A 57,671-nucleotide genomic window follows, 5' to 3' on the forward strand; every position below is an offset into this window, starting at 1 on the left:
AAACCACCAGCAAAAAGCCTGCCCCCCACAACCCCCCCCCCCCCCCCCGCTCCCCCCCCCCCCCCCTCCCCCCCCCCCCCCCCCGCCCCCCCCCCCCCCGCGTCCACCCTGCGGGTGGGCTGTGCCCCGCCGGGGGCGCGGGGAACCGCGCGCTCGGCCACCGGTGGTGGCGCGGCCTGGGAACCGGCCGCAGCGGGGCAGATGCGGTGGTCTTCGGGCTGACAGCCCGGTGGGGGCCGGCCGCGCAGTTCCCCGCGCCCCTAAAAACATGCCCTTGCGCGATGGCAGCGCACTTTGCCGGTGCCGTGACGGGGCGCGCGACCGTTCACGGGTGCGGGAGGGCGGATTTGACCGGGCCGGAGGCCCTCCGTAGTCTTGACCTTCGGCGTTTGTGCGCCCACTTCTGAGCAAATCCCTCCCGGTCCGCCGGGAGAGGCCCCCCGCGCACCATCGGGACGGCTGGCATCAGGGGTCCGATTTCAAGAGCGAGAGAGTGAGATCCGCGTGTACGCAATCGTGCGTAGCGGTGGTCGTCAGCACAAGGTGGCTGTCGGCGACATCGTTGAGGTTGACAAGATTCCCACGGGCAAGGTGGGCGACGCGATCGAGCTCTCGACGCTGCTCGTCGTCGACGGCGACGCCGTCACCAGCGACCCGTGGGTGCTGGCCGGTGTCAAGGTCGAGGCCGAAATCGTGGACCACCACAAGGGCCAGAAGATCGACATCCTGCGCTACAAGAACAAGACCGGCTACCGCCGTCGCCAGGGTCACCGCCAGCAGTACACGGCGCTGAAGATCACCGGCATCCCCACGGCTGCGAAGTAAGGGACTGAGGAGAGATGGCACACAAGAAGGGCGCATCGTCCACTCGGAACGGTCGCGACTCCAACGCTCAGCGGCTCGGCGTCAAGCGCTTCGGCGGCCAGGTCGTCAACGCCGGTGAGATCATCGTCCGCCAGCGCGGCACGCACTTCCACCCCGGCTCCGGCGTCGGCATCGGCAAGGACGACACGCTGTTCGCCCTCTCCGCCGGTGCGGTCGAGTTCGGCACCAAGCGTGGGCGTCGTGTAGTGAACATCGTTCCGGCCGCCTGATCCAGGCACCGTAGAGCGACACAGTTTCACCTCCGAGGGCGGACCTCGCTTCCCGACCAGGGAAGCGGGGCCGCCCTCGGCGTGTTACGTCTTGGAACGCGTGAAAGCGCGCGTACCGCACCACCCCGTGCACATCCGCACCACCCCGTACGTATCTGGAGGAATGCCATGACCACCTTCGTGGACCGCGTCGAGCTGCATGTCGCCGCGGGTAACGGAGGCCACGGCTGCGCCTCCGTTCACCGGGAGAAGTTCAAGCCGCTGGGCGGCCCCGACGGCGGGAACGGCGGCCGGGGCGGCGACGTGATCCTCGTCGTCGACCAGGACGTCACGACGCTGCTCGACTACCACCACAGCCCGCACCGCAAGGCGACCAACGGCAAGCCCGGCGAGGGCGGCAACCGGTCGGGCAAGGAGGGTACGGACCTGGTGCTGCCGGTGCCCGACGGCACGGTCGTGCAGGACAAGGACGGCAATGTGCTGGCCGACCTCGTCGGCCAGGGCACCACTTTCATCGCGGGCCAGGGCGGTCGCGGCGGCCTCGGCAACGCGGCGCTGGCCTCGGCCCGCCGCAAGGCGCCCGGCTTCGCGCTGCTCGGCGAGCCCGGTGTGGCGCGGGACATCGTCCTGGAACTGAAGACGGTCGCGGACGTGGCGCTGGTCGGCTACCCGAGCGCGGGCAAGTCCTCGCTGATCTCGGTGCTGTCGGCCGCCAAGCCGAAGATCGCCGACTACCCGTTCACCACGCTGGTGCCCAACCTCGGTGTGGTGACGGCCGGTTCGACCGTCTACACGATCGCGGACGTACCGGGTCTGATCCCCGGCGCCAGCCAGGGCAAGGGCCTCGGCCTGGAGTTCCTGCGGCACGTCGAGCGCTGCTCGGTGCTCGTGCACGTGCTGGACACCGCGACGCTGGAGTCCGACCGCGACCCCGCCAGCGACCTCGACATCATCGAGGAGGAACTGCGGGCGTACGGCGGCGGGTTGGAGGACCGGCCGCGGCTGATCGTGCTCAACAAGATCGACGTGCCCGACGGGCGCGACCTCGCCGAGATCATCAGGCCGGAGCTGGAGAGCCGCGGCTACCAGGTCTTCGAGGTGTCGGCCGTCTCCCACGAGGGGCTGCGCGAGCTGTCGTTCGCCCTGGCGAAGATCGTCGCCGAGACGCGGGCCGCCAAGCCGGTGGAGGAGTCCACCCGCGTCGTCATCCGCCCGCAGGCCGTCGACGACGCCGGGTTCACCGTCACCCACGACGGTGAGAGCCTGTACCGCGTGCACGGCGAGAAGCCCGAACGCTGGGTCCGCCAGACCGACTTCTCCAACGACGAGGCCGTCGGCTACCTCGCCGACCGCCTCAACCGCCTCGGCGTCGAGGACGCCCTCCTCAAGGCCGGCGCCAACGCCGGCGACGCCGTCGCCATCGGCCCCGACGAGGACGCCGTCGTCTTCGACTGGGAGCCCAGCATGGCCGCCGGCGCCGAAATGCTCGGCCGCCGCGGCGAGGACCACCGTTTCGACGCCCCCCGCGCCGCCGTCACCCGCCGCCGCGACAAGCAGGCCGAGCGCGACGACGCCGAAGAGGAGTACCACGGCTTCGACCCGTTCAAGTAAACGCGCGACCGGCCCCCTGGGAAGGGGGCCGGTCGGGGTGGGTCAGGCGTCCGCGTGGGCCGGGGAGGGGCGGTTCGGGTCGGGCTCGGCGAGCGCGGACGGCGGGGTGAGGATGCGGCGGCTCAGCAGGTAGGTGAAGGGGATGGCGGCTGCCGCGGCGGCCAGCGGGGCGATCTTGTCGTTCATGCCCGCCCACTCCACGAGGGCGTAGACGCCGACGCTCGTGACCACGTAATTGGTCAGGTTGGTCAGCGGGAAGAGCAGGAACTTCCGCCAGGTGGGCCGCGTCCGGTACGTGAAGTACGTGTTCAGGAAGAACGACCCGATCATGCTGAGCACGAACGCCAGGGTGTACGCGGCGAAGTACGGCATCCACGGGTGCAGGGCCAGGTAGAAGCCGTAGAAGGTGGCGGTGTTGACCCCGCCCACGAGGGCGAACCGCACGATCTGGAGCAGTTGCGGTGAGCGGGTGCCGGCCAGGCTCAACGGATCTCCATCCGGGGCAGCGACGCGCTCGTCGGTGCGGCGCCGGCCTGCCGTGCCACCCCGAAGGCCCGCGGCGCGTTCGTCTCCTTGACCAGGAAGTGCGGCCGTCGCTTGGTCTCGTAGTAGATGCGCCCAATGTACTCGCCTATCAACCCCAGCATCAGCATCTGGAGCCCGCCCAGACCGACGACGGCGACGAGCAGCGTCACATAACCGGGCGCGTCGGGCCCCTTGATCATCGCCATGACGGTGACGACCACGGCATACGCCGCCGCGACGGCACTGAGCGCCATTCCCAGATAGATGGCCAGCCGCAGCGGCCGGTTGTTGAACGAGATCAGCCCGTCCATGCCGTAATTGATGAGCGCGCCGAAGTGCCACTTCGTCTCGCCCGCCTCCCGCGCGGCATTGCGGTAGTCGAAGGTGACGGTGTCGAAGCCGATCCAGGAGAAAAGGCCCTTGGAGAAGCGGTTGTACTCCGGCATCGCGAGCAGCGCGTCGACCGCGCGCCGCGACAGCAGCCGGAAGTCCCCGACGCCGTCGGTCAGTTCGACGTCCACCCACTTGTTGATCATCCGGTAGTAGAGCCGACTGGCGGCCGTGCGCAGCTTCTTGTCGCCCTCGCGGGTGCGCCGCGCGATCACCTGGTCGTGCCCGGCGCGGTGCAGCTCCAGCATGCGCGCGATCAGCTCCGGCGGGTGCTGGAGGTCGGCGTCCATCACGACCACCGCGTCCCCGGTCGTCTCCTTGAGCCCGGCCAGGATGCCCGCCTCCTTGCCGAAGTTCCGGCTGAAGGACACGTATCGCGTACTCGCCTCGCGGTTCTCGGCCAGGGCCCGCAGCCGCTCCAGCGTGCGGTCGGAGCTGCCGTCGTCGACGTAGCACAGCTCGTAATCGACGGAGAGCGCCGTGAGGGTCTCCCGGATGCGTACGTCGAAGAGCTCGATCACGGCTTCTTCGTTGTAGCAGGGAACTACGATCGACAGTCGCATGAGATCACTTTCGGCGCCGTACGCGGATGCAGGGCGGATGCGGTGCGGATTCAGGGCGAGCGCTGGGTAAGTGCTGAGTGAGTGCTGAGTGAGTGCTGGGCGAGTGCGGTCCCGGCGGACGGATCCGCACGTGATCCCGCACGCTCTGCGTCAGCGTAGGACGGCCCGTGGCCCTGCTTTGGGCGCCGAACAAGGCGTCGGAGAAAGTTACGCGAAGCGCCCTTGCGGCTCAATGAAGAATTCACCCAACGATGGGCAACCGAATTCCTGATTCCGCATTACGTGTAACGTCGCGCGCGGCCGGAGTTCCGGACAGGTATACCGCACGCGGCCTCTTGGAGAACGCAAGGCATACTTGAGGTATCGGCCCGGACCACCGTGCGGGCCGTCGTCGTACGTCAACGGCCCGCGTCGCGGCGGGCCCCGCAATCGATGAGGAGCCGCCCGCCGTGCGTAATCCCGAGGCACCCCGACTGCTGGGGGTCTACCGACGAGCAGTACCGGAGAGCGCCCGACGGAAGATCGCCTCCCGCGTCGACTCGGACTTGCGCAAGCAGGTGAAGCTGCGCATCGCGGGCGCGACCGCCGCCGCCGAGCGGGCCAGGGCGGCCAGGGTCGGCAAGCGCCACCAGGCGCTGGTGGACCGTCCGGACCGCACGGTGATCACGGTCAACCGCGAGGCGAAGGTCGCGCTGATCGTCCCCGGCGTGACCCCGCTGGCGGCCCGCAGGGCCAACCTCGACGCGGTCCTCGGCTGCCTGTCCGCCGCCGGTCTCGACCACTTCTGCGTACGGGGCCGCTCGCACACCGCCTCGGCCGTGGCCGTCCACGAGAGCGACCGGGAGGCGGTGCTCGCCGCGCTGACCGCGCTGTGCGCCGAGGAGCCCGGCTACGTGACCGCGGTCAAGGGGAACTCCCCGGTGCCCGAGGAGTCGCTGCCGGGCTACGAGCAGCCGTCCTGGCGCCGTCTGGCGGGCGCCGGGGTCTTCCGCCTCACCTGGTACCGCACCGACGAGAGCAAGGGCCTGGCGCTCGGCACCCGCTACGGCTGCGACATCGAGTTCTGGCGCGAGGAGGACGGCGCGCTCGTGGCGCCGCGCCCCGGCAAATTCGCCGAGGCCATCCCCGCCGACGCCAAGACCGTGCAGGCGCCCGAGGCGTTCTTCACCGACCTCGCGCCGCGCGACACCGGCGCGGGCCCGCGCTTCGAGGTCCGTACCCGCGAGCACTTCGCGATCCACACCACCGACGAGATCCGCTTCCCGGTCGACGTCGTCTACACCTGGGTGGACGGCGCGGACCCGGCGTGGCTGCGCCGCCGCGCGGACTTCACCGGCGCGGCGTACCACGACGAGGCGGCCAACGCGGCGCGCTACCTCAGCCGTGACGAACTGCGGTACTCACTGCGCTCGTTGCACATGTACGCGCCGTGGGTCCGGAAGATCTTCCTGGTCACCGACGACCAGACGCCGTCCTGGCTGAAGACCGAGCACCCCGGCATCGAGGTGGTCAGCCACCGGCAGATCTTCCGCTCGCCCGGCTCGCTGCCGACCTTCAACTCGCACGCCATCGAGAGCCAACTGCACCACATCGAGGGCCTGTCGGAGCACTTCCTGTACTTCAACGACGACGTGCTGCTCGGCAACGAGGTGACGCCGCAGGACTTCTTCCTCGCCAACGGCCTGACGAAGTTCTTCCCCTCACCCGCGCTGGTGCCGCTGGGCGAGAAGACGGAGGCCGACCCGCCGGTCGCGGCGGCCGGGAAGAACAACCGGCGGCTGATCGAGGAGCGCTACGGCGCCGTCCTCGTGCAGAAGATGAAGCACATGCCGCACGCCCTGCGGCGCAGCGTCCTGGACGAGATCGAGGACGAGTTCGCCGCCGAGTACCGGCACACCGAGTCCAGCCACTTCCGCAGCATGGACGACATCTCCGTCGCCTCGTCGCTGCACCACTACTACGCCTTCCACACCAGGCGCGCGATCCCGTCCAACGACCTGCCGTACACCTACCTGGACCTGACCCACCCCTGGACCGAGACCCGGCTCGGCCGGTTGCTCGCCAACCGCGACAAGACCGTCTTCTGCATCAACGACACGGTCTCCACGGAGAACGACGCGACCGGCCAGAAGGACCTGATCACCCCGTTCCTCGACGCGTACTTCCCGGTGCCGAGCCCCTTCGAGAAGGAGTAGCCCGGCACCGGGCGGGCTGTCGCCGGCGCCTGCCCCGTTCAGTCCCGCTCGAAGCGGGACTTCACGGGGTAGTAGGCGTTGAGGAAGGCGTACATCACGCGCGCCTGCTCCTCGGCGGGCACCTCGGCGTCGGGCGACTCGCCGATGCAGAAGACATCGTAGTTGCGGGACGCGAGCAGTCGGCCGAGCACCGAGTGGTGGTCGTAGTTGCCGACGTTGACGTAGCTGCACGAGATCCTGCCGGGCGCGCAGCGGCCGGTCAGGTAGCCGTAGTGGTGGTGCAGCGACGACGTGATCGACAGGTCGCTGTTGCCGCGGAAGGGGTTGGCCGCGGTCCTGGCCACCTCCTCCGGGAACCTCTCGCCGATCTCCGCGAGCACGCTGCGGCGCAGCGCGTGCGGCGTGTGCAGGAAGCTCTGCGTGGCGGTCCGTCCGAAGGCGTCCTCCAGCAGTTTGCGGTTGTTCTTGGCCGCTGCGAAGTAGCCCTCGTCCTCGTCCGACGGCTCGGTCGGCGGTACGGCGGTCGGCGACCGGAAGAAGTTCGCCATGCCGTTGCTGAGGAAGAACAGCTCGGGTGTGACCGGGCGGCCCATGAAGACGTCGTCGTTGAGATAAAGGAAGTGCTCGGACAGGCCCTCGATCCGGTGGATCTGGCTCTCGATGGCGTGCGAGTTGAAGGTGGGCAGGCAACTCGGGTCGGCGAAGATGTCCCGGTGGCTCACCACCTTCACATCGGGGCACGACGTGTCGAGCCAGGGCGGCACCTGGTCGTCGGTCACCAGATAGATGTTGCGCACCCAGGGCGCGTACATCTCCAGCGACCGCAGTGAGTAGCGCAGTTCGTCACGGTTGCGGAACCTCACGTCGCCGTTGTCGACGTCCGTGTTCTCCGAGACCGGCAGTCCGCGTCGGCGGCGCGCCTCGTTGCGGCGGTCCTGCCACGCGGTGTCGTCGCCGTCCACCCAGGTGTAGACGACGTCGATGGGCTGGTCGACATCCCACATCAACTGCTTGGTGAACTGCGAGAGCGTCGGGTAGTCCCGCTCGCCCACCCGCAGCTTCGCGGTGGGTTCGAGGGACGGCAACCGGCGCCCAAGGAGCGTCGTCGCCCGTGGGGTGGAACGCCAGCCGTCTTCCTCGTCGACGGACCAGAACTCCACGCTGCAGCCGTACGCGGGCCCGTAGCGCAGGGTACGGCTGCCGGTGACCACCGGCTTGAAGATCCGCAGCCCGGCCACCTCGCCGACGTCCCGCAGCCGTTCCGCCAGCACCGCTCCGGGCGCGGCGCCACGCGGGGAGATCAGCTCGGCGTAGACCGCCTTGCCGTGCAGGGCGGTGGCCAGCGCCTCAAGCACCCGGGGCCGTTCCTCGACCGGTACCGCGAGCCGGTGCTGGACGCCGTCGGCCCGCAGCAGGACGTACGGAATGCCGACGTCCTCAAGGACGGTGGCGCTGATCTCCAGGTTGGTCGCGAGCATTTGGGGCCCGTTGACGTCGTCGCGGACCTCGGCGAGCCGCCCCGCGGAGCGCACCAGCTTGCGGTCCTGCGCCTGGATCATCACCTCCCGGGCCTTCTGCTCGTCGGTGGAATTCGCCAGCGGCGAGACGGGCGCGGCCACGGTGAAGTTGCGCGTGCCGCCCGCCACCACCCGCAGCGCCGCCCGGTCGGCACGTCGTCCCAGGCGCTGCGGGTTGTCGCGCTCGGCCACCAGCCGGGTGAACAACTCCTCCCAGCGGGCGGTGATGTCCTCACCGCTGAAGCGCTCGTAGACGCCCTCGCGCGCCGCCTTGCCGAAGGCGTGCCGAGTCTGCTCGTCACCGATCAGCCGGGCCATCGCCTCGGCCAGCAGGTCGATCTCACCGGGCGGCACCAGCAGCCCGTCCACGTCGTGCCTGATGATCTCGGCCGGGCCGGTGACGATGTCGTAGGCCACTACCGGCACACCGGCGGCGAACATCTCCAGCAGCACCAGCGGGAAGGCTTCGTTGCGCGAGGGCAGGACACAGAGCCCGGCCTTGGCCCACTCCTCGTCCATCTGCTGCGAGCGGCCCACCAGTTCGACCCGCAGTTGCAGGCCGAATCCTTCGACGAGCTGGCGCAGCCGCACTTCCTGGGGGCCGTCGCCGAATATCCGGAGCTTCCAGTCGGGGAAGTCGCCAGAGATCTGGTGGAACGCCTGGATGGCGTGGTTGAGCTGTTTTTCCGGGGTCATGCGGGCGGCCAGCACGATGACCTTGTTCTGGAGGTCGGAGCGCGGGCGGTAGCCGTCGGACACCGCGTTGGGAATGGTGACGAGCTCGGGCGCCGCGTCGCCGAGCGAGTCGGCGAACCAGTCGTTCGTGCGCTCGGTCAGCGACACCAGGGCGTCGATCCGCGGGCCGTACACCAGCAGCGGTTCACCGCCTACGCCGCGCAGTTGGGAAGCGCGGTGCTCTTCGTGCACGGTCACCACACGGGCCGGAGCCAGTTCCGCGGCGGCGGCCATCAGGGCCGGGGAGGTGGTGATCAGCACATCGCAGTCGAGCGCGGGCAGCGCGGCGGTCATCTCGATGTCGGAGAGCTGGTCGAAGGTGTTCTCCCAGACCGGCTTGATCAGTTCGCTGGGCAGTGACTGCAGCGTCCTGCACGCTTCCTCGTCCAGCGTGCTGCGGCGTACCGGACGCCCGTAGGCGCCGGTCCTGTCCACCAGGTAGCGCCGCTTGATCTGCTTCGCCTCCGCGAAGAACGGCTCCAGGCGGGTCTTGAAGACACTCAGCACTTCGACTTCGTGCCGGGCGGAGAGATGGATCGCCTGGGTGTAGGCGGCCATTTCCGTGCCGCCCATCTCGTCGCCCCAGGTGAGCAGAAATGTGATCTTCATGCGTCCTCGTTGGTTCCGATGGCCGCGCAGGCCACCGCAAGGGCACCGGCAGGCGTGAGATAGACGTGCGCACGGGTCAAGGAACCGTCGTCCAGGGCGATGATGCGAAAGGGAGTCCGGAAGACCTGCTTGGGATGACGCACCTGGGTGAGCCGCTTGGCGACCTTCAGCTTGGCGCGCCCCCCGCGCAGTTGGACGTCCCAGGTGCGCTGGACGCCCGGACCGTCGGTCATGGCTCGCAACGGCAGGTCGAAGGTGAAGTTGTCGCCGTCCCAATCGAGCGCCGCCGAGACGGATTTGTTGGCTCCCCGGCGTACGACCTCGGCGGTGTACTCGGTCACCGGGTGCCGTGCGGCCAGCAGTCGGCCGTGTACGGTCACCCGGTCCCAGAGCAGGTCGAATCTGACGAGTTCGGCCTGGTGGGCGGGGGCTGTGACCTTGAGCATGGCGCGGCCGTCCACCGAGCGCACCGGCCGGAAGACCGCGCCGCTGGACTCGGACGGCGAGGTCGGGAGCATCGGGCCGTGCACCGCGGCGAACGCCAGGGCGGTCAGGTCGGATCTGGTCTCACGACCGCCCTCGTCCGTGACGACGACACAGAACCGCCAGAGCCCCGCACTGAGCAGCAGCCCGCGCCCCGTGTCGTTCTCACCTTCGGTGTACCGCAGCGGTACCGTCGCGGTGAGCAGCAGGGACGTGTCGGACTCCGGCTCCAGGGCGAGGTCGACACTGACCCGATGGTTGCCGTGGATCAGTTCGAGGCGGGCCGCGGAAGGGTCGGCGGTGTGCCGGGAGAAGGGCACCGCGAGGTTCAGCGTGCGGCCGCCGAGCACTGAGAGGTGGACCGGGGTGATCATCGGTCGCGGTCTGATGCCTGTACCGAGCGCGGGCACAGTGTTCATCCGCTCGACCTTGCGGCGGGCTCGTACCGCCAGGGTGCGGGCGCGCTTTACCGCGCCCACCGCGTAGGGCAGGAGCGAATCACTCACGGCGCACGTGTCTCCCATTCTCATTGGTCAGCCAACGCATCCTGTCAAGGATGCCAAACATCAGCAAGTTGGCCGAATGTTGCAATTCCTGACCATGGCTGTTCACCTGCGGGCCAATCGAATGTGTGAAGTGGATCACTGGTTCCGCCGGAGTCGTGTCACTGCCACCCGCTGTGAGTCGAGGCGGTGGAAATGATCGCACAGCGGGTGAACGCGGCGGGAACGCCGAGTCGATTCCCGGAGTCGTCCGTGCGGTCCCGCTTGCCGTGCGCGCCCTGAGCGGCGGCTCGGTCCGGCAGGTCTTCCCCGTGGTCGCCGTTGGTAGGGTTCGGCCATGACCTGGATGATTACCGGCGGCGCTGGTTATATCGGTTCGCACGTTGTCAGGGCGCTCGTTGCCGATGGACAGCAGGTGGTCGTCGTCGACGATCTGAGCACCGGAGATCCCGAACGCCTGCCGGCCGGTGTGCCGTTGGTACGCGGCACCGTCCTGGACCGGGCGCTGCTCGACCGGACGCTGAGCGAACACGACGTCCGGGGCATCGTGCACATCGCGGCGAAGAAGCAGGTCGGAGAGTCCGTCGAGCGCCCGCTGTGGTACTACCGGGAGAACGTCGAGGGTCTGCGGACCGTACTCGAGGCCGCCGTCGAGGCGCGGGTGCAGCGCTTCGTCCTGTCGTCTTCCGCGGCCGTATACGGAATGCCCGACGTGGACCTGGTCACCGAGCAGACCCCGTGCGAGCCGATGAGCCCGTACGGCGAGACCAAGTTGGCCGGCGAGTGGCTGGTCACCGCGGTCGGGCGGGCGCACGGGATGGCCACCGCGTCGTTGCGCTACTTCAACGTCGCGGGCGCGGCCGCCCCTGAGCTGGGCGACCCGGGGATCTTCAACCTGGTGCCGATGGTCTTCGACCGGCTCTCCCGCGGCCGGACTCCGCTGATCTTCGGCGACGACTACCCGACGCCGGACGGCACCTGCATCCGCGACTACATCCACGTCGAGGACATCGCGTCCGCGCACGTCGCCGCCGCCCGCCGGCTCACCGAGGACTCGAAGGCGGCCCTGGTGCTGAACATCGGCCGGGGCGAGGGCGTCTCCGTGGCGGAGATGGTCGGCATCATCCAGGAGATCTCGGGTCACACCGGGATCGCCCCGGAGGTCACCGCGCGTCGGCCCGGCGACCCGGCCAGGGTCGTGGCGTCCGCCGACGCGATCGGCAGGGAACTGGGCTGGAAGGCCGTCTACGACGTGCGCGAGATGGTGGCCTCGGCCTGGGCGGGCTGGCAGTTGCGACACCCAGAGTAACCGGGGCGCGCCATTCCGATTCGGGGAGTCGGACTCACTCGCGGTGAGTCCGGCTCCCCTTTTTCATGCGGCTGACCAGCCGGTTCCGCAGGTCAATGCATTCCGGCCTTTTCGGCTTTTGCTTCCGGTACTTGCCTGACCCGGACATGTGATGACGGTCACATCAAAGCGAAGAAACCCCGGCTCGAAATTGTCCCTCTTGTGCAGCGGGTGGTCGAAATGATCACACGAGAGGTGAACGGAGCCGGAACGTTGGACCGAATGCTGGAACAAGCAAGCAGGGGTCCCGGACGCCGGGTCGTGGTGGGTTCGATGGCGGGCGCACTCGCGGCGGCCACGGTCGCGGGTTGTACGGGTCGGAGCACCGCGGCCAAGCCGAGGATGACGGGAGCGCCGGTCGTCTTCGGGCCGCCCCCGACCGGCGGCGTACTGCCCGCCTCCGCCCGGGTCACCTTCGGCGCCCCCGCCGCACCGCTCGTGATGCAGGTGGTCGCGCACCCCGACGACGACCTGTACTTCATGAATCCGGACACCGCCGCCACCCTCGACCGTCATGTGCCGGTCGTCACGGTCTACGTGACCAGCGGCGACTCCTTCGGCGTGAACCGCGCCCCCGGCCACCCGCGCCCGCTGCCGAACGTACCCGCGTACGTCTCCGCGCGGCAGCAGGGGCTGCGGCAGGCGTACGCGCGGATGCTCGGCGCGGAGATCTTCACGCCGTGGACGCGTACCGCGCTGGCCCTGCCTCACGGCGGCGCCGCCGAGGTCAACACCCTCGAACACGACGGCAGGCGGGCCGAGTTGGTCTTCCTGCGGATCGACATGCACACTCCGGTGCGCGGCGGCGGCACCTTCGGCATCGACAAGCTCTGGGCCGTGGACGGGACGGTACGGACGGTACCGCTGCCCGACGGCCCGGTACGCGCCGCCCACACCTTCGACCGGCAGACGCTGATCGACGCGCTCGCCTTCCTGTTCACCACCTTCCGGCCGACGCTGATCCGCACCATGGACCCCGACCCGGACATCCAGGTCCACAACGCGCGGTACCCGCGCGACAGCGACCAGGTCGGCTACTCCGACCACCGTGACCACACCGCCACCGCGCTGTTCACCTGGCGGGCCATGGCGCAGTGGACCGAGAAGGCCGCGGCGAGCGGCGGCCCGGTCCCGACCTTCCTCACCGAGGCCTACCGCGGCTACTACAACCAGCGCTGGCCGCACAATCTCCCGCAGGCCACCGTCCGCTTCAAGGCGGACGTGCTCGATGTGTACGGCGGCGCTCCGGGCTGGAAGTGCGGCGACACCGGCGGCTGCGGTGACTACAGCGTCGGCCAGGGCGACGCGCTGAAGTCCCCGCGCGGCTGGGTCCGCAGCACCCACTACCGCTACCCGACCTCTGGTCCGCAGGCGGTGGCCGCCAAGGACGGCAGGCTCACCGTGTACGGCGTGCTCGGCACCCGGGCCGCCCGCTGGACCGAGACCGCGCCGGCAAGCGGACACTGGAATGCGCCTGAGGACCTCGGCGGGGGCCCGCTGACCCCCGCGCTCAGCGTCGTCACCGACAAGCACGGCCACCATCTGCTGTTCGGCCTGCGCTTCTCCGGTCTGTCGGCCGCGCCGGGCGACAACACCCGGGAGGTCGTGGTGCTCGACCAGCAGGTGGGTGCCTCGGGCAAGTCCGCCGGCGAAGACGGCGACCGGGCGATCCGGGGCTGGCGCAGCCTCGGCAGCCCCGAGGCGAATCCGGTCCGCGGCCGCAGGGTCGGGCCGCCGACCGCTGTGATCGGCAAGGACGGCCGGATCCACGTCTTCGTCCGCAACGCCTCCAAAGGTCTGAGCACGCGGGTCCGCGACGCCTCCGGTCAGTGGTCGCCGTGGCAGCAACTCGCCGGCGGCCAGGTCCAGGAGGGACTGACCGCGACCGTCGACCACGACGGCCGGATCCACGTCTTCGCCGCGGGCCACCAAGGGGTCCACCAGTGGACTCAGTCCACCCCGAGCGCCGAACTGGTCGGCCGTCCCCTGCGGCACACCGGCGTGCCCGGCGAGGTGCCCGAAGCGGTGACCGCGGCGGACGGTTCGCTGCTGCTGGCCTTCCGCAGGCCGGAGACCGCCGAGATCGCGGTCGAACGCCTCACCGCGGGACGGCATGGTCGCTGGATTCCGGCCTCCGCCGTGCGCGACGCGGGCTTCGGCCCGGTCGCCCTGCTCAGCGGCCGGGGCGCGGAGACCAACCCGCTGCTGGCCGTACGCGCCGACTTCGGCAACGCGCTGCTGGTGCACGGTGAATACGGCAAGGGACCGGCCGCCGCCACAGCCAGTACCCCGACGGAGCCCTTCGCGGTCGGCCGCCCCGACGTGCTCGTCGCGGGCACCGACCGTACGGCCCTGGTCTCCTTCACCGTGAACGCCACCCCGGGCGTCACCCGCGTCCACGGCACCGGCACGTTCACCCAACTGGCCACGAGATAGCACGGGTTGTCGGCCGGGACGCGCGAGGGCGCCCGCACCGGGAAGGTGCGGGCGCCCTCGTCCGTCCACTCAACAGGCGGCGGACACCACAGGACGTCTCAGAACAGGCGGCTGTAGCCGTTCCAGCCGCCGCCCTGCTTCACCGGAGCCTTGAACTGGCCCGTGCCGGTGGAGCTGTAGCTGAACAGATTGCCGCTGGCGTCCACACCGAGCAGGTCGGCGCGGCCGTCACCGTCCATGTCGCCCGGCGACGCCAGCTTGTTGTAGCGGTTCCAGCCCGTGCCGATCTTGACGCGGGTCTCGAACGGGCGGGAGCTGACGCCCGTCCCCTTGTACAGGTAGAGCGTGCCGTCGCCGGTGCGCGCGACGATGTCCGCCAGGCCGTCACCGGTGAAGTCACCGGCGCCCACGATGGCGTTGTACGCACCCCAGCCGGGACCGACCAGCAGGCGGCCGGTCAGCGCCGCGCCGTTGCCCTGGCCCCGGTAGAGGTACAGGTTGCCCGAGGTGTCACGGGCCAGCAGGTCGCCCTTGCCGTCACCGCTGAGGTCACCGGGGCCGACGAAGAGGTTGTAGCCGCCCCAGCCGGTGGCCAGCGGGCTGCTCACGTCGGAATCCAGGTTCCACAGGTTGGTGCCGTCCCGGAACAGCAGGTCGGCGTACCCGTAGTCACCCAGCGACGAGGCCAGTGCGAAGGTGCTGTACCCCCCCGAGCCGCCCGACACCTGCTGGCGCGCGGCGAGCGTCCCGTTGTTGTTGGTGTAGTACCAGTAGAAGGTGCCGCCGGTCGACAGACCGTAGAGCTCCTTCTTGCCGTAGGCCGGGTTGGAACCCGCGCCCGCGAACAGCTCCACGTTCCAGTCTTTGTAGCCGCCCTGCTTGGGCGCGAAACCGCCCGCTCCGTTCTGCCGGTAGATGTAGAGAGTGCCATTCGTGGCCCTCGCCAGGACCGAGCCGTCACCGGTGCCGACGAGCTGGTTGTACGCGTTCCAGCCCGTGCCGATGGCGACGCGGGCCGCGTACGGACCGGCGGCGTTGCCCGTACCGGCGTAGAAGTACAGCGTGCCGTCCGTCTTACGGGCGATCAGGTCGCTGATGCCGTCGCCGTTCATGTCACCGGGGCTGGTGAGCTGGTCGTACTGGTTCCAGCCGGAACCGACGAGCACCTTGCCCTTGAACGGAGCGGAAGCGTTGCCGGTGCCCTCGTACAGATAGAGCTGACCGGCCGGCGTGCGCGCGACGATGTCGGGTTTGCCGTCCCCCGTGATGTCGTCGGTCGCGACCAGCTTGTTGTAGACGTACCAGCCGGTGCCGGTCCACCGCGCGGCGCCGTTGGGGAAGCTCCCCGCCCCGAAGTACGACAGGCGGCCCGAGTTGGTCAGCGCGAGGATGCCGGTGCCCTGCCCGTCCAGGCTGCCCGGGGTGAGGACGTCCTTGTACAGGGTGCCGTCGCTGCTGGCACCGAGGTCGCCGTCGTCGTCGTTGTCCTTGGTGAGCAAGTTGTAGTAGTGCCGGTTGTTGCCCCGGTAGAGCTGGTCGGCGTAGCCGTCCCCGTCCGGGTCGTACCGCAGCGGCCCCGCCGCCGCCTTCGTGGAGTACTGCTTGGCCTGCTTGGGCAGCGTGAGCGTCGGCGCGGGCCCGCTGGGCGCCGTCGGCCGGGTGATCCTGTGCTGCGGGCCGCTGTCGGCCTGCGCGTTCGTGCTCAGCGCCAGAGCGCCGAGAGCGAGGACGCCGGTGGTGCACACCGCGACGAGGCGGCGGCGCTTGGAAAAGCGCACCGGCTGTGCTTCGGACACAATCCCCCCTGGGATGTGAGTGTGATGAATGCCGAACCCGATGCGAAGACCCGTCCGGTTCGGACGCGGCGAGTCTAGGTGAGGGGTCCGACAGACCTTAGACCGCGTGCCGATCAAGCGCCCCTGAATTCACCGCGGCAACGCCGACTAGACTGGGGCGATGACCTGGCTGATCACCGGCGGAGCCGGATACATCGGATCGCATGTCGTCAAATCGATGGTGGACGGCGGAGAAAAGGTGGTCGTCCTCGACGACCTCACCGCCGGTGACACCGAACGGCTGCCGTCCGGAGTTCCGGTGGAGCGCGCCAGCGTCCTGGACCGGGCCGCGCTCGACCGGGTGCTGGCCGCGCACGCGGTCGAGGGCATCGTGCACATCGCCGCCCGCAAGCAGGTCGCCGAGTCCGTCGAGCGACCGCTCTTCTACTACCGGGAGAATCTGACCGGCCTTCAGACCCTGCTGGAGGCGGCGGTCGACGCGCGCGTGCGGCGCTTCGTCTTCTCCTCCTCCGCCGCGGTGTACGGCATGCCGGACGTCGAACTGGTCACCGAGGACACGCCCTGCGCGCCGATGAGCCCGTACGGCGAGAGCAAGCTCGCGGGGGAGTGGCTGATCGCCGCGGCCGGCCGGGCGCACGGCATGGCCACCGCGTCGCTGCGCTACTTCAACGTGGCGGGCACCGCCGCGCCCGAACTGGGCGACCGCGGCGCCGCCAACATCGTCCCGCTGGTCTTCCAGCGGATCTCGCAGGGCCGCCGCCCGCTGATCTTCGGCACCGACTACCCGACGCCCGACGGCACCTGCGTGCGCGACTACGTCCACGTCCAGGACGTGGCCGGCGCGCACCTGGCCGCCGCCCGCCGCCTGACCCGCGACCCCGAGGCGTCGCTGGTGCTGAACATCGGCAGCGGCCAGGGCGTCTCGGTGGCCGAGATGGTCGACCTGATCCGCGAGGTCTCCGGTCACACTGAGCTGGAACCCGAACTGGCCCCGCGCCGCGCGGGCGACCCGGCCCGTGTCGTGGCCTCCGCCGAGGCGATCGGCAGGGAGCTGGGCTGGACCGCCCAGTACGACGTGCGCGCGATGGTCACCTCGGCCTGGGCGGCCTGGCAGCTCCAGCACCCGCCGCGGTAGCCGGTCCTCCGGACGCGATCCGGAAACGGACCGGAGACGGCCGGGGGCCGGGGCGCGCGACGGCACCGGCCGGAGCGCCGGTTCGGGACAGGCGTGACAGCGGCGATACGAGGGACGTACGTGACAACGGCACGGCAGGACGTGGTGGAGGCCCGCAGGGTCGTGGTCAAGGTCGGCTCGTCGTCGCTGACCACGGCCGCCGGGGGACTGGACGCCGACCGGGTGGACGCGCTCGTCGACGTCCTGGCCTCGGTCCGCGGCTCGGGCACCGGCGCGAGCGCGGGACCGGGCGGCCGGCCGGACAAGGAGATCGTCCTGGTCTCCTCCGGCGCCATCGCCGCGGGACTCGCCCCGCTCGGCCTGGCCAGCCGCCCCCGCGATCTGGCCAGGCAGCAGGCCGCCGCCAGCGTCGGCCAGGGCCTGCTCGTCGCCCGCTACACCGCCTCCTTCGCCCGGTACGGCGTCCGCGTCGGCCAGGTGCTGCTCACCTCGGACGACGTCAGCCGCCGCGCCCACTACCGCAACGCCTACCGCACCCTCGACCAGCTGCTGGCCATGGGCGCCCTCCCGGTGGTCAACGAGAACGACACCGTCGCCACCGACGAGATCCGCTTCGGCGACAACGACCGGCTCGCCGCCCTCGTCGCCCACCTCGTCCGCGCCGACCTGCTGGTCCTGCTCTCCGACGTCGACGGGCTCTACGACGGCGACCCGCGTACGCCGGGCGCGACCTTGCTTACCGAGGTCGCCGGACCCGAGGACCTGGCGGGCGTCACCATCGGCAGCGCGGGCAAGGCCGGGGTCGGCACCGGCGGCATGGTCACCAAGGTCGAGGCCGCCAGGATCGCCGCCGAGGCGGGTATCCCCGTCGTCCTCACCTCCGCCGTGCACGCCGCCGACGCGCTGGCCGGGCGCCCCACCGGCACCCACTTCCACCGCACCGGCAAACGCTCCGCCGACCGGCTGCTGTGGCTCGCGCACGCCTCCACTCCGCGCGGCGCGCTGCGGCTGGACGCCGGGGCGGTCCGCGCGGTCACCGAGCGGCACAGCTCGCTGCTGCCCGCCGGGGTCACCGCCGTGGACGGCGACTTCGTCGCGGGCGACCCCGTCGACCTGCTCGACGAGGCGGGGCACGCGGTCGCCCGCGGACTGGTCAACTTCGACGCCCGCGAACTGCCCCGGCTGCTCGGCCGCTCCACCCGCGACCTCGCCGTCGAACTCGGCCCCGCCTACGAACGCGAGGTCGTCCACCGTGACGACCTGGTACTTCTGCGCCCCTGAGCCCCCGGAACCCTTGACTCCCCGGTCAATGTCCGGGGATCTCCTCAGGACCTTGGTTCGGGCCTTCTTGCCGAAAACGCCCCCGCTTCCCGCCGGAGCCTGGTCAACTTTGATGCGGAGGAGTCGTCAGCGCCTACCGGTGCGGACGGCGCTCGCGGAACGCAACCCACAGGGAGGCCGCCGGTGAGACGAGGGCGCCCAGGGCCATTGACCAGGGGTACGGGGGAACGCACGCTGGTCAGCGTCGGCAACGACATCAGTGACGACATCGACGGGGACCCCGAGCGGGAAGCGCTTCCCGCCGAACGGGCGATATCCCGGCTGTGGCACGTCACGCTCAGCGTCTCGGGCCCCGAGACCCCGCTGACCGAGGTCAGACGCGGTCTTGAGCAGCTCGCCCACGACCACCCCTTCCTGCTCACCAGCCGGTACGCCACCGACCACGCGGAGATCCGCTACTGGGAGGAGGCCCGCGACCTGCACGACGCCGCCGCCATCGCGCTGCGGCTGTGGGGCGAGCACCGCTCGACGGCGGGCCTGCCGCCCTGGGAGACCGTCGGCCTGGAAGTCATCGACCGCGCGACCTACCACCAGCGCGTCGCGGAGGGCTACGGACCACCGCCGGCCGTCCCGGTGGGCGTACACCCGTTCTAGGGCCCGTCCCCGCGGAGCACTGTCGCGGGACCTGCCAACCGGCCGGTGGCGGGCCGGTACCCTGCTTCCATGACCCACCCGCCGCTGCCCTCGCCGCTGCCCAAGTCCCCCGTGCTGCTCGCCGCGTACCGCGCGCGGGCCGCCGCCGCGGACCTGGCCCCGCTGCCGCGGTCCGTCAAGGACGACGCCCTGCTGGCCATCGCGGACGCGCTGATCGTCCGCACGCAGGAGATCGTCGCGGCCAACGCCGAGGACGTGGCGCGGGCCCGCGCGGCCGGGACCGGCGACACCGTCGTGGACCGGCTCACCCTCACCCGTGAGCGGGTCGCGGCCATCGCCGCCGACGTCCGGCACGTGGCGGGGCTGCCCGACCCGGTCGGCGAGGTGCTGCGCGGCTCCACCCTGCCCAACGGCCTGGAGCTGCGGCAGGTCCGCGTCCCGCTCGGCGTCGTCGGCATCATCTACGAGGCCAGGCCCAACGTGACGGTCGACGCCGCCGCGCTCTGCCTGAAGTCGGGGAACGCGGTGCTGCTGCGCGGCTCCTCCTCCGCGTACGCCTCCAACACCGCTCTCATCACCGTGCTGCGCGACGCGGTCGGCGGCGCGGGACTGCCCGCCGACGCCGTCCAGCTCGTGCCCGGCGAGAGCCGCGATTCCGTCACCGAGCTGATGCGCGCCCGCGGCATGGTCGACGTGCTGATCCCGCGCGGCGGCGCCGCCCTGATCCGTACCGTCGTCGAGGGTTCGACCGTTCCGGTGATCGAGACCGGCACCGGCAACTGCCATGTGTACGTGGACGCCGAGGCCGACATCGGCATGGCCGTGGAGGTGCTGATCAACTCCAAGGCACAGCGCCCCAGCGTCTGCAACTCGGCGGAGACCCTGCTGGTGCACCGCGACATCGCCGACCGCTTCCTGCCGCGCGCGCTGGACGCGCTCGCCGAGGCCGGGGTCACCGTGCACGGCGACCCGCGGGTGCAGGCGCTGGCCGAGAGCAGCGGCAGCAAGGCCACCGTCGTGCCCGCCACCGCGGAGGACTGGGAGACGGAGTATCTGTCCTACGACATCGCCGCCGGGGTCGTGGAGAGCCTGGACGCGGCCGTCGAGCACATCCGGCTGTGGTCCTCCGGCCACACCGAGGCGATCGTGACGTCCTCGCAGGCCGCCGCGCGCCGCTTCACCCAGCGGGTGGACGCCGCCGCGGTGCTGGTCAACGCCTCGACCCGGTTCACGGACGGCGGCCAGTTCGGCTTCGGCGCCGAAATCGGCATCTCGACCCAGAAACTGCACGCCCGCGGCCCCATGGGACTGCCGGAACTGACCTCCACCAAGTACGTCGTCACGGGTGACGGACACATCCGCTGACACCCGCCGACACGCGGAAGTGTCCTCCGGACGGCCCACAGACAGTCCGGATTCCCCTGCCCAAAGGACCAACTTCCGCATTACTCTGGACAGATGCCGGACGATGACGAGTTCGCCTCCGTAGTCCTCGACGAAGAATTCGTACGGTCCGCTCTGTTCCATGAGCCCTCGGCCAAGGAACGGATGCTTGCCGTCGCCGAAGGTCCCGCGCTACCGCCCGGCTGGCCGGGTCGGAATCGAGCCGGTGCTCACGCCGCTGTCCCCGAACTGGACGAAGCGGGAGTACCGGATTCCGACGACCTCTACCCGGCCGGACGGCCGTACCGCGGGAGCAGTACCCGCTGGCACCGTCCGGTGGCCTGGGCCCTGGCCGTGGTCATGGGCATAGGGGTGGTCGCCCTGACCTTCGCCGCGGTCTACCGCGGCGCGGGCGGCGCGACCCGACCACCGGTGGTCCCCCCGCCGTCCAGCGGCCCGGTCGGCACACAGAGCAGTGTGCCTCCGGTCGCCGCGAACCGGCTTCCCTGATCTCCTGTCATAAGTTGACCGGTACCAGGGCGTTTATTCGCACGCCCAGAGACTTAACCTTGTGATATGAGCGGGCCTGGAAATCCTCCTGAGGGCACGCCCGAGGGCGTTCCCGGAGGCGGTGAGGACGAGTACCGATCCGTCGTGTTCGACGAGTCGTTCGTCCGGGCTGCCCGGATCCAGGAGTTCTCCGCCCAGGAGCGGCTGGACGACGCCGACCGGGCGGTCCGCGTCCGGCACGCGCTGCCGCGCGGCCTCGCCCGGCAGGCGGTCGCCCTCATCACGCTCATCGTCGTCGCCTTCGGCTTCGCCATCTACATGGGCGTCAGGCACCCCTACAAGGGCCGCGGCCAGGACGCCACGGAGCAGCTCAGGGCCACCGTCATCCCGCTGGTCCCGTCCGGCAAGGTCGCCTCGGTCTCCGCGACCGAGCCCTTCCGCGGACAGCGCGCGGAGGCGTACCGGGTCGGCGCCGAGGGCATCACGATGCCCGCGATCCACCGGATCGGCGACTACGGCGTGGGCGAGGTGACGCAGGCATTCAGCACCGCGAAGCTCTATCTGACCGACTCGTCGATCAATCAGGAGACGGTCACCGGCGGCGATGTGAGCAGTGTCCGCGCCCTGCTCGACCCCGGACAGCTCGACCAGTTCGACAGCAGCCTGACCCGGCCGTACACCGACGGCACCCACGAGGCGACCGGCTGGCTGGTCCGCTTCGACCCGGCGGCGCGGGTGCGGCTGGTCCGGGACGGCATCCGCGTGCAGGGCACCCTGGACGCCACCGAGACCGGCGACGACGAGCTGGAGATCGCCGCGGACCACACCTTCGTCTACGCGCTGTACCGGCCGGGATTCGCCGACAACGCCGTGTCGCTGTTCACCGTGCGCCGCCAGATGCGATTCCGCTTCAGCCACGCCGACCTGCGCCAGCGCCAGATCCAGGTCGTCCAGGCCGATGTGGCGGCGGGACCGCTGGCCTGCGGCGCGGCCGTACAGAACTACTTCCGGCCGATACTGGCCGGCCAGTCGGCGCCCGGCGCGGTCGCCGGAGCCGATCCGTACCGCCACGACCGGCCGGTCGGCGCGGTCTGCGCCCCGCTGACCGACGCCACCACCGGGCAGCCGCCGGCCACCGCGAGCACGACGGCGCCGGGCGTGCTGCCGAGCAGTACGACGGCGCCGGGCGTGCTGCCGAACGCCACATGGCTGCCGCGGGGTGCCACGGGCGCGCCCGGCGGCCCGGGAAGCCCCTCGGTCAGCCCATCCCCGGCTGCGGCTCGGACGGCGGCCCCGAGTCCTCGGGCGAGTCGCCCGAGCCTTCTGACGCCCCCGCCGCCCCGTTCGTCGAGCCCGAGCCTGTGAAGCGGTCGCGCAGCTTGCCGCCGATGTCGCCCGCCCCGGACGAGATGTCCCGGATCAGCCCCATCAGCGGGTCCTTGCTGCTCTTCACCGTATCGGCGTAATGCGTCGCGGACTCCTTGAAGGAGTCGTACACCGAGGTGTCCTTGTCCTCCTCGCGCCGCGGGTAGTGGCCGTCCATCAGCCGCTGGTAGTCCCGGCTGCCCGCCCACTTGCGCAGCTCGGCGGCGCGCACCGTGGTGAACGGGTGACTGCGCGGCAGCACGTTGAGGATCTTCAGCACCGAGTCGCGCAGGTCGCCCGCCGCCTCGAACTCGTCGGCCTGCTTCAAGAACGCGTCCACGTTCATCTCGTGCAGATGGTTGCCGCCCGCGATCTTCATCAGACCGCGCATCGACGCCTGCACGTCCTGACCGACCAGCAGACCGGCGCGGTCCGCGGACAGTTCCGACTTGCGGAACCACTCGCGCAGCGCGGTGACGATCGCCAGGATCGCCAGATTGCCCAGCGGGATCCACGCCACGCGCAGCGCCAGGCTGGTGAGGAAGAGCAGTATCGTCCGGTACACCGAGTGGCCGGACAGCGCGTGGCCCACCTCGTGGCCGACGACCGCCCGCATCTCCTCCTCGTCGAGCAGCTCGACCAGGCCGGTGGTGACCACGATGATCGGCTCGTCCATGCCGATGCACATCGCGTTGGGCTGCGGGTCCTGCGTCACGTACATCGCCGGGACCTTTTCCATGTCCAGGATGTAACAGGCGTCCCGCAGCATCGCGTTGAGATGCGCGAACTGCTCGTCGCTGACCCGCACCGAGTCCGACAGGAACAGCAGCCGCAGCGACCGCTCGGGCAGCAGACCGCTGAGCGCCTTGAAGACCGTGTCGAAGCCGCTGAGCTTGCGGAGCGCCACCAGCGCGGACTTGTCGGCCGGGTGCTCGTACGCCCGCGACGAGATGCCGGGGAAGCGCTTGCGGTTGCGCCCCGGCAGGTTCTTCTGACCGTCCTGCGTGTCGTTCGGTCCATTCGGCACGGACATACTGGCCCAACCCCCTGATAGCCAACCGGTACATACTCTGGACGCGCGGAGCCTGCGCGAAGTTCCCTTCCGCCCGCCCGTACGATGTGCCGAGAGTCTTCTCCCCCGTCCCCGATATCGCAAAGGGTCCCGCTGATCATGTCGTCCAACGCAGCCTCCGCCCTGACCACACTCGCCGAGGGGGGCGGCAACCACAACAGCCTCAGCCCGTACGTGACCGGCTTCGGCGCACTGGCCGCCCTGCTGCTCCTGCTGTGGATCGTGACCCGCTTCAACCGGGACTGACCATGCCGGACGCGAAGCACCGCATCGGGGTGATGGGCGGCACCTTCGACCCCATCCACCACGGTCACCTGGTCGCCGCCAGCGAGGTCGTCAGCCTCTTCCACCTCGACGAGGTGGTCTTCGTGCCGACCGGCCAGCCGTGGCAGAAGAGCGACCAGAAGGTGTCGGCCGCCGAGGACCGCTACCTGATGACGGTGATCGCCACCGCGTCCAACCCGCAGTTCTCGGTGAGCCGCAGCGACATCGACCGCGCGGGCAAGACGTACACCATCGACACCCTGCGCGATCTGCGCGCCGAGCACCCGGGCGCCGAGCTGTTCTTCATCACCGGTGCCGACGCGCTCTCCCAGATCTTCTCCTGGCGGGACGCGGAGGAACTGTTCTCTCTCGCGCACTTCATCGGGGTCACACGCCCCGGGCATACGCTGTCGGACCCGGGCTTCCCCGAGGGCGGTGTCTCGCTCGTGGAGGTCCCGGCGCTGGCGATCTCCTCCACGGACTGCCGCCAGCGGGTGGCCAAGGGGGATCCTGTCTGGTACTTGGTTCCGGACGGTGTAGTGCGCTACATCGACAAACGCGCGCTGTACCGGGACGCGACCGGGTAGCTCCGCAACGAACCACGTGAAGGGGTTCCTCGTGAACGACGCAAACCCCCGTTGGCAGCAAGCCGAGGGCGGTCCTGAGAACGAGAGAGACCCTTACGCGCAAGACCCCTACTACCAGCAGCAGTCCTACGGTTACGACCCGTACGCACAGCCCCATCCCGCGCAGCAGCAACAGGGGCAGCAGCCGCAGCAGCAGGCCGCTCAGCAGGCGCCGCCGCACGTCCCCCAGCAGCAGCCGCACCCCGGTTACCAGGACCCGTACTACGGCGACCCCTCGCAGACCTACGCCGGCCAGCAGCAGGGCTGGATCCCGCAGCAGCCCCAACAGCCGTACTACGAACAGGGACCGGGCCCCGGCGGCTACGGCCAGGGCCATGCGCCGGGCCAGAGCCAGGGACAGGGCCAGGGTTACGGCGCGGGGCAGCCGCAGGCGTACGACACCGGGCAGCACACCGTCTACGAGACCGGCCAGCAGCCCCCCGCGTACGACACCGGCCAGCACGCGGTCTACGACACGGGCCGGCAGCAGCCGGTCTACGACACCGGTCCACAGCAGCCCGTCTACGACACGGGCCAGCAACCGGTCTACGACACCGGCCGGCACGCCGTGTACGAGACCGGGCAGCAGCCGCCGGTGTACGAGACAGGGCAGCAGCCGGTCTTCCACGAGGAGCCCGGGACGCGGCAGGCGCCGGCCGCCGCAAGCGGGGCGAAGGGGCCCGACGGGCAGTATCTGACCGAGCAGTTCGCCTTCATCGACGAGGACTCGGAGGAGTCGGAAGAGGTCATCGACTGGCTGAAGTTCTCCGAGTCGCGCACCGAGCGCCGCGAGGAGGCCAAGCGGCGCGGCAAGAACCGCAAGGTCGGCCTGATCCTGCTGGTCGTGCTCGCGATGCTCGGCGGCGTCGGCTACCTGTGGCAGGCGGGCAAGCTGCCCGGCCTCGGCGACTCGAAGGGCCCGGCCGCGGCGGCGGGCGGCGCGCAGAAGCGCGACGTCATAGTCGTGCACCTGATGCCGGTCGACAAGGGCGCGCCCGCCACCGCGCTGCTGGTGGACAACGAGACCAAGGGCCGCGGCACGACGGTCCTGCTGCCCAACTCCCTCAACGTCACCACCGAGGACGGCACGTCGACCACCCTGGACAAGGCGGTCGGCGACGGCGTCGGCCCGACCAGGGACGCCCTCAACTCGCTGCTCGGCTCCGACATCAAGGGCACCTGGCGGCTGGACACCCCGTATCTGGAACTGCTGGTCGACTCGCTCGGCGACGTCTACGTCGACACCGACGCCGAGGTGAAGGGCACCGGCAAGGACAAGGACAAGACGCTGGTCCGGCAGGGCAAGCAGACCGAGCTGACCGGCCAGGCGGCCGTCGCGTACGCCACCTACCTCGCGCCGGGCGAGCCGCAGACCAAGCAGCTCAGCCGCTTCGGGCAGGTCATGCAGGCGCTGCTGAAGAAGATGCCCAGCGACGCGGCGACCGCGACCAAGACCGTCCAGTCGCTGGCCCAGATCCTCGACCCGTCACTGACCGACCAGCAGCTCGGCGCGTCGCTCGCGCAGCTCGCGGAGCTGGCCAAGACCGGCGCGTACGACACGGCGATGCTGCCGGTGCAGAAGGACGGCACGCTCACCGCGAAGACCAGCGACAGCGTCGTCAAGGACATCCTCGGCGGCACGGTCAAGACCTCCGACGCGACCGCGCAGGCCCGCGTGCAGATCAAGGACGCCACCGGCGACAAGAAGTCGGGCCCGATGGCGCAGGCCGCGATCGTCAACGGCGGCACGTACACCTATGTGCCGGGCGGCACGGCGGACAAGTCCCAGGCCCTCTCGCAGATCGTCTACGGCGACGACGCGCGGCTGGCCGCGGCCAAGGACGTCGCGTCCACCCTGGGGCTGCCCGCGAGCGCGGTGAAGAAGGGCACGGTGCCGGCGACCGCGGACATCTCGGTGGTGCTCGGCAAGGACTACAAGCAGACGGGCCAGTGAGCGCCCGCCGCGGGCTCCGGCTGCCGGTGACCGAGCATGGTGACCGGTCCGCGGCGATCGGCGCATGGTGACCGGCGCGCGGGCTCCGGCCCGTGGTGACCGGCGCGCGGTCACCGGCCCGTGGTGACCGGCGCGTGGTGACCGGCGCGCGGTGATCGAAAAGGGGTCGGGGGCTGTCCGAGGGTCGTGAGACCCTTGGGTGACCAGCCCCCGACCCGAAAGTCTCCTCAGTGACCGCCACGGACCGTTCCATCGAGCTGACCCGTACCGCCGCCCAGGCCGCGGCCGACAAGCTCGCGCACGACATCATCGCCTACGACGTCAGCGACGTCCTCTCCATCACCGACACCTTCCTGGTGGCCTCCGCGCCCAACGACCGACAGGTCAAGGCCATCGTCGACGGCATCGAGGAGACCCTGGCCAAGGAGCTGGACGCCAAGCCGGTACGGCGCGAGGGCGAGCGGGACGGCCGCTGGGTGCTGCTCGACTACATCGACATCGTGGTGCACGTGCAGCACTCCGAGGAGCGGGTCTTCTACGCCCTGGAGCGGCTGTGGAAGGACTGCCCGGAGATCGAGCTGCCGCAGGACGCGGTCGCGACCCGCGGCAAGGGCGCCGAGCACGCCCAGGCGCAGGAGGCGCAGGACGAGGGAGACCTGAACTGAACGGGAACAAGGGCGGCCGTGGCCGCCGGATCGTGCTCTGGCGGCACGGCCAGACGGCCTGGAATCTCGAACAGCGCTTCCAGGGCAACACCGACATCGAGCTGACCGCCGAGGGCATCGCGCAGGCGCGCCGCGCCGCCCGGCTGCTCGCGGCGCTGCGGCCGGACGCGATCATCGCCTCCGACCTGCGCCGGGCCGCGGGCACCGCCGCGGAGCTTGCCGCGGTGACCCACCTGCCGGTCACGCACTACGAGGGTCTGCGCGAGACCTTCGCCGGAGCCTGGCAGGGCCTGACCCACACCGAGATCGTCGAGCGCTACGGCGAGCAGTACGCGGCCTGGAAGCGCGGCGAGCCGGTGCGGCGCGGCGGCGGCGAGCTGGAGACCGAGGTCGCCGACCGGGCCGCCCCCGTGGTGCTGACCGCCGCCGACAAGCTCGCCGACGACGGCGTCCTCGTCGTCGTCAGCCACGGCGGCACCATCCGCACCACCATCGGACGGCTGCTCGGCCTGGAGTCCACGAGCTGGGAGTCGCTCGGCGGCCTGACGAACTGCTGCTGGTCCGTCCTCGGCGAGGGCGCCCGCGGCTGGCGGCTGCTTGAGCACAACGCGGGCACCCTGCCGGAACCGGTCCTCGGCGACGACACCTGAGCGCGCGCCGGACCGTGCTCGCGGCGGCCTCCGGACGGCCCTCGACCGGGTCCGGGACGCGTCCGCGCGCGGCGGTGCAGCGGATTTCGTTTCCGGCGCGCTCACCGGCTATGCTTCTTCTCGTCGCCGGGGAAACCCGCGCTGACGCGGGGCTGTAGCTCAGTTGGTAGAGCGCTTGCATGGCATGCAAGAGGTCCGGGGTTCAATTCCCCGTAGCTCCACAAGGTCGAGGGCGGAGTGTGCTCGCGGATAACGCGAGTCACCCCGCCCTCTGTCGTTTCTGCCCGGCTGCGCCTCGCGCCGCTGGGGCTTCGCCACCTGGAGCCCCGTGAGGTCGGCCGGGCCGGACGCCGAGGCGGGAGTACCCGGGGACAGGGTCCACACGCGACGTACGAAGGTCCCGTTCCCTCACCGGGGGAGCGGGATCTCTGCGTTCCGGCCCTCCCGCGTGGCCTGCTCGGCCTTCTCGCGCAGGATCTCGGAGAGCGGGCGGCCGTGCTCGGGGCAGCCGACGACCGGGTCGGGGATGGCGCGCAGGCGCTCGATCCGGCGGGTGTCCTGCGCGCCGAGCGGGGTGTAGACGACGACGCGGTGCTCGGCCATGCCGTCGATGCTCAGCGAGCTGGACGACAGATTGACGGTGCCGACCGCGTGGTGCCGGAAGACCTTGACCCGCCTGCCCGGCGCGGCAACGGGCGCAGGGACCCCGGGGGCGGCGGGGGCGGTGCGGCGGGGTCTCGACCTGCCGGGCCTGGTCGTGCTCGGCGCCGCGGTGACGCTGCTCACCGTGCCGCTCGTCCTCGGGCAGGAGGAGGGGCTGGCCGCTGTGGGGCTGGTTCTCGCTGGGCCTGAGCGTGCTGCTCTTCGCGCTTCACGGTGCTCGAAGCGCGGCTCGCCCGGCGCGGCGGCGCCCCGCTGGTGTCCGCGCGTGTGCTGCGGGCGCCGGGCATGCCGCGCGCGGTGACGGTGATCTCGCTGACGATGGCGGCCAACGCGGGTTTCCTCTTCGCCATCGCCCTGCACCTCCAGTCGGGCCTCGGCGACAGCGCGCTGCGCACCGGCCTGACCTTCGCGACCTGCGCGGTCGCCTTCGGCGCCGTCGGCCACGGCGGCGCGCTGCTCTACGGCACGCTGCTGCCCCTGGGCGCCGGACTCGGCCTCGCCTTCAGCCCGACGCTCACCCTGGCGCTCGGCAAGGTCGCGCCGCGCGACGCGGCGGAGGCCAGCGGCCTGCTCGCCACCGTCACCCAGCTCGGCCAGCTCCTCGGCGTCGCCACCCTCGGCACGCTCTACCTCAACCGGCTCGACCTGCCCGGCGCCCACCCCTCGGCCCACTCCTACGCCGTGACGTCGGCGGCCATGGCGGCGGTGTCGTCGGTCGGCGCCGTGGTCGCGGTCGAGTGGCGGCGGAGCGGGCGGCGCCGGGCCTGAGGCGCGGAGGGCCTGTGCCGGTGCGTCCTACGCGTCCTGCGCGTCCTCCGCGTCCTGCGCGTCCAGGAACGGGTAGTCGGTGTAGCCGCGCTCGTCGCCGCCGTAATACGTGGCCCGGTCCGGGGTGTTGAACGGTCCGCCCGCGCGGAGCCTGCGCGGCAGGTCGGGGTTGGCGAGGAAGAGTGCGCCGTACGAGAGCATGTCGGCGGTGCCGTCCTCGATCAGCGCCAGCTCCTCCGGGCCCGAAGGGCGGCCGACCGTACGGGCGTTGAGGATGAGGGCGCCGGAGAAGCGTTTGCGCAGCTCCAGGGTGAGCGCCCGGTCGTCGTTCTCGATGAGGTGCAGATACGCGGGGCCGACCGCTTCGATCGCCTGGACCAGCGCGACATACGTCGGTCCCGGCTCCGGCTCGTGGAGGTCGCCGAGCGGATTGCCGGGCGAGACGCGCAGGCCCGTACGGTCGGCGCCGATCGCCCCGGCCACCGCCGTGACCAGCTCGACCGCGAACCGTATCCGGCGCTCGGGGGAGCCGCCCCAGTCGTCGGTGCGGACATTGGAGTTGGGCGCTAGGAACTGGTGCGCGAGATAGCCGTTGGCCGCGTGCACCTCGACGCCGTCGAAGCCCGCCGTGATCGCGTTGCGGGCCGCGGCGGCGTGGTCGGCCACGGTCTGCCGGATGCCGTCCTCGGTCAGCTCTTCGGGGACGACGAACTCCTTCGGCCCGTCCCGCGTGTAGACCGTGCCCTGGGCGGCGACGGCCGAGGCGCCGACCGGTACGAGGCCGTCGGGCAGCAGGGAGGGGTGGCCGATCCGGCCGGTGTGCATGAGCTGCGCGAAGATCCGGCCGCCCGCCGCGTGCACGGCGTCGGTGACCCGGCGCCAGGCGGCGATCTGCTCGTCGCTGTGCAGACCGGGAGTGTCGGGATAGCCCTGGCCGACGGGGGAGGGCTGGGCGCCCTCGGTGACGATCAGCCCGGCGGAGGCGCGCTGCGCGTAGTAGCGCACGGCGGCGTCGGTCGGGGCGAGTCCGGGACCGTACGCCCTGCTGCGGGTCATCGGTGCCATGACGATACGGTTCGGCAGCCGCACACCGCCGAGGTCGAGGGGGTCGAACGCGGTGGTCAAAGCGGTCTCCAGGCTCGTCCGGCGGCGGGGCTCGTAGTCGGCCGAAAGCCACCGTAACCGCGGATCCGCCCCGGAAATGTTGAGGATTCATGAACTTCCGGCCGGAGCGGCCGGGGCGGGGGCGGGCGCCGTGACCAGGGGCGGCGCGGGGTCGGGAGCCGCCTCCGGAATCGGCGCCGGACGACGGCTTTCGGCGGTTGACACGCGCCTGGAGGGCATGGTGTACAGCGCGCGGACGGCCAGCGTGCCCGCCAGCGCCAGGAACGCCACGGCCGCCAGCGGATAACCGGCCGACAGCAGTATCTGCGGCCCGCTCTGCCGCAGCTCCAGCCGTCCGGGGCCGTGCGGCACCGCCCACAGCGCGAAGGAGCAGAAGAGACCGCAGGCCGCGGCCGTCCCGGCCGCCCACCGCCAGTCCCCGCGGCGCAACGCCTCGGAGCCGAGCAGCACCAGTATCGGCACCGCCCACACCCAGTGGTGCGACCACGACACCGGACTGATCAGCAGCGCCGTCATGGCGCAGGCCACCGCCGCCCACGCGGGCCCGTACGGCAGCCGGTCCCCGGCCAGCAGCGCCGCGACGGCCACCGCGAGCCCGGCCAGACCCGCCACGGCGGCGCCCGCCAGCCAGACCGTCCCCGGGTCCCCGGTGTGCTGGAACCGGGCGACCACCCCGCGCAGCGACTGGTTGGCGGTGTCCTCGCCGAAGCCGACCCGGTCCGGCGCGAGCACCACCCCGGTCCAGAACCGCCGCGAGTCGTACGGCAGCGCGAGCGCCGCGACCGCGACCGTACCGGCGAAGGTGCCGCCCGCCACCAGCGCGCGCCGCACATAGGGCGCGCCGCTTCCCTCCCGGCGCAGCGCCGCCGCCCCCGCCACGGCCAGGAAGACGGCGAAGAGCGCGGGCGTCAGCTTGATCCCGGCGGCGATCCCGATCCCGGCCCCCGCCCAGCGGTGCGCGGCAGGGCGGGTCAGGTCCCACAGCACCAGCACCGCGAGCAGCAGATTGACCTGCCCGTAGCGCAGGGTCGTCCACACCGGCTCGCACCACACCGCCGCCGCGGCCACGGCGAGCACCACCGCGGCCCGCGGCGCGCGTACCGGACGGCCGGCCAGCCGCAGCGACAGCGCGACCAGCGCCACCAGCAGCAGCAGATTCCCGGCCGTCGCCGCCGTCCGCATCGCTCCGGGCCGCAGCCACGTCAGCGGCACGAACAGCAGCGCGGCGAACGGCGGATACGTCGTCGGCAGCCGCGCGTACGTCGCGCGCATCGCGTACAGGTCACCGCCGCCGCGTACCGTCAGGCCCTCGGCCCGGTACACCATGAGGTCGATCATCGACACGTGCGCGCCGCGCTGCGCCGCCCAGAATCCGGCGAAGGACGCGAGGCAGCCGACCCCGGCCGCGGTCACCGCCGCCCGCCGCCGCCGTACCGCGCCCACGCCACCACGCTCCTCCCGCCGTCACAGAACTCCGAGGTCGGAGGCCCGCCACCGGCCGGAAACGAGTTGGCGGTCCCGGCCCGCGGCCGTGTAATGTATCCCGAGTCGCCGGGCCCACCGCCCGACACCACGCGGGGCTGTAGCTCAGTTGGTAGAGCGCTTGCATGGCATGCAAGAGGTCCGGGGTTCAATTCCCCGTAGCTCCACGAGTGAGAGAGCGAGACCTGTCCGCAGAAGGCGGACGGATCTCGCTCTTTTCCGTTGCGCGGCGGCCGCACCCTGAGGGGCGCGGCTCCGGGGCGCGGCTTCGGACCGGCCGCGGGCCCGGTCTGTTCTGACCGGCCGCGGGATCCGTCACCCGACCGGCCTGACGGCTGGTCAACTACCCTGGGCGCACAGGGCGGAAGCGACGGGGGAGAGACCTCTTGGACCAGCTGGACTGGCAGTTGATCGACCGTGAGTTCCTCGCCGGTCGGCGCGAGGCCTCGCGGGAGAGTCTGGTCCGCTACTTCGACGGTGCCCTGCCGACCTGGGAGACGGTGCTGGCGGACGTGCCGCGCCGCGAGGCGGTCTCGCGTATCACCGGGAATCTGCTGTACGAGCGGGGCTCGGCGAGCACCGTGCACCTGGTGGTGGGCCCCAGCGGCGAGGGCAAGTCGACGCTGATCCGGCAGGTCGCCGTCGATCTCGCGAGCAGCCACGAGGACTGGCGGGTGTACTGGCGGGACTCCGGCGACACCCTGGATCTGAAGTGGATCGCGGAGCTGGACCCGGACCGCAACACGCTCTTCGTCTCGGACGACGCGGAGAAGATCGCGACCGGCTGCTTCGACGTCCTGCGGCGGCTTGAGGGCCGCTCGGACCTGCACTTCCTGCTGGCCGCGCGGGACACCGACTGGCGGGCCGTCAGGGCCGACTCGCTGCCGTGGAACACGCTGAACGTCACGCCGAAGCGGATCGCCCTGCGCGGCCTCGGCAAGGACGGTGTGGACGCGCGGGAGATCGTCGAGGCGTGGACGCGGTCGCAGGCGCTCGGCCAGCTCGCCTCGTACAACCAGGTCGAGGACCGCGTGGCGGCGCTGCTCGCGGCGGTCCGCGGCGAGGAGGCCAGCCTGGAGGACGGCGCGCTGCTCGGCGGCATGCTCCGGGTCCGCGTCGGCGACCGGCTGGACGGCCATGTGCAGCAGATGCTCGGACGCCTGGTCCACTACCCGTTGAGCAACGGCCGCACGCTCGCGTACGCCTTCTTCATGATCGCCGCCCTGCACGGCATCAATGTGCGGGAGATGTCGCCGCGGCTGCTCGCCGAGGCGCTCAACATCGACGTGAGCCGGGTCGAGGAGGAGATCGTCATCCCGCTCGGCGAGGAGGCGGCGGCGGCCCGCGCGGGCGACCGGCTGCTCGTCAGGCACCGCGCGGTCGCCGAGTCGGCGCTGCGCGTCGCCCGCAGCCTCGGCGTCGACATGAAGGACATCTACGCGCGCCTGACCCGCGTCGGCATCCGCGTGGCGACCCGGCCCGGAAGCGGCCTGGACGCCAAGGAGTTCCGGTACATGTCGCAGAAACTGAGCAGCTCGCCCGAGTACGCGATCGGCTCCGCCCGCGCGGCGGTGGAGGAGGAGCCCGACGACCTGCGCCGGGTGGTCAACCTCGTCGTGGTGCTGCGGCACAACGCCATGAACGACGAGCTGACGGCGGTCGCGCAGGAGCATGTCGGCCGGATCGGTACGATGGTCAACTCCCGTGAGGCGGCCCGGCGGTTCTTCTACGAGTGGTCGATCGCGGAGGGCAAGTCCGGCCGCCCTGAGATCGCCTGCTGGCTCACCGCGGTGTCGCTGGCCGATCTGGCGTGGGCCGATCCGCTGCGCGACGAGCGGGACGTCGAGTGGCGGATGGCCGGTTTCGTACCGGGGTTCAAGGCCCTGGCCGCGCGCACCGGGGACGAGCGGTTCGCGCGCGGGGTGCGCGCGGTCGAGACGCTGCTGCGCGGCTGGCCGGTCAGCCCGCGTACCGAGCGGGACATGGTCATGTACCGCTCCTACGCCAAGAGTCAGGGCGTGCCGGAGATGGACCGCGACACCTGCCGTACGGAGTTGACGGCCGCGGTCGTGGCCGCCTGGCGATTGCGGTCGCGTGAACTTCCCGACGTTCCCGCGGGATCGACCTTGCGCTTCCACCGGCTGTTCCAGAAGCTGGACGAGCACCCCGCCTGACCGGGCGGGCGGCCCCGACGGGCCCCGTGCCCGATCGGGCACGCGACCTGAACGGCCATACGCACGACGGGCGGTGGCTACCGTTCCTTGACCCGCTCTTGGGAAAACCATGCCCCTGACATGAACCGATCAGCGAAAGAGTGTCGCTCTGCGGTACGAGCCGTACGGATAGCGGCGACACCGCACTTCGCGACAACTCGCTTCGCATGGGGGTTTCATGAGATTTGAGCGCAAGAGAACGCGTGTGGGACTGGTGGCGGCCGCCGCGCTGCCCCTGGTCGCCGGCGCGCTCGCGCTTGGCACCCAGTCCGCCACGGCCGACCAGCCCAGCGGACGCCAACTCCTCTCCGGCACCAAGCCGCAGTGGGCCACCACCCAGGCAGACAAGGGCGCGACCGCGAACACCGGCAAGGTGTCCGTCCGCGTCTATCTGGCCGGACGGGACGCGAAGGGCCTCGCGGCCTACGCCAAGTCCGTCTCGGATCCGAACTCGGCTGACTACGGTCACTATCTGACCACCGCGCAGACCCAGTCGCGCTACGGTGCGACGAAGGCCCAGATAGCCGAGGTCACCGACTGGCTGAAGTCCTCCGGCCTGAAGGTGACCGCGACCTCCCAGCACTACATCGCCGTGACCGGTGACGTGGCCGCCGCGGAGAAGGCTTTCGGCACCCAGCTCCACAACTACTCCAAGGCGGGCCACACTTACCACGCCCCGGCGACCACGGCGTCCGCGCCCGCCTCGCTCAAGGGCGCGGTGCTGACCGTCACCGGCCTGGACAACGCACCCAAGAAGTCCAGCCACGACGACACGCTGCCGCCTCCGGACGCGGTCTTCAAGAACGCCGGACCCTTCTCCACGTACTTCGGCTCGAACACCAACAACAAGCTCCCCAACGCGTACGGCACCAAGGCGCCTTACGCGATCAAGGGCTACACCGGTGAGCAGCTCCGTGCCGCGTACGGCGCCGGCAAGTACACCGGCAAGGGCGTGACGGTGGCCATCACCGACGCGTACGCCTCGCCGACCATCGCCGCCGACGCCTCGCAGTACGCCAAGCGCAACGGCGACCAGAAGTACAAGAAGGGCCAGCTCTCGCAGGTCCTGCCGAGCGAGTTCACCAACACCGACGAGTGCGGCGCGTCCGGCTGGTACGGCGAGGAGACGCTCGACGTCGAGGCCGTGCACGCGGTCGCCCCCGACGCGAACATCGTCTACCTCGGCGCGGCCTCCTGCTACGACGACGACTTCCTCGACACCCTCAACAAGGTCGTGGACGGCCACCTGGCCGACATCGTCTCCAACTCGTGGGGCGACGTCGAGGCCAACGAGACCCCGGACGTGGCCGCGGCCTACGACCAGGTCTTCCAGCAGGGCGCTGTCGAGGGCATCGGCTTCTACTTCTCCTCCGGTGACAACGGCGACAACGTCGCCTCCACCGGTGTGAAGCAGGCCGACACCCCCGGAAACTCCGACTGGGCCACCTCCGTCGGCGGCACCTCGCTGGCGGTCGGCAAGAACGACAAGTACAAGTGGGAGACCGGCTGGGGCACCGAGCGCGCCCCGCTGTCGGCCGACGGCAAGTCCTGGGTGGGCTTCCCCGGCCCGTACACCTCGGGCGCGGGCGGCGGCACCAGCAAGCTGTACGCGCAGCCGTACTACCAGCGCGGCGTCGTCCCCGACTCGCTGGCGCTCGCCAACGGCGGCACCGTCAAGCAGCGTGTCGAGCCCGACATCGCCGCGGTCGCCGACCCGAACACCGGCTTCCTCGTCGGTCAGACCCAGACCTTCCCCGACGGGTCGCTCCAGTACAGCGAGTACCGGATCGGCGGCACCTCGCTCGCCGCGCCGGTGATCGCGGGCGTCCAGGCGCTGTCGCAGCAGGCCCGTAACGGCATCGCGATCGGCTTCGCCAACCCGCTCATCTACAACAAGTACGGCACGTCCGCGTACCACGACGTGACCGACCACCCGCTGGGCCAGGGCCAGGGTCTCGCCGTCGTGCGTGTCGACTTCGCGAACGCCTTCGACGCCTCGGACGGCACGATCACCTCGCTCCGTACCCTCGGTGCGGACGCGTCGCTGCACGCCACGGTCGGCTATGACGACGTCACCGGCGTCGGCACCCCGGGTGCCGACTACGTGAAGTCGTACCTGCCGCCGAAGAAGAACGGCAAGCACTGAACGGTGTGACGCGGTTCTGAGAACGGTGTGACGCGGTTCTGGTCCGACGCGCCTCCGCGTTTCGGACATGGTTCTACGCCGATCCGGCGCGGATCCGAGGCGTGCGGACGCGCTTCGGAAGCGTTTCGGACGCGGTGAAGCGGGGCCCGTACCGGGGAGCGATCCTCGGTGCGGGCCCCGCCCCCGCTGCGGTAACCTGATGCCATGCGAGCTGTGAGCCTCCTGCTTAGCGAGCCGCGCTGACCGAGAACCCCGTCAGTGCGGCACCCCTCCTGCGCGAGGGGCTTTTTTGTTTCCGCAGGCAGCGACGGGCAGCAGGCTTCCGGGCCGCAGCCGTCAAGACATCGATGGAGTACCGAGGACGATGAGCGAGATCACCCCGGCCGCCGAGACGGCTGCGCCCCACCGCTACACGGCCGAACTGGCCGCGGACATCGAGGGCCGCTGGCAGGACTTCTGGCAGGCCCACGGCACCTACGAGGCGCCGAACCCCAGCGGCGACCTGGACGGCGACCCCGAGACGGCCGCGCGCCCCAAGAAATTCATCATGGACATGTTCCCGTACCCCTCGGGCGCGGGACTGCACGTCGGCCACCCGCTGGGCTACATCGCGACCGACGTCTACGCCCGCCACCAGCGGATGACCGGCCACAATGTGCTGCACACCCTGGGCTTCGACGCCTTCGGCCTGCCCGCCGAGCAGTACGCCGTACAGACCGGCACCCACCCGCGGGTCACCACCGAGGCCAACATCGTCACGATGACGGCGCAACTGCGGCGGCTGGGCCTGGGCCACGACAAGCGCCGCTCCTTCGCCACGATCGACCCCGAGTACTACCGCTGGACCCAGTGGATCTTCCTGCGGATCTTCAACTCCTGGTACGACGAGGAGGCCGCCCGCGCCCGCCCGATCAGCGAGCTGGTCGAGCAGTACGAGGGCGGCGTCCGCGCGACCCCCGACGGCCGCGCGTGGGCGGAGCTGACCGTCGCCGAGCGCGCCGGTGTCCTGGACGGCCACCGGCTGGCGTACGTCGCCCAGTCGCCGGTCAACTGGTGCCCCGGACTGGGCACCGTGCTGGCCAACGAGGAGGTCACCGCCGACGGCCGTTCCGAGCGCGGCAACTTCCCCGTCTTCAAGGCCAATCTGCGCCAGTGGATGATGCGCATCACCGCGTACGCCGACCGGCTGCTGGACGACCTGGACCTGCTGGACTGGCCCGAGGCCATCAAGCAGCAGCAGCGCAACTGGATCGGGCGCAGCGAAGGCGCGCGCGTCGACTTCCCCGTGGCCGGCGCCGACCGCCCGATCACGGTCTTCACCACCCGTCAGGACACGCTGTTCGGCGCCACCTATATGGTGCTGGCCCCCGAGCACGACCTGGTGGACGCGATCGTCCCCGACGCCTGGCCCGAGGGCACCCACCAGGTGTGGACCGGCGGCCACGCCACGCCCGCGGAGGCCGTCGCCGCCTACCGCAAATTCGCCTCCTCGAAGTCCGACGTGGAGCGGCAGGCCGACGCCAAGGAGAAGACAGGCGTCTTTACCGGCGCCTTCGCCGTAAACCCCGTCAGCGGTGAAAATGTCCCCGTCTTCATCGCGGACTACGTGCTGATGGGCTACGGCACCGGCGCCATCATGGCCGTGCCCGCCCACGACGCCCGCGACTTCGCCTTCGCCCGCGCCTTCGAACTGCCGATGCGCTGCGTCGTGGCCCCCACCGACGGCCGCGGCACCGACCCTGCCCAGTGGGACGACGCCTTCGGGTCGTACGACGCGACGATCGTCAACTCGGCCGGGTCCGGGGTGTCCCTGGACGGCCTGGGCGTGGTCGAGGCGAAGGCCGTGATCACCGCCTGGCTGGCCGAGCGCGGCATCGGCGAGGGCACCGTCAACTACCGGCTGCGCGACTGGCTGTTCAGCCGTCAGCGCTACTGGGGCGAGCCCTTCCCCGTCGTCTACGACGAGGACGGCGTCGTGCACGCGCTGCCCGACTCGATGCTGCCCGTCGCCCTGCCCGAGGTCGACGACTACAGCCCCCGCACCTTCGACCCCGACGACGCGGACACCTCCCCGGAGCCGCCGCTGTCGCGCAACGAGGACTGGGTGACGGTCGAGCTGGACCTGGGCGACGGCGTCCGCACGTACCGCCGCGAGACCAACACCATGCCCAACTGGGCCGGTTCCTGCTGGTACGAGCTGCGCTACCTGGACCCGCACAACAGCGAGCGGCTGGTCGACCCGGCCATCGAGCAGTACTGGATGGGCCCGCGCGAGGGGCAGCCCGCGGGCGGCGTCGACCTGTACGTCGGCGGCGCCGAGCACGCGGTGCTGCACCTGCTGTACGCCCGTTTCTGGCACAAGGTGCTGCACGACCTGGGCCACGTCTCGTCCGTGGAGCCGTTCCACCGGCTGTTCAACCAGGGCATGATCCAGGCGTTCGTCTACCGTGACGCGCGCGGCATCGCGGTGCCCGCCGTCGAGGTCGAGGAGCGGGACGGCGGCTGGTTCTACCAGGGCGAGCCCGTCAGCCGTGTGCTGGGCAAGATGGGCAAGTCCCTGAAGAACGCCGTGACGCCCGACGAGATCTGCGCCGAATACGGCGCCGACACCCTGCGCCTGTACGAGATGGCGATGGGCCCGCTGGATGTCTCCCGCCCCTGGGACACCCGCGCGGTCGTCGGCCAGTACCGGCTGTTGCAGCGCCTGTGGCGCAATGTCGTGGACGAGGCCACCGGCGCGGTGACCGTCTCCGAGGCCGAGCCCGACGAGGCCACGCTGCGCGCGCTGCACAAGGCGATCGACGGTGTCACCGGCGATATGGCGGGCCTGCGCTTCAACACCGCCATCGCCAAGATCACCGAACTGAACAACCACCTGACGAAGACGGGCGGCCCCGTGCCGCGCGCCATCGCCGAGCCCCTGGTGCTGCTGATCGCGCCCCTGGCGCCGCACATCGCCGAGGAGCTGTGGAGCAGGCTGGGACACACTTCCTCCCTGGTGCACGAGCCCTTCCCGGTCGCCGACCCCGCCCTGGCGCAGGACGAGGCCGTCGTGTGCGTCGTCCAGATCAAGGGCAAGGTCAGGGCACGGTTGGAGGTTCCTCCGACCATTTCCGACACCGAGCTGGAGGCTCAGGCGCTGGCCGACCCGGCCGTCGTCGCGGCGCTGGGCGGTGCGGCGGTGCGCAAGGTGATCGTGCGGGCGCCGAAGCTGGTCAACATCGTGGTGTGAGGCGGCGGCTTCTTCGCAGGGGGCGCCGCCTCGCGGAGGGCGACCCTTAAGGGGCAGGTTGGGGGATCGGCCGGATCCCGCGGCCTGCCCCTCCCGTTTACGGTGGAGACGTCTACGGTGGATGGTGGAGTGTCCGCCGTTCGAGGTTGGAGGAGAGCGCCCGTGGAAATCGCAGGCTTCGTCGTCCTGGTGCTCTTCCTCGCCTTCGTCACGCTCGGGGTCGTGGCCACCGTCAAGACGGTGCGCGCCGCGCGCCGCGGTGTCGCCCGCGCCTCGGCCCAGGCGCGCCGCGCCATCGAGGACACCCAGCTCAAGGCCCGCCGCTACACCACCACCGGCCCCGCGGGCCAGGTCGCGCAGCTCCGTATCGACCTGCGCACCGCCATCGACAGCACCTTCCGCGCCCTCGAACACGACCCGTCGCTGACGGAGGCCGCCGGTCTCATGGCGCGCCTCAACGACCACGCCCGCACCCTCGACCGCGAGCTGGCCCTCCTGGAGCGCGAGCCCGACCGAGCCCGCCTCGCCGCGCTCCTCCCCGACCTCTCCACCCGCGCCCACCGCATCACCCACTCCGCGGACTCCCTGCGCTGGGCCGCCCAGGACCGCGCCCACCAGTTCGCCTCCGACGACCTCACCGCCCTCCGCCACCAGATCGACATCGAATCGGCCGCCCTCCGCCACTGGGAGCCGGCGGCTCCGCCGAAGCTGAGCCCGACTGCGGAGTAGGCCCTTTGGCGGGGTGCGAGGGGTGAGCTGTTGGCGGGGTGTCAGGGGTGAGCCGTTGGCGGTTGTGGCAGGCGTGAGCCCTCGGAGGGCCGCCAGGGGTGAGCCTTTGGCGGGCCGCCAGAAGCCGAATGCGGCCCGTCCGGCGTGTGCGGCCGAAGCCCGAGCCTGGCGGGGGTGCCAGAAGCGACGCGTCAACCCGTCCGGCGTGTGCGGGCGGGCCCCGGGGCTGGGGCGGGGCGCCGGAAGCGAACCATCAGCCCGTCAGGCGTTTGTGGGGCACCTCCCGGCGGCAGCCGGGGGAGAGCGGCCCGCCCGGCAGTGAGGGCCCGAGTACCGCCCCGACCTGCGCACCGGTAACCTCCCCGTCATGTCCCCGCATGTCGCCATCGTCACGGATTCCACGGCCTACCTCCACCCCGAGGCCGTGCGCCGGCACAACATCTCCGTCGTGCCGCTCACCGTGGTCATCGGCGACGAAGCCCTCGAAGAGGGCACCGAAATCTCCGCCCCCGCCGTGGCACGAGCCCTCCAGCGGCGACATCCGGTCACCACCTCCCGTCCGTCCCCGGCCGAATTCGCCGCCGTCTACGAGGCCGTCGCGGACGCGGGCGCGGAGGCGATCGTCTCGCTCCACCTGTCCGGCGAGTTCTCCGGCACCTACGACGCGGCGCTGCTCGCGGCGAAGGAGGCGGCGGTACCGGTGCGGGTGGTCGACACCGGAATGGTCGCGATGGCGCTCGGCTTCACCGTCCTCGCGGCGGCCGAGACGGCGGAAGCGGGCGGCACCCCGGACGACATCGTCGCCGCCGCCGAGAAGCGGGCCGACGCCACCTCCGCGTACTTCTACGTCGACACGCTGGACTATCTGCGCCGGGGCGGCCGGATCGGCGCCGCCCAGGCGCTGTTCGGTTCCGCACTCGCCGTGAAGCCGCTGCTGCGCCTCGTCGACGGCCGGATCGAGCTGATGGAGAAGGTCAGGACGGCCTCCAAGGCGATCACCCGGCTGGAGGAGATCGTCGTCGAGCAGGCGGGCACCCGCCGGGTGACCCTCGCCGTCCACCACCTCGCCTCGGCCGACCGCGCGGCGGCCCTCGCGGACCGGCTGCGGGAGCGGGTGCCGGGCCTCGACGACCTGGTGGTCAGCGAGGTGGGCGCGGTGATCGGCGCGCACACCGGGCCGGGGCTGCTCGGGGTCGTCATCTCGCCGCACTGAGCGGGGTGGGTGCCCGTTGGGGGCATGGGGCTTCGGCGGCGTGGGCGACCTGCGCGGTGTGAGCGGTGTGAGCGGTGTGAGCGGTGTGAGCGGTGTGCGCGGCCTGCGCGATGCGCGCGGTGTGAGCGGTCGGCGGGGCCGTCGGCCGGGGGCCTGAATCACCCTCACGGGTGACGGAGTTATCCACAATCGCCGAGTTGTCCACAGATTCAGACCAAGATCGTCTTTCGGCGGTGATCGGGTCCAGCATCGGACCCATGAACTCTCTGGAACCGATCCGCACCGCCATCCGTCCGCAACGAAAGTCCGGCCCCGACCCGGCCGAGGTGCGCGAACGCGCCGCCGCGCTGTTCGGTACGGCGGTGGAGCGCGGCGCGCGGGAAGGGCCGCCGGGGGCGCGGTCGGAACCACCGGAACGGTCGGGGTCGTCGCCTGAGTCCACGCCTGAGCCCTCGCCTGAGTCCACGCCTGCGCTCTCGGCCAAGCCCTCGCCTGAGCCGCTGCCGCTGCCGCTGCCTCTGTCCGAGCGGCCCGCGGTGGCCGAGGAACCGACCGGTCCGGTACGACGCCTGCGCACCTGGCTCTTCGTCCGCTGCGGGCTGGAGTTCAAGACGGTGCTGGCGTTGGTGGCCGTACTGGTCATCGCGGGTGGCCTCGCGGTGCAGCACTTCGTGGCGGGCCGCCCCCGGACGATCGCGGTGCCGCCGCCGCTGTCGTCGTCGGGGAGGCCGCTAACGGCCGTGGGCGCCTCGGCCATGGCGTCGGCGGCCACGACCACCCCCGCGCCGAAACTCACCGTGGACATCGCGGGCAAGGTCGCCAAGCCGGGGCTACGGCGGCTTCCTTCCGGCTCGCGCGTCGCCGACGCCCTCTCCGCCGCCGGCGGCGCCCTCCCCGGCACGGACACCAGCACCCTCAACCTCGCCCGCCCCCTCACCGACGGCGAACAGATCCTGGTCGGCATCGCCCCGGCCCCCGGTGCCCCGGCCGATCCCGGCGACCCCGCAGCCGCCGCCCCCGCCTCCCCGGTCAGCCTCAACTCCGCCACCGCCGCCCAACTCGACGCCCTGCCCGGCGTCGGCCCCGTCCTCGCCCAGCACATCCTCGACTTCCGCACCCAGCACGGCTCCTTCACCTCCGTCGACCAACTGCGCCAAGTCCCCGGCATCGGTGACCGCAAATTCACCACCCTCAAGCCCCTGGTCCACCCATGACCCGCCCCGTGCCCGGCAGCGACGACCCGGAGGGCGCTGGGCCCGCGGCGAGCGAGCGGGCCGCTGTGCACGCGGCGGCGGCTTCGCGGCTCGGGGCCGCGAACCCACGGCAGGAGGGACCGCCGGATTGGCGGTTGGTGTGCCCCGCGGTCGCGGCGTGGGGCGGGGCGGCGGTCGGGCCGGGACTGGGGACGCGCGTCGGGATCGGGGTGGTGCTGGCGGCGCTCCTCGCGGGCGCGGCGCTGTTGATGGCGGCAGGCGTGAGGGGCGGCGGGCGGCGGGAGTTGGGGGCGGCGCTGGCGGCGGTGGTGCTGTGCGGGGCGGTGGGGGCGGGCGCGGCCGTGCTCGGGGAGGCGGACCGGTATCGGGGGCCGGTGGCGGGGATGGCCGAGCGCGGGGCGGTGGCGGAGGTCGAGCTGCGGGTGACAGGCGACCCGACGGAGGCCCGCCCACGGGTCCGGGGAGCCGCCCAGGCGCCACGGACGGCCGTCGTCGGGGGAGAGGCGTTACGGGTCGGCGGCACGCGCGTCCGGACGCCGGTGGTGGTGCTGGCCGAGGGGGACGTCGGGCGGTGGCTGAAGCTGCTGCCGTCCACGACGATCGCGGTCACGGCCCGGCTGGCCCCGGCGGACCGGCCGGGGGACAGGGCCGCCGCCCTGCTCAAGGCGCAGGGACCGCCGCGCGTCCTGGCACCGCCGAGCCTGCCGCAGCGCGTCGCGGGCCGACTCCGCGCGGGCCTGCGGGAGGCGAGCCGCCCACTGCCCGCGGACGCCCGAGCGCTGCTGCCGGGGCTGGTCGTGGGCGACACCACGGGCCTCACACCCGACCTGAAGGCCGTCTTCCGGGCCACCGACCTCACCCACCTCACGGCCGTCTCCGGAGGCAACCTCACGATCGTCCTGATCCTGCTGATCGGACCGCCGGGTGTGGCGATCAGGGCCGAACGACGCGGCCTGGCCGCCTCCTTGGGGCTGCCGCTCCGGCTGACGGCGCTGCTCGGCACGGGCCTGACGCTCGGATTCGTGCTGGTCTGCCGCCCGGACCCGAGCGTGTTGCGGGCCGCCGCCTGCGGGCTGATCACGCTGCTGGCCATCGGCACCGGCCGCCGCCGGTCCCTGCTCCCGGCGCTGGCCGCGGCGGTGCTGCTGCTGGTGCTGTACGAGCCGGAGCTGGCCCGCTCCTACGGCTTCGCGCTGTCGGTGCTCGCCACGGGCGCGCTGTTGACGCTGGCGCCCCGCTGGAGCGAGGCGTTACGGGCCAGGGGGGTGCCGCCGAGGCTGGCGGAGGCGCTGGCGGCGGCGGGGGCCGCGCAGGCGGTGTGCGGCCCGGTGATCGTGCTGCTGTCGGCTCGCCTCAGCCTGGTCGCGGTGCCGTGCAATCTGCTGGCGGAACCGGCGGTGGGTCCGGCCACGGTCCTCGGGTTCGGGGCACTGGCGCTCGCCCCGGTCGCGTTGCCCGCCGCCCGCGCGCTGGCGTGGCTCGCGGGCTGGCCGACCGGCTGGATCGCGGCGGTGGCCCGGCACGGCGCGGCGCTGCCGGGCGCCGAGGTCGCCTGGCCGGGCGGCTGGGCGGGCGCGGCGCTGCTGGCGGTGCTGACGGCGGCCGTCGTGGTCGGCGGCGGGGTGCTGCGGCGCAGGCCGTGGCTGTGCGTGGTGTGCGCGTTCCTGCTGCTGCTCGCGCTGGTGCGGCCGGTGGAGCTGCCGAGGTTCGTGGCGGGCTGGCCGCCGGGCGGGTGGCGGTTCGCGATGTGCGACGTCGGGCAGGGCGACGCCCTGGCGCTGTCGGCGGGTCCGGGCGCGGCGGTCGTGGTGGACGCGGGGCCGGAGCCGGACAAGGTCGACCGCTGCCTGCGGGACCTGCGCGTCACCTCCGTGCCGCTGCTGATCCTGACGCACTTCCACGCCGACCACGTGGACGGTCTGCCGGGGGTGCTGCGGGGCCGCAGGGTGGGTGCGATCGAGACGACGGTGCTGGGCGAGCCGCCGCGGCAGGCCGGGGCCGTACGGCGGGAAGCGGCGGCGGCCGGGGTGCCGATGGTGCTCGCGGCGGCGGGGGAGCGGCGCGGTCTCGGCCCGCTGGAGTGGCGGGTGCTGTGGCCGCCGCCCAGTGCGGCGGCGCTGCCCGACAACGGGCCGAACGACGCCAGTGTGGCGCTGCTGGTCCGCACCGGAGGTCTGACGCTGCTGCTGATGGGCGACCTGGAACCGGCCGCGCAGGAGCGGCTGTTGGCGCAGGCGCCGGATCTGCCGCGGGTCGATGTCCTGAAGGTGGCGCACCACGGTTCGGCGTATCAGGACGAGGAGCTGTTCGACCGGGTGCGGCCGCGGCTCGCGGTGATCTCGGTCGGCGCGGACAACCCCTACGGTCACCCGGCGGCCCGGACGGTCGCGGCGCTGCGGGCGCTGGGGGCGGTGGTGCTGCGGACGGACACCGACGGGTCGATCGCGGTGGCCGAGGACGGGCGGGGGGAGCTGCGGACGAGCGTGGCCGGGAAGGGGGCAGGGATGTAAAGGATTCTTTGTAAAGGAGTGCTTGTAAGGGAAGCTTTCTAAAGATAGCTTTAGATACATGGAGGACAAGCCGATGGAGTCCAAGGTCCAGCTCACCGACCCGCGCGCCCTGCGCGCCTACGCGCACCCCACGCGGATGTCGCTCGTCGGGCTGCTCCGCCGTGAGGGGCCGTTCACGGCGACGCGGGCCGCGGAGCTGACCGGCGAATCCGTCGCCAGTTGCTCGTACCACCTGCGGATACTCGCCAAATACGGCCTGGTGGAGGAGGCACCGCCAGGACCCGGGCGGGAGAAGCCGTGGCGGGCGACGGCCGAGTTCACGAGTTGGCCCGGCTACTCCGAGGACACGGCGGTCGCGTCGGCGGCCGAGGCGCTGACGGTGGCCGTCGCCGAGAACTACTTCCACCGGATGACGCGGGCCATCGAGACGCGCGGCGCACTGCCCCGGAAGTGGCAGGAGGCCGAGCGCTTCACGGACACGTCCCTGTATGTGACGCCCGACGAACTGACCGCGCTCGGCGAGGAGATCGACGCGCTCCTGGCCCGGTACGCCGACCGGATCAACGACCCGGCCCGCCGCCCCGAGGGCGTCCGGCGGGTGCCCTACCTCCAGATCGGCTACGTCGACCCCGAGCACCCCGAGGACGGCCGCCCTCCGGAACCCGACTCCGAGGAGAGGTGAGCGCCGTGGTGCCGGAACTGCTCAGGCAGCGCCCCTTCCGGCGGTACTGGACGGGCCAGACCGTCTCGCTGCTCGGCGACCAGATCACCTTCCTGGCCATTCCGCTCGCCGCCGTCCTCGTGCTGCACGCCGACGCGGCCCAGATGGGCTGGCTGTCGATGGCGGGCCTGCTGCCCGCGCTGCTGTTCTCGCTCCCGGCCGGGGCCTGGGCCGACCGACGCGGTCGCCGCAGGCAGACCATGATCGCCGTCGACCTGCTGAGGGCGGCCCTGATGGTCTCGCTCCCGGTGGGTTACGCCCTCGGGGTGCTCACCCTGGCGCAGCTCTACGCGGTCGCCTTCGCCGTCGGCACGCTCGCCGTCGTCTTCGACGTCTGCAACGCCACGCTGTTCGTGTCGCTGGTGCGCCCCGAGGAGTACGTGCGGGGCAATTCGCTGACCAGCGGCAGCCGGGCCTTCTCGTTCGTGGCGGGCCCCAGCGTCGGCGGCCTGCTCGTGCAGGTGCTCGCCGCACCGCTCGCGCTGCTCGCCGACGCCTGCTCGTATCTGGTCTCGGCCGTGCTGCTCGCGCGGATAGACCCGGTGGAACCACCGGCCGCGCCGCCGCGCAAAGGGCACTTCACGGCGGGGCTGCGCTTCATCGTCCGCTCCCGCGTGCTGCGCCCGCTCGCGGCGGCGGCTGCGACGGTGAACTTCTTCAACTTCGTCTTCCACACCCTGGTGATCCTCTACGCCGTCGAACAGCTCGGCCTGAACGCGGGGCTGTTGGGCATGGCCATCGGGGCCGGCGCGGTCGGCAGCGTGATCGGCGCGGTGCTCACCGGACGGATCGCCAGGTCGATCGGGGTCGGGCCGACCCTGGTCCTGGGATTCATAGGGTTCCCCGCGCCGCTGATCCTGATCCCGTTGGCGACCGGGCCGACACCGATGCTGCTCGCCGCCTTCTTCGCCGCCGAATTCGCCTCCGGCTTCGGCCTGATGCTGCTCGACATCGCCAGCGGCTCCTTGCAGAGCGCCGTCATACCCGACGCCCTGCGCTCACGGGTCAGCGGCGCCTTCCGCACCGTCAACTACGGTGTCCGCCCGCTCGGCGCGCTCGTCGGCGGCACCCTCGGCAGCGCGATCGGACTGCGCCCGACGCTGTGGATCGCCACCGTCGGCGGCCTGCTCAGCGTGCTGTGGCTGCTGCCCTCGCCGATACCGCGCATACGCGAACTCCCCGACGAGGAGCCCGACCCGGCGGCGGAAGCGCAAGCGGAGACGGAAGCGGCGGCGGATCGGAAGGCGGCGGCAGCGACGTAGGCCCGCGCACGCCGCCCCGCGCAGGCCGCCCCGCGTACCCCGCCCCACTACTCCAGCCAGCCCTCGAACTGCGCGGCCAGCGCGTCCAGCGCCGACGTGTCGAGACGGGCGTCGCTGTCCTCGACGACCACCAGCCACTGGGCGTCCTCGGCGTCGTCCTCGCCCGCGAGGGCGTCCCGGACCAGGTGCGGCTCCTCGCGCAGGGCGAAGCGCGCGGTCAGCAGCTCGGCGACCTCCTCCGCGGCGTCGCGGTCGGGCAGCACCAGCACATGTCGTACGTCGCTCACCGCACCAGTCTCCCCGACGCGGTGCGGCGATGTCCGACCCCCGTGGGATGCTGGGCGGCGATGGCCAGGAAGACTGCTTCAGACGACCCGCTCGCTCCGCTCACGCTCGCCGTGGGCCAGGAGGATCTGCTGCTCGACCGCGCCGTGCGCGAGGTGGTCATGGCGGCCCGCGCGGCCGACGCGGACACCGATGTGCGGGATCTGGCCCCCGAGGCGCTCCAGCCGGGCACGCTGGCGGAGCTGACCAGCCCGTCGCTGTTCGCCGAGCGCAAGGTCGTGGTGGTGCGCAACGCGCAAGACCTGTCGGCGGACACGGTCAAGGACGTCAAGGCGTATCTGGCCGCGCCCGTCGAGGAGATCACGCTGGTCCTGCTGCACGCGGGCGGCGCCAAGGGCAAGGCGCTGCTGGACGCGGCGCGCAAGGCCGGGGCGCGCGAGGTGGCCTGCCCGAAGATGACGAAGCCCGCGGACCGGCTGGCGTTCGTGCGCGGCGAGTTCCGTACGCTGGGCCGCTCCGCGACGCCCGAGGCCACCCAGGCCCTGGTCGACTCGATCGGCAGCGACCTGCGGGAGCTGGCGAGCGCCTGCGCGCAGCTCGTCGCCGACATCGAAGGCACCATCGACGCGGCCGTGGTCGCCCGCTACTACACCGGCCGCGCCGAGGCCACCGGCTTCGAGGTCGCCGACCTCGCCGTCACCGGCCGTACCGCGGAGGCGCTGGAGCGGCTGCGCTGGGCGCTGTCCGTCGGCCAGCCGCTGCCCGGCATCACCTTCGCGCTGGCCTCCGGCGTCCGCGCCATCGGCAAGCTCGCCTCCGCGCCGCGCGGCGCCAACCCCGGCCAGCTCGCCAGGGACCTCGGCATGCCGCCGTGGAAGATCGACCGGGTCAGGCAGCAGATCCGCGGCTGGTCCGCGGACGGCGTCTCGACCGCCCTGCGGGCCGTCGCCGAGGCCGACGCCGCCGTCAAGGGCGGCAGCGCCGATCCCGCCTACGCCCTGGAGAAGGCCGTCGTCACCATCGCCCAGGCGTCCCGCGCCCGCTCCTGACCGGAGACCGGACCGCGCGGCCCTCGGACAGCGCCCCCCGTGCAGCGGCAGCACCCCTCCGACAGCGGCCCTCGTACAACAGAACCGCCCGTCCGGGACTCCCGGACGGGCGGTTCACGTCAGTGCTCTCACTGGGTGCGGTCGCGCCCGCGTGGCGAACGCAGATCGTGCGCGACCGCGGTGGTGCGAAGTGCGGGTCCGGGCGGTAGAGGGGCCGCTGGGTCCGGTTGCCCGCGATGAATCGAAAGAGCGGAGATCAGAGAGCGGAGACCGACTGAGCCAGCGCCGACTTCTTGTTGGCGGCCTGGTTCTTGTGGATGACGCCCTTGCTGACGGCCTTGTCGAGCTTCTTGGCGGCGAGACGAGCGGCCTCGGTGGCCTTCTCGGCGTCACCGGCGGCCACGGCCTCGCGGGTGCGACGGATCGCGGTCTTCAGCTCGGACTTGACGGCCTTGTTGCGCAGGCGCGCCTTCTCGTTGGTCTTGTTCCGCTTGATCTGGGACTTGATGTTCGCCACGAAAGAGCCTTCTCAGGTTCGATTGATACTTGGGTTGCTGCTTGGGGTGTGCTGCTCGGGGTTTGCCGCTTGGTACTGAAACGAGCAGATGCCTCGGGTTAGAGGGCACGAGGCACAGTGCTCCAGGCTACCAGCCGTTCACAGGACGGCCCAAACCGGTGCCGGTGCCGCAACCATGGGACGATAGCCCTTACGCCAGCCCCGCTCGCCCCGAGCAACCAGCCCGCCCGACCCGAGAAAATGGACCCTGCGTGCCCGCGACCCCTTCCCATGTGCCGGAGCCGAGCCGTACCGACCCGGCGTTGATCCGCAACTTCTGCATCATCGCGCACATCGACCACGGCAAGTCCACCCTCGCCGACCGGATGCTCCAGCTCACCGGCGTCGTCGACGCACGCCAGATGCGCGCCCAGTACCTCGACCGGATGGACATCGAGCGCGAGCGGGGCATCACGATCAAGTCGCAGGCCGTCCGGCTGCCCTGGGCGCCGACCACGGGCGACGGCACCGGCAGCACGCACATCCTGAACATGATCGACACCCCGGGCCACGTCGACTTCACCTACGAGGTCTCGCGGTCGCTGGCCGCCTGCGAGGGGACGGTCCTGCTGGTCGACGCGGCGCAGGGCATCGAGGCGCAGACCCTCGCCAACCTCTACCTGGCGATGGAGAACGACCTGACGATCGTTCCCGTGCTGAACAAGATCGACCTGCCGGCCGCCCAGCCGGAGAAGTTCTCCGAGGAGCTGGCCAACCTCATCGGCTGCGACCCCTCCGATGTGCTCAAGGTCTCGGCGAAGACCGGCGTCGGCGTGGACGCGCTGCTCGACCGGGTGGTCCAGGACGTGCCGCCGCCGGTCGGCGTCGCCGACGCGCCCGCCCGCGCGATGATCTTCGACTCGGTCTACGACTCCTACCGGGGCGTGGTCACCTACGTCCGTGTCATCGACGGCCAGCTCACCAAGCGTGAGCGGATCAAGATGATGTCCACCGGCGCCACCCACGAGCTGCTGGAGATCGGCGTCTCGTCGCCCGAGATGAAGCCGCACGACGGCCTCGGCGTCGGCGAGGTCGGCTATCTGATCACGGGTGTGAAGGACGTACGGCAGTCCAAGGTCGGTGACACCATCACCACCTTGAACCGCGGCGCGACCGAGGCGCTGGGCGGCTACAAGGACCCCAAGCCCATGGTGTTCTCCGGCCTCTACCCGCTGGACGGCTCCGACTACCCCGAGCTGCGCGAGGCGCTGGACAAGCTCCAGCTCAACGACGCGGCGCTGGTCTACGAGCCGGAGACGTCCGCCGCCCTCGGCTTCGGCTTCCGCGTCGGCTTCCTCGGCCTGCTGCACCTCGACGTGATCCGCGAGCGCCTGGAGCGCGAATTCGGCCTCGACCTGATCGCGACCGCGCCCAACGTGGTCTACCGCGTCGTCATGGAGGACCGCACCGAGTACACGGTCACCAACCCCAGCGAGTTCCCCGAGGGCAAGATCGCCGAGGTCTACGAGCCGGTGGTCAGGGCGACGGTGCTGGCGCCCACCGAGTTCATCGGCGCGATCATGGAGCTGTGCCAGAACCGGCGCGGCTCGCTGCTCGGCATGGACTACCTCTCCGAGGACCGGGTCGAGATCCGCTACACCCTGCCGCTGGCCGAGATCGTCTTCGACTTCTTCGACAACCTGAAGTCCAAGACCCGCGGCTACGCCTCGCTCGACTACGAGCCCACCGGCGAGCAGAGCGCCGACCTGGTCAAGGTCGACATCCTGCTGCACGGCGACAAGGTGGACGCCTTCTCCGCGATCACCCACAAGGACAAGGCGTACGCGTACGGCGTCCGGCTGGTGGCCAAGCTGCGCGAGCTGATCCCGCGGCAGAACTTCGAGGTGCCGATCCAGGCCGCCATCGGCGCCCGCGTGATCGCCCGCGAGACCGTCCGCGCCATCCGCAAGGACGTGCTGGCCAAGTGCTACGGCGGTGACATCTCGCGTAAGCGCAAGCTGCTGGAGAAGCAGAAGGAAGGCAAGAAGCGGATGAAGATGGTCGGCAACGTGGAGGTGCCGCAGGAGGCGTTCATCGCCGTCCTGTCGACCGACTCCGAGGGCGAGTCGAAGGCGAAGAAGTAGAAGAAGCAGGTGAGGGGCGGGGTCCGGGGCCGAAGCGGCAGGGGATGAGGCGAACGGGGCATCCGGGGCAACCGGCGGGCCTTCCCCTCTTACGCGCCGGGCGTCGGCCCTCTACCCTGATCCGACGTAGGTTACTGGTGAGTTAAGAACACAGGCGCGGGCCCGGAGGTTGTCGTGACCGACACACAGACGTTGATCGAGAATCGGCCGCCCTCCGTGGCGACGCTCTTTCTGGAGCGCGTGACGGCGACCCCCGACGCGGAGGCGTACCGCTTCCCCGTCCCGTCCGAGAGCGGCCAGGGCCCCGACACCTGGCAGGCGCTCACCTGGGGCGCCGCCGCCGAGCGGGTCTACGCCATCGCCGCCGGCCTGATGGACCTCGGCATCCGGCCCGAGGAGCGGGTGGCGATCTCGTCCAACACCTCGGTCGACTGGATCCTCGCCGACCTGGGCATCCTGTGCGCGGGCGCGGCCACCACCACCGTCTACCCGAGCACCAACGCCGACGAGACCGCGTTCATCCTCGCCGACTCCGGCAGCCGCGTCCTGATCGCGGAGAACGCGGCGCAGCTCGCCAAGGCCCGCGAGCGCCGCGCCGAGCTGCCCGAGCTGACGCATGTCGTGGTCATGGACGCGGCCGGGGCGGCCGACACGGACGGCGACGGCTGGGTGCTGTCGCTCGACGAGCTGATCAAGCGCGGCGCCGCCTACCTGGAGCAGCACCCGGCCGCCGTCACCGACGCCGTCGCCGCCATCACCAAGGACCAGCTCGCCACCCTCATCTACACCTCCGGCACCACGGGCCGCCCCAAGGGCGTCCGGCTGCCGCAGGACTGCTGGGCGTACATGGCGCGCGCCATCGAGGCGATCGGGCTGCTCGACGAGAACGACGTGCAGTACCTGTGGCTGCCCCTCGCGCACGTCTTCGGCAAGGTGCTGACCGCCGGGCACATCACCGTCGGCCACGTCACCGCCGTCGACGGCCGCGTCGACAAGATCATCGAGAATCTGCCGGTCGTCCAGCCGACCTACATGGCCGCCGTGCCGAGGATCTTCGAGAAGGTCTACAACGGGGTCGCCGCCAAGGCCAGGGCGGGCGGCGGCGCCAAGTACAAGATCTTCCTGTGGGCGGCCGAGGTCGCCCGCGAGTACGCCAAGGCCGCGCAGAACAGCATGCGGCTGACCGGTGTCCCGACCGTGCCGGTCGGCCTGCGCACCAAGCACGCGATCGCCGACAAGCTCGTCTACGCCAAGATCCGCGAGGCGTTCGGCGGGAAGCTGCGCGCCTGCGTGTCCGGCTCGGCCGCGCTCGCCCCCGAGATCGGCTACTTCTTCTCCGGCGCCGGAATCCACATCCTGGAGGGCTACGGCCTCACCGAGTCCAGCGCCGCCAGCTTCGTCAACCCCGGCGAGTCCTACCGCACCGGCACCGTCGGCAAGGCGCTGCCCGGCCTGGAGGTCCGGATCGCCGAGGACGGCGAGATCCTGCTGCGCGGCCCCGGCATCATGCAGGGCTACCACGGGCTGCCCGAGAAGACCGCCGAGGTGCTGGAGTCCGACGGCTGGTTCCACACCGGCGACATCGGCGAACTGTCGCCCGACGGCTTCCTGAAGATCACCGACCGCAAGAAGGACCTGATCAAGACCTCGGGCGGCAAGTACATCGCGCCCGCCGAGGTCGAGGGACAGTTCAAGGCGGTGTGCCCCTTCGTCAGCAACGTCCTGGTCGTCGGCGGCGGCCGGAATTTCTGTACGGCGCTGCTCGCCCTCGACGAGCCCACCATCCTCGTCTGGGCCGCGGAGCACGGCCTCGAAGGCCGCTCGTACGCCGATGTCGTCGGCACCGACGAGGTCCGCGAACTCATCGCCGGCTACGTCCAGCGCGTCAACGACAACCTCCAGCGCTGGCAGCAGATCCGCGAATTCCGCGTCCTGCCGCGCGACCTCGACATCGAGCACGGCGACCTCACCCCGAGCCTGAAGCTCAAGCGCCCGGTCGTCGAGCGCGAATTCGCCCCGCTGATCGAGGAGATGTACGCCGGAGCGCGCGAGGCGTAAGCCCCCGCGAGCGGCGCGCAGGGTACCCCTCGCGGGCGCGCCGCGCCCGGAGTTGGCCGGGCGGGGACCGATTCGGGGGACCCCGGGGGTCACGCGGCGCGTTCGGACGGGTTCGGTGTGTCACGGTGTGTGCGTTGTCGCCGCATCCTCGGGAGCCGCCTGTGAGGCTCGACCCGCCACGCCCCCGCGAGGGCACCGGCACCCGTACCGCCAGCACCCGTACCGGCGCCGGTATCAGCACCGGCACCGCTTCCGGCACCACGCTGCCCGGCAATCAGCTCGCGGCGGGCGCCGCCCGGCGCTTCCTGCGGGCCGCGCTCGCCGACTGGACGAGCCAGGGCCTGCCGGAGGCCGCCGCGTTCACCGAACAGGTCGTGGACGACGCGATCCTGCTGGTCAGCGAGCTGGTGACCAACGCGGTGATCCACGCGGGCACCACCGTCGACGTCCTGTGCCGACTGGAGACGAGAGCGCAGGCGGCGGCGGAGGCGTTCGGGGACAGCGGGGCGCGGGAGCCCGGTCTGGTGATCGAGGTGTCCGACCAGTACCCGGCACGGGTGCTGCGCGGCGACGACCGGCCGGACCCCGGCGACCACAGGGAAGGCGGTCGCGGCCTGCAACTCGTCGCCGCCCTGTCCGACGCCTGGGGCATCAGCTACCGCCGCGACCGTAAAACCGTCTGGTGCCGCCTCGACCTCACCGGCCCGCCCCCGGCCGCAGGAAGTGAAGAGAGCGAAGACGAGAGCGAGGAGCCGCTACGGCGCGGCCTGCGGGCCGCCGAGATCCTGGCGCCCGCGCGCTCCGGCTCCGCCCGGAAAGCGGACTCCGACTGGATCAACCGCGGCTCCCTGTCCTTCCTCGCCGAGGCGTCCGACCTGCTCGCGGGCCAGCTCGACGAGGACAACGTGGCCGTGCTGGCGACCCAGCTCCTCGTGCCGCGGCTCGCGGACTGGTGCGCGGTCTGGCTCTACGGGACCGGCGGCCGGCCACGGCTGTCCAGCGTCTGGCACGGCGCGGAGCACCGTATCGACGGCCTGCGCGCCGTACTGGAGAAAACCCCGCCCCCGCCGGGCCTGCGCTCCGGCACCCGCCTCGGCGGCGCCATGCCGTGGCCCTGGCCGGCCACCGACGACATGTGGGAGCACGGCGGCGCGCTGGCCGTACCGCTGGTCGCCGCCGGGCGCTGGCACGGCACGCTACTGCTCGGCCGCACCGGCCTGCTCGGTCTGCCGGGCGAGGTCGTCGGCCTGGTCGAGGACTTCGGGCGCCGGGTCGCGCTCGCCGTGGACACCGCGCGGCAGTACGCCCGCCAGGCGATGATCAGCACCGTCCTGCAACGCGGCCTGCTGCCGCCCGCCGCGGGCCGCATCCCCGGCGTCGACCACGCCGTGGTGTACGAGCCCACGGCCGGCGACTGGGTCGGCGGCGACTTCTACGACCTGTTCCCCGCGGGCGACGGCCGCTGGTGCTTCGCCCTCGGCGACGTCTGCGGCAACGGCCCCGAGGCCGCCTCGCTGACCGGTATCGCCCGCCCGGTCCTGCGGCTGCTGGCCCGCGAGGGCTACGGCGTCCCCGACGTCCTCGACCGCCTCAACAAGGCGCTCGCCGACGAGGCCGCCACCGCCCTGATCGGCGAGACCGGCGACTGGGAGGGCGGCCAGGCCCGCTTCCTGTCGCTGCTCTACGGCGAGATCGTGCCGTACGCCACAGGGCGCGGCGCCCGCTGCACGCTCGCCTCGGCCGGCCACCCGCTGCCGCTGGTCCTCACCCCGGACGGGCGGGTACGCGAGGCCGCGAGCCCGCAGATGCTGCTCGGCATCGGCGACGACACACGGTACGACTGCGAGTCCTTCGACCTCACCCCCGGCGAGACACTGCTGTGCGTCACCGACGGCGTCACCGAACGCCGCCGCGGGCACCGGCAGTTCGACGACGACGACGGCCTGGCGGCGGCGCTCGGCGGCTGCGTGGGGCTCAACGCCGTCGCCGTCGCGGAACGCATCAGGCGCGCGGTCCACGAGTACGACGACGCGCCGCCCGCCGACGACCTGGCGCTGCTGGTCCTCCAGGCGAGGTGAGCGCGCCGGGACCGGCGTCCGAGCGGGACGGGACCGGGACCCGAGCGAGGCCGGGACCCGGACCCGAGCGGGACCGGGGCCGCGACCCGAGCGAGGCCGGCGACCGCGCGGATTCGGGCACCTCGCGCGTACCGGATACTGGACAGATGCCTTCCGTACTGCCTGATGGTGAGCCCGTGCCCGCGGACGGGACGCTGCCCGCGCACGCGCTCGACGGGGCGGCGGACCGGCCGCTCGGCTTCTACCTGCACGTGCCGTACTGCGCGACGCGCTGCGGCTACTGCGACTTCAACACCTACACCGCCACCGAATTGCGCGGCTCGGGCGGCGCCCTGGCCTCCCGCGAGAACTACGCGGACGTGCTCACCGACGAGATCCGGCTGGCCAGGAAGGTCCTGGGCGACGACCCGCGCCCGGTCGAGACGGTCTTCGTCGGCGGCGGCACCCCGACGCTGCTGCCCGCCGCCGACCTCGTCCGCGCCCTGGCCGCGATCCGCGACGAATTCGGCCTCGCCGACGGCGCCGAGATCACCACGGAGGCCAACCCGGAGTCCGTCGACCCCGGCTACCTCGCGGAACTGCGCGCGGGCGGCTTCAACCGGGTGTCGTTCGGGATGCAGAGCGCGCGGCAGCACGTACTGAAGGTGCTGGACCGCACCCATACCCCGGGGCGGCCCGAGGCATGCGTCGCCGAGGCGCGCGCCGCCGGATTCGAGCACGTCAACCTCGACCTGATCTACGGCACGCCGGGGGAGTCCGACGACGACTGGCGCGCCTCCCTGGACGCGGCCGTCGCCGCGGGTCCCGACCACGTGTCCGCGTACGCGCTGATCGTCGAGGAGGGCACGCGGCTCGCCCGGCGGATCCGGCGCGGCGAGGTGCCCATGACCGACGACGACGTGCACGCCGACCGCTACCTCATCGCGGACGAGCGGCTGGCCGCCGCGGGCTTCACCTGGTACGAGGTCTCCAACTGGGCCACCACCCCCGCCGGGCGCTGCACCCACAACGAGCTGTACTGGACCGGCGCCGACTGGTGGGGCGCGGGGCCCGGCGCCCACAGCCACGTCGGCGGCGTGCGCTGGTGGAACGTCAAGCACCCCGGCGCCTACGCGCAGGCCCTCGGCGAAGGACGCTCACCCGGCGCCGGGCGGGAGATCCTCACCGCGGAGGACCGCCGCGTCGAGCGCGTCCTGCTGGAACTGCGCCTCGCCGACGGCTGCCCCCTCGACCTCCTCGCCGAGGAGGGCGCCCGCGCCGCCGCCCGCGCGGTAACGGACGGCCTCCTGGAGGCCGGTCCTTACGCGGACGGCCGCGCCGTCCTCACCCTGCGCGGCCGACTCCTGGCCGACGCCGTCGTCAGGGACCTGGTCGACTAGGAGCCGCCCCGGGGCGGCTCCTTACGGCGCCGCCACGAAGTCGATCAAGTGCTCCACCGCGCCCAGCAGCTCCGGCTGGAGGTCCTTGTAGGTGTGGACCGAGGCCAGGATGCGCTGCCACGCCTCACCCGTCGTCATGTTCCAGCCGAGGCTGCGGCAGACCCCCGTCTTCCAGTCCTCGCCGCGCGGGACGCGCGGCCACTCCCGGATGCCGACGGAGGACGGCTTCACGGCCTCCCACACGTCGATATAGGGGTGGCCGACGATCAGGACGTCCGCCCCGGTGACCGCCGCCGCGATACGGGACTCCTTGGAACCCGGCACCAGGTGGTCGACCAGGACGCCCAGGCGGGCGTCGGGCCCCGGCGAGAAGGACTCGACGATGGCCGGGAGGTCGTCCACCCCCTCCAGGTACTCGACCACGACGCCCTCGACGCGCAGGTCGTGCCCCCAGACGCGTTCGACCAGCTCGGCGTCGTGCCGGCCCTCGACGTAGATCCGTCCGGCGCGCGCCACCCGCGCCTTCGCGCCGGTGACCGCGATCGAGCCGGAGGCGGACAGCAGGGGCCCGCGCGGGCCCGGCGCCTGCGGGCGGACGAGGGTGACCTGCTTGCCGTCGATGAGGAAGCCGCGCGGCTCCATCGGGAAGACGCGGTGCTTGCCGAAGCGGTCCTCCAGCGTGACCGTCAGCCCCTCGGCGGTCTTCTCCACCCGCACCACGGCCCCGCAGAAACCGGTGCCGACCTCCTCGACCACCAGATCGCGCTCCGCGGCCACCTCGGGCGCGGGCGTACTCCGCTTCCACGGGGGAGTGAGGTCGGGGTCGTCGTAACTCCTGCTGCGCATGAGGGAGATCGTAACCAGGGCGGCTACGCGACGGACCCGAAGCGGGCCGCCAGCGCGTCGCGCTGGGCCCGTACGAAGCGGGCGTCGACCACCGCGCCGTGGCCGGGCACGTAACGGGCCGTCTCGCCGCCGAGGGCGAGCAGCGCGTCCAGGGTGCCGGGCCAGCGGTCGGGCGCCGCGTCGTCGTCGGCCTGCGGCTCGCCCGACTCCTCGACCAGGTCGCCGCAGAAGACCACGGCGGGATCGCTCGGGGTGGCGCCCGGCACGACCACCACCAGGTCGTTGCGGGTGTGGCCGGGGCCGGGGTGGACCAGCAGCACCGGACGGTCGCGGCCCAGGTCCAGGGCGTACTCACCGCTGACCGGGTGGCCGGGCAGCACCAGGGCCTCGGCGGCCCGCGCCGCCTCCGCCGGGTCGGTGCCGAAGGCGACCGCCGACTCGCGCAGCGCCTCCCGCTCGCGCCGCAGCAGCGCGGCCAGCGACGTCTGCCCGTACACCTCGGCGCCGGGGAAGGCCGCGGTGCCGAAGACGTGGTCGAAATGGCCGTGGGTGAGCGCGACATGGGTGACGGTCCTGCCGGTCAGCGCCTCGACCTGGGCCCGCAGCTCGGCGCCCTCCCGCAGCGTGGAGCCGGTGTCGACCAGCAGCACACCGTCGTCGCCGACCACCAGTCCGATGGTCACATCCAGATGCG

General features: G+C 71.7%; 45 protein-coding genes and 2 tRNA genes (1 of these 47 cut by a window edge). 34 read left to right on the top strand and 13 right to left on the bottom strand.

What is annotated here, in order from left to right; genetic code table 11:
- Positions 1 to 504 precede the first annotated feature (504 nt).
- The 3 genes from rplU to obgE all read left to right on the top strand — a co-directional run bounded on the left by rplU (position 505) and on the right by obgE (position 2,705).
- Positions 505 to 825 carry a 50S ribosomal protein L21 gene (rplU, locus tag ACZ4EF_RS04235; RefSeq protein WP_355348975.1) on the top strand — a complete coding sequence of 107 codons (321 nt, stop codon included), beginning with the start codon at positions 505 to 507 and terminating at the stop codon, positions 823 to 825.
- A 14-nt stretch (positions 826 to 839) separates the two neighbouring features.
- Positions 840 to 1,094: a 50S ribosomal protein L27 gene (gene rpmA, locus ACZ4EF_RS04240; protein WP_031514533.1), complete on the top strand. Its 255-nt coding sequence runs from the start codon at positions 840 to 842 to the stop codon at positions 1,092 to 1,094.
- Positions 1,095 to 1,262: 168 nt separating this feature from the next.
- A complete protein-coding gene (gene obgE / locus ACZ4EF_RS04245) occupies positions 1,263 to 2,705 on the top strand; it encodes a GTPase ObgE (RefSeq protein ID WP_355348971.1) in 1,443 nt (480 codons plus the stop codon).
- A 42-nt stretch (positions 2,706 to 2,747) separates the two neighbouring features.
- On the opposite strand, the gene ACZ4EF_RS04250 is transcribed toward obgE, so the two are convergent.
- Together ACZ4EF_RS04250 and ACZ4EF_RS04255 are read right to left on the bottom strand one after the other, a co-directional pair.
- Complete coding sequence (locus tag ACZ4EF_RS04250) at positions 2,748 to 3,191, bottom strand: GtrA family protein (protein ID WP_355348968.1); 444 nt, start codon at positions 3,189 to 3,191, stop codon at positions 2,748 to 2,750.
- Positions 3,188 to 4,183: a glycosyltransferase family 2 protein gene (locus ACZ4EF_RS04255; protein ID WP_355348965.1), complete on the bottom strand. Its 996-nt coding sequence runs from the start codon at positions 4,181 to 4,183 to the stop codon at positions 3,188 to 3,190. The genes ACZ4EF_RS04250 and ACZ4EF_RS04255 overlap by 4 nt, the downstream gene beginning before the upstream one ends.
- A 449-nt stretch (positions 4,184 to 4,632) precedes the next feature.
- Between ACZ4EF_RS04255 and ACZ4EF_RS04260 the strand changes: the two genes are divergently transcribed.
- Positions 4,633 to 6,378 carry a stealth family protein gene (locus ACZ4EF_RS04260; protein WP_401715505.1) on the top strand — a complete coding sequence of 582 codons (1,746 nt, stop codon included), beginning with the start codon at positions 4,633 to 4,635 and terminating at the stop codon, positions 6,376 to 6,378.
- A 38-nt stretch (positions 6,379 to 6,416) separates the two neighbouring features.
- On the opposite strand, the gene ACZ4EF_RS04265 is transcribed toward ACZ4EF_RS04260, so the two are convergent.
- On the bottom strand, positions 6,417 to 9,239 hold the full coding sequence (locus tag ACZ4EF_RS04265; RefSeq protein WP_355348959.1) for a stealth conserved region 3 domain-containing protein: 2,823 nt from the start codon (positions 9,237 to 9,239) through the stop codon (positions 6,417 to 6,419).
- Positions 9,236 to 10,228: a hypothetical protein gene (locus tag ACZ4EF_RS04270; RefSeq protein WP_391047569.1), complete on the bottom strand. Its 993-nt coding sequence runs from the start codon at positions 10,226 to 10,228 to the stop codon at positions 9,236 to 9,238. The genes ACZ4EF_RS04265 and ACZ4EF_RS04270 overlap by 4 nt, the downstream gene beginning before the upstream one ends.
- A gap of 334 nt (positions 10,229 to 10,562) precedes the next feature.
- On the opposite strand from ACZ4EF_RS04270, the gene galE (ACZ4EF_RS04275) reads away from it, so the two are divergent.
- Positions 10,563 to 11,534: a UDP-glucose 4-epimerase GalE gene (galE, locus tag ACZ4EF_RS04275; RefSeq protein WP_391047568.1), complete on the top strand. Its 972-nt coding sequence runs from the start codon at positions 10,563 to 10,565 to the stop codon at positions 11,532 to 11,534.
- 261 nt (positions 11,535 to 11,795) lie between these two features.
- Positions 11,796 to 14,009, top strand: a complete 2,214-nt coding sequence (locus ACZ4EF_RS04280) for a PIG-L family deacetylase (protein ID WP_355348951.1) — start codon at positions 11,796 to 11,798, stop codon at positions 14,007 to 14,009.
- Positions 14,010 to 14,107: 98 nt separating this feature from the next.
- On the opposite strand, the gene ACZ4EF_RS04285 is transcribed toward ACZ4EF_RS04280, so the two are convergent.
- Complete coding sequence (locus ACZ4EF_RS04285; RefSeq protein ID WP_467345765.1) at positions 14,108 to 15,805, bottom strand: FG-GAP-like repeat-containing protein; 1,698 nt, start codon at positions 15,803 to 15,805, stop codon at positions 14,108 to 14,110.
- A gap of 160 nt (positions 15,806 to 15,965) precedes the next feature.
- Here ACZ4EF_RS04285 and galE (ACZ4EF_RS04290) point away from each other — a divergent pair, with 160 nt between their 5' ends.
- The 6 genes from galE (ACZ4EF_RS04290) to ACZ4EF_RS04315 all read left to right on the top strand — a co-directional run bounded on the left by galE (ACZ4EF_RS04290) (position 15,966) and on the right by ACZ4EF_RS04315 (position 22,133).
- On the top strand, positions 15,966 to 16,940 hold the full coding sequence (gene galE / locus ACZ4EF_RS04290) for a UDP-glucose 4-epimerase GalE (RefSeq protein ID WP_355348945.1): 975 nt from the start codon (positions 15,966 to 15,968) through the stop codon (positions 16,938 to 16,940).
- A gap of 120 nt (positions 16,941 to 17,060) precedes the next feature.
- Positions 17,061 to 18,221, top strand: coding sequence for a glutamate 5-kinase (gene proB / locus ACZ4EF_RS04295; RefSeq protein WP_355348942.1), 1,161 nt, complete (start codon positions 17,061 to 17,063; stop codon positions 18,219 to 18,221).
- A 183-nt stretch (positions 18,222 to 18,404) separates the two neighbouring features.
- On the top strand, positions 18,405 to 18,875 hold the full coding sequence (locus ACZ4EF_RS04300) for a hypothetical protein (RefSeq protein ID WP_355348939.1): 471 nt from the start codon (positions 18,405 to 18,407) through the stop codon (positions 18,873 to 18,875).
- 69 nt (positions 18,876 to 18,944) lie between these two features.
- Positions 18,945 to 20,240, top strand: a complete 1,296-nt coding sequence (locus tag ACZ4EF_RS04305; protein WP_467502708.1) for a glutamate-5-semialdehyde dehydrogenase — start codon at positions 18,945 to 18,947, stop codon at positions 20,238 to 20,240.
- Between the two features lie 93 nt (positions 20,241 to 20,333).
- Positions 20,334 to 20,768 (top strand): SCO2583/SCO2584 N-terminal domain-containing protein, encoded by a 435-nt coding sequence (locus ACZ4EF_RS04310; RefSeq protein WP_467502710.1) that lies wholly within the window; start codon positions 20,334 to 20,336, stop codon positions 20,766 to 20,768.
- Positions 20,769 to 20,834: 66 nt separating this feature from the next.
- On the top strand, positions 20,835 to 22,133 hold the full coding sequence (locus ACZ4EF_RS04315; protein ID WP_467502712.1) for an SCO2583 family membrane protein: 1,299 nt from the start codon (positions 20,835 to 20,837) through the stop codon (positions 22,131 to 22,133).
- Here ACZ4EF_RS04315 and ACZ4EF_RS04320 read toward each other — a convergent pair.
- Positions 22,027 to 23,160, bottom strand: coding sequence for a M48 family metallopeptidase (locus ACZ4EF_RS04320; protein WP_355348930.1), 1,134 nt, complete (start codon positions 23,158 to 23,160; stop codon positions 22,027 to 22,029). The two genes, ACZ4EF_RS04315 and ACZ4EF_RS04320, sit on opposite strands and share 107 nt — an antisense overlap.
- Positions 23,161 to 23,304: 144 nt before the next feature.
- Between ACZ4EF_RS04320 and ACZ4EF_RS04325 the strand changes: the two genes are divergently transcribed.
- The 6 genes from ACZ4EF_RS04325 to ACZ4EF_RS04350 all read left to right on the top strand — a co-directional run bounded on the left by ACZ4EF_RS04325 (position 23,305) and on the right by ACZ4EF_RS04350 (position 27,585).
- A complete protein-coding gene (locus ACZ4EF_RS04325; RefSeq protein WP_355348984.1) occupies positions 23,305 to 23,451 on the top strand; it encodes a hypothetical protein in 147 nt (48 codons plus the stop codon).
- Positions 23,452 to 23,453: 2 nt separating this feature from the next.
- Positions 23,454 to 24,056 carry a nicotinate-nucleotide adenylyltransferase gene (gene nadD, locus ACZ4EF_RS04330; protein ID WP_355348927.1) on the top strand — a complete coding sequence of 201 codons (603 nt, stop codon included), beginning with the start codon at positions 23,454 to 23,456 and terminating at the stop codon, positions 24,054 to 24,056.
- 31 nt (positions 24,057 to 24,087) lie between these two features.
- Positions 24,088 to 26,049: an LCP family protein gene (locus tag ACZ4EF_RS04335; protein WP_467502715.1), complete on the top strand. Its 1,962-nt coding sequence runs from the start codon at positions 24,088 to 24,090 to the stop codon at positions 26,047 to 26,049.
- A 230-nt stretch (positions 26,050 to 26,279) separates the two neighbouring features.
- The gene (rsfS, locus tag ACZ4EF_RS04340) at positions 26,280 to 26,714 is read left to right on the top strand and encodes a ribosome silencing factor (protein ID WP_355348921.1); all 435 of its coding nucleotides are present in this window, start codon (positions 26,280 to 26,282) and stop codon (positions 26,712 to 26,714) included.
- Complete coding sequence (locus tag ACZ4EF_RS04345; protein ID WP_401715847.1) at positions 26,711 to 27,364, top strand: histidine phosphatase family protein; 654 nt, start codon at positions 26,711 to 26,713, stop codon at positions 27,362 to 27,364. The genes rsfS and ACZ4EF_RS04345 overlap by 4 nt, the downstream gene beginning before the upstream one ends.
- Before the next feature lie 148 nt (positions 27,365 to 27,512).
- Positions 27,513 to 27,585 (top strand) — tRNA-Ala (locus ACZ4EF_RS04350).
- A 187-nt stretch (positions 27,586 to 27,772) separates the two neighbouring features.
- Here ACZ4EF_RS04350 and ACZ4EF_RS04355 read toward each other — a convergent pair.
- A complete protein-coding gene (locus ACZ4EF_RS04355) occupies positions 27,773 to 28,150 on the bottom strand; it encodes a hypothetical protein (RefSeq protein WP_355348918.1) in 378 nt (125 codons plus the stop codon).
- 90 nt (positions 28,151 to 28,240) lie between these two features.
- On the opposite strand from ACZ4EF_RS04355, the gene ACZ4EF_RS04360 reads away from it, so the two are divergent.
- Complete coding sequence (locus ACZ4EF_RS04360; protein WP_467502718.1) at positions 28,241 to 28,795, top strand: hypothetical protein; 555 nt, start codon at positions 28,241 to 28,243, stop codon at positions 28,793 to 28,795.
- Positions 28,796 to 28,822: 27 nt separating this feature from the next.
- Here the strand turns inward: ACZ4EF_RS04360 and ACZ4EF_RS04365 are convergent, their stop codons facing one another.
- Both ACZ4EF_RS04365 and ACZ4EF_RS04370 read right to left on the bottom strand, forming a co-directional pair.
- Complete coding sequence (locus ACZ4EF_RS04365; RefSeq protein ID WP_467502720.1) at positions 28,823 to 29,920, bottom strand: alkene reductase; 1,098 nt, start codon at positions 29,918 to 29,920, stop codon at positions 28,823 to 28,825.
- A gap of 87 nt (positions 29,921 to 30,007) precedes the next feature.
- Positions 30,008 to 31,363 carry a glycosyltransferase 87 family protein gene (locus ACZ4EF_RS04370; RefSeq protein ID WP_467502722.1) on the bottom strand — a complete coding sequence of 452 codons (1,356 nt, stop codon included), beginning with the start codon at positions 31,361 to 31,363 and terminating at the stop codon, positions 30,008 to 30,010.
- A gap of 133 nt (positions 31,364 to 31,496) precedes the next feature.
- Here ACZ4EF_RS04370 and ACZ4EF_RS04375 point away from each other — a divergent pair.
- From ACZ4EF_RS04375 to ACZ4EF_RS04420, 10 genes are all read left to right on the top strand, one after another.
- Positions 31,497 to 31,569: transfer RNA gene (locus tag ACZ4EF_RS04375), tRNA-Ala, on the top strand.
- A gap of 219 nt (positions 31,570 to 31,788) precedes the next feature.
- Positions 31,789 to 33,576, top strand: coding sequence for a P-loop NTPase (locus ACZ4EF_RS04380; protein WP_467502724.1), 1,788 nt, complete (start codon positions 31,789 to 31,791; stop codon positions 33,574 to 33,576).
- Positions 33,577 to 33,793: 217 nt separating this feature from the next.
- Positions 33,794 to 35,761 (top strand): S53 family peptidase, encoded by a 1,968-nt coding sequence (locus ACZ4EF_RS04385; RefSeq protein WP_355348903.1) that lies wholly within the window; start codon positions 33,794 to 33,796, stop codon positions 35,759 to 35,761.
- A gap of 364 nt (positions 35,762 to 36,125) precedes the next feature.
- Positions 36,126 to 38,993, top strand: a complete 2,868-nt coding sequence (leuS, locus tag ACZ4EF_RS04390) for a leucine--tRNA ligase (protein ID WP_467345755.1) — start codon at positions 36,126 to 36,128, stop codon at positions 38,991 to 38,993.
- Positions 38,994 to 39,155: 162 nt separating this feature from the next.
- Positions 39,156 to 39,722: a hypothetical protein gene (locus tag ACZ4EF_RS04395; protein WP_355348897.1), complete on the top strand. Its 567-nt coding sequence runs from the start codon at positions 39,156 to 39,158 to the stop codon at positions 39,720 to 39,722.
- Positions 39,723 to 40,089: 367 nt separating this feature from the next.
- A complete protein-coding gene (locus ACZ4EF_RS04400; RefSeq protein ID WP_355348894.1) occupies positions 40,090 to 40,935 on the top strand; it encodes a DegV family protein in 846 nt (281 codons plus the stop codon).
- A gap of 257 nt (positions 40,936 to 41,192) precedes the next feature.
- Positions 41,193 to 42,149 carry a ComEA family DNA-binding protein gene (locus ACZ4EF_RS04405; RefSeq protein ID WP_467502728.1) on the top strand — a complete coding sequence of 319 codons (957 nt, stop codon included), beginning with the start codon at positions 41,193 to 41,195 and terminating at the stop codon, positions 42,147 to 42,149.
- Positions 42,146 to 44,659 (top strand): ComEC/Rec2 family competence protein, encoded by a 2,514-nt coding sequence (locus ACZ4EF_RS04410; RefSeq protein WP_467502730.1) that lies wholly within the window; start codon positions 42,146 to 42,148, stop codon positions 44,657 to 44,659. Before ACZ4EF_RS04405 ends, ACZ4EF_RS04410 begins: the two co-directional genes overlap by 4 nt.
- Before the next feature lie 58 nt (positions 44,660 to 44,717).
- A complete protein-coding gene (locus ACZ4EF_RS04415) occupies positions 44,718 to 45,341 on the top strand; it encodes a winged helix-turn-helix domain-containing protein (RefSeq protein ID WP_467502732.1) in 624 nt (207 codons plus the stop codon).
- Positions 45,338 to 46,642 carry an MFS transporter gene (locus tag ACZ4EF_RS04420; RefSeq protein WP_401715481.1) on the top strand — a complete coding sequence of 435 codons (1,305 nt, stop codon included), beginning with the start codon at positions 45,338 to 45,340 and terminating at the stop codon, positions 46,640 to 46,642. The genes ACZ4EF_RS04415 and ACZ4EF_RS04420 overlap by 4 nt, the downstream gene beginning before the upstream one ends.
- 47 nt (positions 46,643 to 46,689) lie before the next feature.
- On the opposite strand, the gene ACZ4EF_RS04425 is transcribed toward ACZ4EF_RS04420, so the two are convergent.
- Entirely contained in the window at positions 46,690 to 46,929 is a 240-nt protein-coding gene (locus ACZ4EF_RS04425) for a hypothetical protein (protein WP_391047534.1), read from the bottom strand.
- Between the two features lie 60 nt (positions 46,930 to 46,989).
- On the opposite strand from ACZ4EF_RS04425, the gene holA reads away from it, so the two are divergent.
- Positions 46,990 to 47,976: a DNA polymerase III subunit delta gene (holA, locus tag ACZ4EF_RS04430; protein WP_355348876.1), complete on the top strand. Its 987-nt coding sequence runs from the start codon at positions 46,990 to 46,992 to the stop codon at positions 47,974 to 47,976.
- Positions 47,977 to 48,232: 256 nt separating this feature from the next.
- Here the strand turns inward: holA and rpsT are convergent, their stop codons facing one another.
- Entirely contained in the window at positions 48,233 to 48,493 is a 261-nt protein-coding gene (gene rpsT / locus ACZ4EF_RS04435; protein WP_188280821.1) for a 30S ribosomal protein S20, read from the bottom strand.
- Positions 48,494 to 48,744: 251 nt separating this feature from the next.
- Here rpsT and lepA point away from each other — a divergent pair, with 251 nt between their 5' ends.
- The 4 genes from lepA to hemW all read left to right on the top strand — a co-directional run bounded on the left by lepA (position 48,745) and on the right by hemW (position 56,131).
- Positions 48,745 to 50,616 carry a translation elongation factor 4 gene (lepA, locus tag ACZ4EF_RS04440; protein WP_391116797.1) on the top strand — a complete coding sequence of 624 codons (1,872 nt, stop codon included), beginning with the start codon at positions 48,745 to 48,747 and terminating at the stop codon, positions 50,614 to 50,616.
- A 174-nt stretch (positions 50,617 to 50,790) separates the two neighbouring features.
- Positions 50,791 to 52,674, top strand: coding sequence for an AMP-dependent synthetase/ligase (locus ACZ4EF_RS04445; RefSeq protein WP_402712314.1), 1,884 nt, complete (start codon positions 50,791 to 50,793; stop codon positions 52,672 to 52,674).
- A 161-nt stretch (positions 52,675 to 52,835) separates the two neighbouring features.
- Entirely contained in the window at positions 52,836 to 54,752 is a 1,917-nt protein-coding gene (locus tag ACZ4EF_RS04450; protein WP_467502736.1) for a SpoIIE family protein phosphatase, read from the top strand.
- 146 nt (positions 54,753 to 54,898) lie between these two features.
- Complete coding sequence (hemW, locus tag ACZ4EF_RS04455; protein ID WP_467502738.1) at positions 54,899 to 56,131, top strand: radical SAM family heme chaperone HemW; 1,233 nt, start codon at positions 54,899 to 54,901, stop codon at positions 56,129 to 56,131.
- Between the two features lie 21 nt (positions 56,132 to 56,152).
- Here hemW and ACZ4EF_RS04460 read toward each other — a convergent pair whose 3' ends face one another.
- Together ACZ4EF_RS04460 and ACZ4EF_RS04465 are read right to left on the bottom strand one after the other, a co-directional pair.
- Complete coding sequence (locus tag ACZ4EF_RS04460) at positions 56,153 to 56,977, bottom strand: DUF3097 domain-containing protein (RefSeq protein ID WP_391047525.1); 825 nt, start codon at positions 56,975 to 56,977, stop codon at positions 56,153 to 56,155.
- Positions 56,978 to 57,000: 23 nt separating this feature from the next.
- A protein-coding gene (locus tag ACZ4EF_RS04465) for an MBL fold metallo-hydrolase (protein ID WP_391047523.1) crosses the window boundary here: on the bottom strand, positions 57,001 to 57,671 show its 3' portion. It continues 82 nt past the right edge of the window; 671 of the gene's 753 nt are visible here — the last part of the coding sequence; the start codon falls outside the window, past its right edge; the stop codon is at positions 57,001 to 57,003.

The sequence above is a fragment of the Streptomyces sp. NPDC025721 genome, assembly GCF_055558595.1.

Coding starts and splice junctions, on each gene's coding strand:
- ACZ4EF_RS04415 (WP_467502732.1), top strand. CDS start 44,718: ATGGAGGACAAGCCGATGGAGTCCAAGGTCCAGCTCACCGACCCGCGC.
- ACZ4EF_RS04400 (WP_355348894.1), top strand. CDS start 40,090: ATGTCCCCGCATGTCGCCATCGTCACGGATTCCACGGCCTACCTCCAC.
- hemW (WP_467502738.1), top strand. CDS start 54,899: ATGCCTTCCGTACTGCCTGATGGTGAGCCCGTGCCCGCGGACGGGACG.
- galE (WP_355348945.1), top strand. CDS start 15,966: ATGACCTGGCTGATCACCGGCGGAGCCGGATACATCGGATCGCATGTC.
- rpmA (WP_031514533.1), top strand. CDS start 840: ATGGCACACAAGAAGGGCGCATCGTCCACTCGGAACGGTCGCGACTCC.
- ACZ4EF_RS04280 (WP_355348951.1), top strand. CDS start 11,796: ATGCTGGAACAAGCAAGCAGGGGTCCCGGACGCCGGGTCGTGGTGGGT.
- ACZ4EF_RS04265 (WP_355348959.1), bottom strand. CDS start 9,239: ATGAAGATCACATTTCTGCTCACCTGGGGCGACGAGATGGGCGGCACG.
- ACZ4EF_RS04315 (WP_467502712.1), top strand. CDS start 20,835: ATGAGCGGGCCTGGAAATCCTCCTGAGGGCACGCCCGAGGGCGTTCCC.
- ACZ4EF_RS04325 (WP_355348984.1), top strand. CDS start 23,305: ATGTCGTCCAACGCAGCCTCCGCCCTGACCACACTCGCCGAGGGGGGC.
- ACZ4EF_RS04460 (WP_391047525.1), bottom strand. CDS start 56,977: ATGCGCAGCAGGAGTTACGACGACCCCGACCTCACTCCCCCGTGGAAG.
- leuS (WP_467345755.1), top strand. CDS start 36,126: ATGAGCGAGATCACCCCGGCCGCCGAGACGGCTGCGCCCCACCGCTAC.
- ACZ4EF_RS04305 (WP_467502708.1), top strand. CDS start 18,945: ATGACCCACCCGCCGCTGCCCTCGCCGCTGCCCAAGTCCCCCGTGCTG.
- ACZ4EF_RS04310 (WP_467502710.1), top strand. CDS start 20,334: ATGCCGGACGATGACGAGTTCGCCTCCGTAGTCCTCGACGAAGAATTC.
- holA (WP_355348876.1), top strand. CDS start 46,990: ATGGCCAGGAAGACTGCTTCAGACGACCCGCTCGCTCCGCTCACGCTC.
- obgE (WP_355348971.1), top strand. CDS start 1,263: ATGACCACCTTCGTGGACCGCGTCGAGCTGCATGTCGCCGCGGGTAAC.
- ACZ4EF_RS04410 (WP_467502730.1), top strand. CDS start 42,146: ATGACCCGCCCCGTGCCCGGCAGCGACGACCCGGAGGGCGCTGGGCCC.
- ACZ4EF_RS04255 (WP_355348965.1), bottom strand. CDS start 4,183: ATGCGACTGTCGATCGTAGTTCCCTGCTACAACGAAGAAGCCGTGATC.
- nadD (WP_355348927.1), top strand. CDS start 23,454: ATGCCGGACGCGAAGCACCGCATCGGGGTGATGGGCGGCACCTTCGAC.
- ACZ4EF_RS04405 (WP_467502728.1), top strand. CDS start 41,193: ATGAACTCTCTGGAACCGATCCGCACCGCCATCCGTCCGCAACGAAAG.
- galE (WP_391047568.1), top strand. CDS start 10,563: ATGACCTGGATGATTACCGGCGGCGCTGGTTATATCGGTTCGCACGTT.
- ACZ4EF_RS04385 (WP_355348903.1), top strand. CDS start 33,794: ATGAGATTTGAGCGCAAGAGAACGCGTGTGGGACTGGTGGCGGCCGCC.